Source organism: uncultured Methanospirillum sp., assembly GCF_963668415.2.
GTDB lineage: Archaea > Halobacteriota > Methanomicrobia > Methanomicrobiales > Methanospirillaceae > Methanospirillum.
The window spans coordinates 3,055,058-3,112,728 of sequence record NZ_CAXXDL010000001.1 but is presented as its reverse complement, the minus strand read 5'-3'; the positions used below and the strand labels follow the sequence as shown (position 1 = coordinate 3,112,728).

Sequence of the window (57,671 nt, the reverse complement as noted above, 5' to 3'; positions counted from 1 at the left end):
CTGTGGAAGAAGACTTCAAAATGGAACTACTTTTTTTCAATTGAAAAACGCAAGATTTTTGACCTTCCTCCTCCTTAGGCAATTAAAATTACCGAACATCGATCTCAAACCATGGTTTGTACCCATAGTGGATCAAAAACGTCTGGATCTTTCCCCTCGTATGGTACTCATCCGGTTCAATATGGATCAAGAATCAAGGCCTACCTCAGTTATCTCGTCCATTATCAACTCATTCCGTATGAACGAGCAGTTGAAGCATGTTTTGACCTCTTTGGCGTTTCCCTCAGTCCTGGAACGATTGTAAATATTACCCACAACCTTTCAAATAAACTAACCATGTTTCAAGAGGTTGTGAAAAATGCTCTAAAATTCGAGCCAATAATTCAGAACGATTAAACTGGAGTTTGAGTTGAAGGAAAACTACATTGACTTCACGTAAACAGCACTTCGCATCTGACACATTATACAATCCAGAAAAAGAGAAGGACAGAAGGAATAAACCAAATCGGGATTTTCCCTGATTTCAAGGGAATTAGCGTAATTATTTTTGGAATCCATATCTTTCATATCCTTGCACACACAGTTTCTGATGTGCCCACATTCTTCGAGAACTAATTCGAGTAGAAGAAGAAACGAAGCAAATCGGGTCAGGAAAACTGATTAAATTATTGATATAAGCAAAGGAACTCAAGGAGGAATATCATTCCGATGGGATTCCTGTACCTCCTGTCATAAGGACCAGTCTCAAATGTGATTATGATGAACTGATTCAAATAGGGTTAAACGAGAATCCACCACCAGTAAAAAATTGGTGAAAAAAGGGGAAGAAAGAAGAAAACCTTTGCCCGAAACTTGCTGAAGAGGTTGGAGTTACATAAAGAGGGAGATTTAAGGTTTATTGAGAATCAGATTGTTCCATTTGCCAATAACCTGGCGGAACGCGATATCCGGATGGCTTGCACTGGAGATTACACTGGGAGTTGATGTCAAGATCCAGATTCTTCGGAGTCTTCATGAGACGACGGTTCTCGGTCATAATATATGCCCAGGCTACGGTTGCGTATCCGAACTGAACAATCTGATTACAAAATGCCTTGATATCTGCGTTGATATCTTCAGGAATGGGATCATACTCCTCAGTCAGGGTTTCAATGATTGCGGGAATATCCTTCTTTTACTGTAGGCATTTCCAGATGGTAACGCCGGTCGGAGTGAGACCAACCGCCTTTCCGGTGTCCGGGTTGAAGAGCAGGGATCAGTTGTCGAACTCTTCATGCTGGGAGATCTGGGAGAGAATTTGAGGCAATGCAATATTTTTAGACATTTCTATCAGATGAAACCAAAAAATATGGTATTTGAATTACTCCTTTATTTATAGCAAGAACTTCATGCCAAGGCGAGGTATGGTGCGATCTTCACCATATTACATACATGGAATGTTATGATCCCTGAATAAATACCTGAGCTGATCCAGGGGCACACGCCGTACCCAAAGGTGAATTACCGGTAGAACATCCGATACCAGCACCAGTTCCGGTATTACATGAACTTGCGGACCTTCCTGTTGGAGCACCGTCTTGACAGATTTGTGCAGAGTATGGATAATTGCCCAGAGTGACGCATCCACCAGTTGGAGCAAGACCTCTATTACAACTATCAGTACTCGAAGAATTGGCATAAAGACCGGTTGTAATACAACTTCCGGATCCACCTGGTGAGCTACCCGTACCACTGCATGTTCCAGGATAGGATCCATATTCACACGTTGATACACCAAAACCGATAAGAGATTCAAGACTCATGTCAATGATACATGGTTTTTGATATCTTTTTTTCATGTATAATAGGGTCTATTAATTTTAATTGATTTAAATATTTTGAAATGATTGGTAATGACCTACTGGAAAACTGAAGATAAAAATTCATCCTTTGAGAGGATTTGCATGGATCATTTTGATCAAATTTGTTTGAATGAACAATAATATGATGGATTTTCATCACCAGTCATATCCGAGGTCACTACCCAGGCTTCGGTTGCCCATTCATAAGTGATAAACAGAAAATGAACTAGATTACTCAAATAGACCTTGATTCTTGATCCATATTGAACCGGTTGTGTAACCCATAAGAAAGGTTCCTGATGTTTTTTCCACCGCGGTGGGTACAAAAACCGTAGTGAGGGATTGGTGCTCGGTGATCTCAATTGATGGTGGAGGAAGATGATCGAAACCTTGCCTCACATGAAACCAATCAAGAGAGGTGAGATAAAGAAAGATGGGGAATTCACAAAAAACATCTGAAAAATTACAATATCTCTTTTTGGGTCTTTGTGCTCCCTCAATGTTTTCTTGAAATTATCACTACCGGCTAGAGATAAACGTGATTAAATGAACAAATAGGTAAACATCAATTCTCGCTGACTTAAATTCTCTACTATCCATATCTATCGACACTGATATGGTGATCACTTCATGACCTCCCAAAGCGGCCCGATCGGTAAAGTTCCTTTACGGGGGCGGTTTCGACTTCTCAAAGATTCTCTGACCTATGTACCCCCGGGCAAAGATGGAGAGTTTAGATATCGTGATATACTGTATTTTACCCGGTATCTCATCCCATTAAAATATGCAATCATTTCATCTCTCATCCTCACCTTCATCTCCTCACTCCTCGGGACCGCCCTCCCGCTCTCCGGGAAATGGATCATCGACTATATCTTCATGCATCAGAGTATAGAGCCGGTCCTGGATACACTTTCAACTCATCATCTGGCATTTCTCATCCCGTTTGCCTCACAAATCCTATCATCATTGCCGTTTCTGATAGGAACACTTGCCGTAATCTCAATTGTCAAATACCTCATCGGAAACGAACTTTCACTCATCAACTATCGGATCAATACCGAGTATGGGTACCGGGTGAAGATGGCGGTCTTCACCCATGTAATGAAGTACCCGGTCTCTTACTTCAAATCTACCAGGAGCGGGTACCTTCTCGCCAGAATCAGTTCAGATACCGGGGGTCTTTCGGGAATATCAGGGAATTTTCTCCAGAGCATCATCACTGCAGGTACATCGCTCTGTGTGACTGCCACTGTCCTCTCTGCCTTGTCATTTCCCCTCACACTCTTCGTAATGGTGACCGTACCGGTATCGGTTATCATTAGTTACTGGGTTATCAGGTTCAACCGATCCTATAATATCAGGATGCGGGAATCCGGCCTACAAATGTCTGCTGATGGACAGGATCTCTTCAGTTCAATCGACCTAATCAAAACCCATGCAGCAGAAGACCGGGAACTGAACAGGTACATGAAACGAACCCTCGACAATATCTCCCTAAACATCGCAAGCATGCTCTTTGGTCAGGTAACCGGTGGCGTCCAGATGGCATTCACCAGTATTGTCAGACTTATCGTCATGCTCTATGGGGGGAGCCTCGTCCTCTCAAACCAGATGTCCATCGGATCATATACTGCATTCCTTGCAATGTACCCGCAGCTTACCGGAGCAATCTCGACGTTCCTGCAGATGCCACTAAATCTTCAGGGAACTGCCCTTGCTGCCGGAAGGGTAAAAGAACTCCTTGATATAACCACCGAGTATGAGCATGACGACCCGAAAAAAACCCTCCTCTATCCAGATATCAGGACAAACGGGCACATTCTCGTGGATCAGGTTTCATTTTCCTATGATCCTGATACTCCGGTGTTGAAAGATGTCAGCCTGGAGATACAACCCGGCGACCGTATTGGAATCGTCGGTCAGACCGGGGCAGGAAAGACCACTTTTATCAATCTTCTTCTTAAGTTTTATCGCCCAAATCAGGGGAAGATACTCATCGATGATTATGATTATGCAGATCTGAATCCTGCATGGATCAGAAATCAGATAGCGGTCGTCTCACAGGATCTCATGCTTTTCCATGACACCGTGATGAATAATATCAGGTACAGCAGACCGGAGGCGGATGATGAGGAAGTCATGAGAGCGGCACAATCGGCAGGCATTCATGATGAAATTACCAGGTTCCAAAACGGATATGATACGATTGTCGGAGAACGTGGAAGCAAACTATCAGGAGGACAGAAACAACGGATCGCTATCGCACGTGCCTTTCTGCGTAATGCTCAGATCGTTATTCTGGACGAACCAACCGCTCACCTTGATATCGAAACTGAAGAACTACTGGTCAGAGAGTTTTTAAGTGCCTGTTCAGGTAGAACCATGGTTGTTATCACTCACCGGGAGAGTCTGCTCCGGTTGGTGGATCAGGTGTATCGGGTGGAGAAGGGAACGATGAGCGAAGAAAAGAGGAATTCTTCATTAATCAGTGCATAGATACATTGCCAAAATATCACGTATTAATATTAAGCATGTTATCATGAATTTATGAGTTTATATAAACGGTTCGCTAATGATGCTTGAATATTCCCTCAAATTTAACCGGTGACCTGATATGATCCCATTATCGCATATCTTTGAAGATGGTAATTCATTTTTTGAACTTATTCAGTTGTTAAGCCCTGACCACTTTAGACGGGATTCGATCCCCGATGATCACTGGCCTCAGATCATCTCATGTGCTGACCGGATGCGGGTTATCCCTCTCCTTTGTTATATACTCAAACAGTATGATGGGATTCAACTACCAACTGAAATCTCCCATACCCTCATGGCGAGGTATCTCGCAAATGGGGGACGAAATCTAATGTTATCTTCAGAACTGAAAAGAATCCTGAACGCATTTGACACCAATGCAATGCAGGTTGTACCTCTCAAAGGTGCATATCTTGCATATGCAGTGTATGAACGCTCCTCCATGCGGCAGATGCTTGACCTAGATCTCATGGTAAAATGGGAAGACATGCCAAAGGCAATCACTATCCTTGAAACACTTGGATATATCGCCACCGGTGCGTTCCATTGGGATGAGGAATGTCGAAGGTTTGATCATCATGGTCCGGGTTATCGGCATCCATCCGGTTCAATGGTGGAACTTCACTGGAATATAATTGATGCTCACAGTATTGGTGAAAGAGAAATTGCAATTGGAGAGATTTTCTTACTCAGGGCCCGACCAGGATTCCTTTTAGAGACAAAGACATACCTTTTGACACCAGAGGATCTCATCCTGCATAGTGTTATCCATCAGACTCTTCATCATATCTTTCATTTGGGAATACGGGAATTTTATGATATAAAACAAATATATGAAAAATTCCATGACAATATCAATTGGGGGTTACTCATCTCATCAGCAAAAGAATTAAAAATCGAACGCCCGGTAATACTAATCTTAACTCTTACAGATCTCATTACGGGATCTGATATAACAAAAAAAATGAGTCGAGAAGGATTTACGTGTGAAATCCCGGATCAATATCTGATCGCAGCTTTAAGCGAGATAGAACAGGAAAATTCTGCATGTAGCGTATCTTTCAGATTATCTCACTCGAAAAAAGGGATCCTCGGACTGATATATCCTGCACTGAATCGGGTATTTTTAAGTCGCAAGTCAATGCAGATGAAGTATCAGGTACCTTCTGATTCCCTTCGAATCTATCTTTGTTATCCACACCGGCTTTTTTACCTCATTTGTCACTTTGGTCCGAACCTGATTAATGAATACTTCTCTTCTCATGAGAACGGAAATAAACACTTTTGGAACTGGTTGTATGGAGGATAATATCGATTAAACGGCATGATGCGATGTATCATGCCAATTTATGTGAGATTAAATTTGATGACAATATGGATAAGGTTGTGAACTCATGTTAGATCTCGAATATTAGTTATTTTTACTAAATACCCAGAATATGCCTGGGAATTTGACCTGGATATAAGGGTTTTTAAAATAAATCTAAATTAAGCCTGGTTTACGAAATACTCAAAAAAATGCGTATTCATATTCTAACACTATTGCATTAAATCTGTGTATTCGATTATTAGTATAACTAGCACCGTGATCTAGAAATATAACCCAGATATAAAAACGATATTTGGGCTCTGATTCAATATCTTTGTGATGTATGATTATGATCACCAAACCAAGATTAAATCCGGTTTTCAATTCTTTTTGTGAATCTTTTTGTCAGAAGTTTAATAAATTACAGGAAGATGGTAGCTTTTAGACCTATTATGATGATCCAAACCCAAATACATAAAAATAAAGCAATCAACTATTAACGCTACTGATATTCGTCATAATCGGCCGCTGATTGTTATGATTAAAAATTTATCCCAGATTGACATCTCCCGAAAGAAAATTCTCCTCCGGGTTGACTTCAATTCACCGATTGACCCCCAGGCAGGAGTGATCCTTGATGACAAACGCTTCAGGGAACATCTCAGAACAATCCAGGCGCTCAGAGATGCGATTTGCATCATCGTCACTCATCAGAGCAGACCCGGAAAGAAAGACTTCACCTCTCTTGAGGCTCATGCAGCCCGGCTCCAGCAGCTCCTGGGAAAACCGGTAACATTCATCGATGATATCTTCGGCCATACAGCCCAGGATGCTGTCAGAAATGCACGACCTGGCGATGTTATTATGCTCGAAAATGTCAGGTTCAATGCTGAGGAGAACCTGAAGCTCAACGGTGAGGAATCAGCAAAGACACTCCTTATCAGAAATCTCTCAAAAATGGGAGATATCTTTGTAAATGATGCCTTCGGAACTGCACATCGCTCACAGCCAACCATAGTGGGTCTTCCAGAGGTTATGCCCTCTGTGGCAGGACTTCTTATGGAGAAAGAGATTTCAAACCTTTCTCGCGTCTTTGAAGGAGCTCCAAGGCCGGTCACCTTTGTTCTTGGTGGCACAAAAGTGGATGATTCCATTGATGTGGCTCACCATGTGCTCTCAAATGGTATCGCAGATCGGGTTATCACAATTGGAGTTGTAGCAAATATCTTCCTCGCTGCTATGGGCATCGCAATTGGCAAACCTTCAGCCGACCTTATCACCCATCTCGGGTATGATGACCAGATAGAGATAGCAAAAACAATACATGACGAGTTCGGAGATAAGATCTTTGTTCCCGAGGAGGTTGCGATCCGCAAAGACGGCATACGAGTTGAGGTTCCGGTAAACCAGATCCCTGCCGACTGCCCAATCCTTGATATCGGAGGAAAAGGACTCAAATCATGTCTTGAGATCATCAAAAACTCCAAGACAGTTGTCCTGAACGGACCGGCAGGACTCTTTGAAGAGGCCGATTTCGCACTCGGAACCTACGATATCATAAGAGCAGCAGCAGATGTCCAGTTCTCGGTAGTCGGCGGGGGGCACACAGCGGCGGTCATTGAAAAGATGGGATATGACAACCGGTTCACCCATATCTCCACAGGTGGCGGGGCATGCATCGAATTCCTGACAGGAAAGAAACTCCCTGCAATTGCAGCACTTGAAAAAAGTGCAGCCAAGTTTCTATAACTTTTTTTCCGATACAAATAGTCACGTTCATTCCTCCGTACGCACTATAAGATTTGAGAACTCAGGGAATCCAATGGGAGACGATCACATAGAACTGACTCATATCGCCTTGTACGTGACGAACCTGCAGCGGAGCATGGAGTTTTACAAAAAGATCCTGCGCATGAATGTCTCTGAACCGATCTCGCTCAGAGAACAGTCAACCGGACTTAAATACGGCCACTCGCTGGTAACCCGGGGACCTTCGATGGTCAGAAACCTCATCAGCCGGGCAAACCCTGCAGCATATCAGCAGATGTTTACCGATATCTGCCACTGCAGCACCGATGATGGTTCAGTCAACCTGATCCTCGTGCAGCAGACCCATCCGGAGAAGGGATATGTCAGATCTGTCACCGGAAACACCCTGTACGGATTCTCATGCTACCTCTCACCAGATATTGACACAGATGATCTGGCCTGGGATATGGAGATCGCAGACGTTCCGTTTGAGCATGGAGACCCCGGAACAGATGGGCTTGAGTACTCAGTAAACTCCAGTGATCATTCACTCTACATCAGGGACCCGGACGGGAGGATGATAGAACTGATCTCATCACCTGACACTAATGGAGAGTTTCTGACAGGTCTTGGACATGCTGTGCTCTATGTCAACAATATCCAGGAGAGCAGGAGATTCTATCAGGAGAAATGCGGTCTCACAGACATTACACCCCAGGGTCTTGTCCAGAACGCATGGAAGAAGAAGTATACATGGATGGGAACCCCTGGTGGTTCACCGGTTGTCATCCTGTACCAGGTTGTAAATCCTGATGGGACCCCGATGAAAGCAGGGGGATACGGACTGGATCACCTGTGTCTTTCAGCAGGGTACAAAGGAGACGGGGTAGTCAGCGAGCCGGAATGTGTCACAATTCACCCTCCGGAGAGTGCTGAGCCTTCAGGCTACTACCTGCAGGATCCAGACGGATACCAGGTAGAGGTCAAAAGATGAGGGGGATCAAAGTTTTTCATCGGATTCAAGACGAAGACCGCTCTCTTCGACACTCCTTCTCCGTTTCATCTTCTCCAGTTCGAGGGGCGTCGGAACCTTGGTCATCGGATCCTTACGGGTTAGCGTGATGTACGCGACAAAGAAGATCATGAGGACACAGAGCAGTATCGCTGAGTTAAGAGGGGAGAGCAGACCGATCAGGTACCCAATGAAAATGATCAGCAGAAGAGTGAAGACCAGTGCCACACTCCATACCTTCAGGCCCATAAACCGAATATACAATCTATCTGATAAAAAATAAAATTATCAGTACCTGATCACTGACATCTCATGATATTATGGTTACACAAACAGGAACTACGATAAACGCAGGAACACCATGAGCACAAGAGGGTATCCAATATGGAAGGTTGTAGCAGGCCATGGTTCTCACATAAAGGCTACCAGAGATGCCCTTTCAATACAGTACCATGGATCCACAACCGAGATCCCTCTCACCGATCTCGATCACCTAATGATCATGGGAGGACATCAGATCCAGACATCAGCGATCACAACCCTGTTGAGCAACCAGATCTTTGTCTCGTTTCTGGAGTCAGACGGTGAACCGGCAGGGTACCTGAAGCCCTACGGATACACGATAGATGATACCATCAGGGAAAACCAGAACAGGGTGACACCCTTCAGTTATGCCCTGACCTGCGCAAAAGGAGCGGCACGGGAGAGGATGCTCGCTATCGAGCGGTGGAACGAGGAAAAAGAAGGAGAACTCCTCTTTAGCGGTGAACTGGATATTCTTGATCGGGCAGATGGTGAACTGGACAGCCTGATCAGGCTCGACGAGATCGGCAGGGTAGACCGGCTCATCGGTGATATGTATTACGAGATCATGAGCAGGCTGATCCCATCGGATATGACCTTTAAGCGAAGGACCGGAAGACCATATCTCGATCCGGTGAATGCTATCCTCACATTCGGATATGCCATGCTCACCGCGGACTGCACCAGGGCACTCGTCGGGGTGCATCTCGATCCTGACCAGGGTATGCTCAACAGGGGAAAACGTTCACTAGCAACCGATCTTGTGAACTGCTGGAAGACAAGAATGATAGATCTCGTAACCCTTGAACTCATTCACACCGGTGAGATCACTCCAGACTCGTATGAGTGTGGAGAAAAACGCTGCATCCTTTCAGAATCACTCATCAGAAGGCTGATTGATCGCTATCAGAAGAGCATCAGGGAGGATGTCATTGATACACAGGTCAAAACCCTGGTAGAAGCGATAAACGGAATCTCTCCGTTTGTAATTCACCGTTTTTAAAAACCCCAACGGTGCCCGTTGGGGGCCCCAGGCAGGAGCGATGGTTAGGACTTTTTTAAAAAAATGTTTTAAGGAATTACTGGCGTGGCCGGGCCGGGCTCACACCGATCCGGACACCACGAATCTCTGCTCCGTCAAGCCGGGATATTACCCGGTTTACATAGGAGGAGGGGATCTGGACAAACGAGTATGCCGGGTACATCTGGATATCTCCGACTGCCCGTTCAGGCATGTTACATGCCGAAGAGACTGCATATACGATGTCGCGTGGGCTGAACCCGTCCTTTCTTCCCGCAGAGATGAAGAGCCGGGCTGAGCCGGGCTGCTCTGATAACTGATTCTCGGGAATCTCGTTCCCGCCTGATCCGTTGTAGGCACTCTTCTCTTTCAGGAAAGCAGCAGCAAGCTGAATCGGATCAAACCCTTCATCAACCAGACCCTGTATCACTTCCTGGTATTTTGTAAGATCCTCACTGCCGATTACGGTCTTGATCTTGGATATTGTCTCTTTTGCCCGTGCCTCTGCAATTTCGGCAGCTGTCGGGATCATCATCCGGTGCATGTGGGTGTTGGTCTGACGCTGGATGTCCTTCATCCTCCAGCGATCACGGGGCATGACAAAGCTTACCGATTTTCCACCTTTGCCTGCACGTGCTGTCCGACCGATCCGGTGGACATAATACTCGATGTCCTGGGGGAGATCATAGTTGAAGACCATCTCGACATCCTCAACATCGATTCCACGGGCAGCCACATCACTGGCGACAAGGATACTTATTGAACCGTGACGGAATCCGCCCATTACGCGATCTCTCTCACGCTGCTTCATATCACCATGAAGTGCCTCTGCAAGGTAACCCTGCGCCTTCAGTTTGCTGGCAATCAGGTCAACCATCCGTCGTGTGTTGGCAAAGACCATTGCACGTGAAGGATTATGACGATCAAGCAGCCTGAAGAGGGCATCGTCCTTTGCTGTCTCCACGAGTTCAATATAATATTGATCAATTCCCGGACCGGTCAGTTCTTTGTGTGCGATCTTGACCATTTCAGGGTCACGCTGGTACCGGCGTGAGATCTGAAGGATCGGCTTTGGCAGCGTTGCAGAGAAGATAACGGTCTGTCGTTCACGGGGAACATACGAAAGGATGCTCTCGATGTCAGGCCTGAATCCCATGTCAAGCATCTGGTCTGCTTCATCAAGAACAACCAGGTGAACATTTGAGAGACTGAGGGTCGTGCGCGCAATATGGTCCAGAATGCGTCCAGGAGTTCCGATACAGATGTGAACTCCGCGTTTTAATTCTCGAATCTGACCATCGATTGCCTGACCGCCATATATCGGAAGGACATGTATATCTTTTCTATATTTGAGAAGGCGGGAATATTCTGCAGCAATCTGGACACAGAGTTCTCGGGTTGGACAAAGGACGAGGACCTGAACAGCCCTGACTTCCTCCTTGCATCTTTCAATACCGGGGATTGCATATGCCGCAGTCTTCCCGGTACCGGTCTGAGCCTGGCCGGCTATGTCCTGCCCTGCCATAAGGAGTGGGATCGCCTGCTTCTGAATCGGCGTTGGTTCTTCAAATCCCATGTCAGAAAGTGCACGAAGAATAGGTGGCGAAAGATCTAGGTCCGAAAAAGAGGATATAGTCATCCCACATGATGGGACTTTTCGACATATATATGCACGGATGGCAGGTGACCTGCTTTGATCGTATGAATAATAATGAGTCGATCTCCGGAGGTATAATTTTTTGGAAATTATCCTGAAATCTGGATTTTTGTTTCATTCGTGATATATAGCATAATGAGATTTATTATTTAAAGATGTTTATTGCAAAAAATTTGCACAATTTAAAATATTTTCAAAAAAAAATAAAAAATCAAATGAAATTGATAGGACTATGCAATGATTGGATTGATACAATCCAGAATCTCTTTCTCGAACGCCTTTACAACTGCTTCAGTTTGAGACTCGATATATAAACGGACAAGAGGTTCTGTACCGGACGGACGAATGAGGGCCCAGGCATCAGCACGATCGATCCTGAGTCCGTCAACCGTGTTGATTTTATCACCGGAGAACTTCTTACTGACAGCCTGAATCATAGCCGGAGCCTTATCAGTGTGGAACTTGTGCTTCAGCATTACCGATGGAGGAAGATTGTCTACCAGGCTGCTGAGAGTCTCTTTCTTCAGAGACAGAAGATGCACCATCATTGCGGCTGTCATTCCACCGTCACGACAGAACTGGTGGTTCGGGTAGATAAGTCCCCCATTTCCTTCACCGCCAAAGACCACAGACTTTCCTGCGTCAAGAAGAGCACGCATCCGTCGTGCCACATAAATGCTCCCTACCGCTGTATAATCGACAGTACAGGAGTGACGCTGTCCAATCTGTTCTATCAGGCGTGAAGAGCTGACCGGAGTGACGATAATCCCACTCTTCCCATGACAGACTGCATCAGCAACCAGAGCAAACTCTTTGTTTTCCTCAACAAACCGACCCTTGTCATCGATAAAGACCGCCCGATCTGCATCACCATCATGGGCAACCCCAAATTGAGCGCCAACTGACCGGACCAGATCAGCCATCGGAGCCAGACCTTCTTCTGATGGTTCAGGGTTTCGTGCCGGGAACCGGCCGTCAGGCTGTGCATTCAGGGTAATCACGCGACATCCAAGATCTGAAAGAATGGATGCAGTTGTCCGGTATGCGGCTCCACATCCGGGATCTATGACTACAGTCATTCCCTTACCGATACCTGCAGGAACTTTGGCAACCACTCCATCCACATACTCCTGGAACATGTCAGGAGCGGAGCGGCTGGAGCCTACTGCTTCCCATCCCTTTGTTGCAAAGGTGCCTGAGAAGACCCGCTCTTCAATAGCGATGGAGTTCTCATCATCCATCTCGGTTCCATCAGGCTCGATGACCTTGACGCCGTTGTAATTTCCAGGATTGTGGGAGGCGGTGATGACGATCCCGGCATCAAAGTGGTCTTTGACCAGGTACTGAAGACCAGGTGTCGGCAGAATGCCACAGTCAACGACATCACAGCCGACTGCCATCAGTCCAGCTTTTGCAGCCTCAATAAGCGCCGGGCCCGAGGTTCTGGTGTCCCTTCCGACTGCAACAGTTCCCGGGCGCATGCTGCCGACTGCCATCGCGATCTTCATAACCAGTTCGGGCGTCATCAGTTCACCGACGACACCTCTGACGCCGTTTGTTCCAAATAACTGTTTTTTCTTTGGTTCTGTCATGAACATCACATCATATCAGACTCTGAATCAGGCATTTCCATCCCTTCATCTTCAGAATCGTCCTGACCATCTTCTTCTTTCGTCTGCTTGCGTCGTTTTTCTAACTTTGCCTTCTGCTGCTCTTCACGGAGTCTGAGCAGGCGGGCAGAGGCCTCGGCAACCTGACGCATGATGTTGGTCACCTGATCCTCTATCTCGATCTCTTCATCCACGCCGATAGCTGTACTCTCTATCTCAAGCAGAAACCTGGCAACCTCACTCGCCTCAAAGAGAAGATCATCAAGTTCTTCAGGAGTGTAAAAACCGCACATCGCACCATACAGGAACGTGGCTCCTGCCTTGTTCACCTTTTTTTTGAATGAACTGCGGGCCTGGTTTACTGCCTGTGGAGAATATGTACCGGTCATGAACGGAACCAGTTCTGGCAGGTTGCGCCCGATGAAGGTCATCTCTGCACCTGAAGAGGTCTGAAAATCAGAACAGAGACGCGATATGGCCCATTCCCGCGCGGTAATGAACGTCCGCTTTCGCAGGAACTGATTCACCTGGTTGTATGTAGCCCCATCAACCTTCTTGAACTTATGATACTTGCCTGGATCATGTGAACGATGCGCCAAATCCATTCTATTACCATGGATCGCAGAATGAGATAAGGGCCACTGATACAGTAGTGGCAGAATAGTTGTATGCTGGATTTATAAGCTGAAAGTGATAACATATAGAAGGTTCTAGGACCATTCCCGTGCCCAGATAGTGTAGTGGCCTATCATGTCGGCCTGTCACGCCGACGACTCGGATTCGAATTCCGATCTGGGCGTACTTCTTTTAAAATTTTCACATCAAGGGATTTTTCACCCATTGAATCTGAATTTACAAACCATCCCTGATCCGGAAACAACCATCAGGGACCACGATCTCAAAACAGGCACCGGTCCCGTATGTTCCGGTCTCGGTGATGATAATCCCTGTGATAGAGAGGATCTCCCTGACCAGGAAGAGGCCGAGGCCGGTGTTTTTTCCATACCCGCGTTCAAAGATCCGCTCCTTGAGATCCTCAGGGATCCCGGTTCCATTATCCTCAAACGTAATGACAACCTGCTGCTCGCGTCTTGTATATGAGGCATGAATATGTGTGACATTTCCCCCGTGTCGGGCTGCATTGTCGACAAGGTTGTAAAACACACGCTCAAGGAGTGGATCTGCATAGATGCTCAGGCCGTGCAGATCGTTTCCGATGACCCCGCCAGGAAGAAGACCCTGCTGTGAAATCTGATCGATCAGTTCACCGGCCTCCCGCCACTCAGGTGCATGGACACCCATGTCCTGGTAATCTCCGGTGAACTCGATCTGATCCCGTATGGCATATGCAGCTTTTTCAAGCATATCAACCATCTCTGTCATCTCCGGGTTCGAACTCATCTTCTTCACAATAGGCAGGATGCCAAAAAGCACCGTGATCCTGTTGCGGATATCATGCCTGGTGATACTTGAGAGCAGGTTGAGTTTCTCGTTGGTCCTCATGAGTGCCTCTTCGACAATCTTCCGGGAGCTGACATCGCGGATGCTCTGAATCGCTCCGATGAGTCTTCCATGGGAGTCAAAGAGTGGGTTTGCCACTACCGAGAGGTACATCGGACCGTTCACTGTGTCAGGAAGATACTCTTCCACCGAGAGGGTTCCATCCTGCCTGGTGACTTCAGTATAATACTCTTCAGCAGGAAGGGATGGTTTGAGGATCAGGTCTATGAGCAGGGGCCGCTTGTACCCGTAAAATGGAATCGCATACTCCTGCTGCCCTCTTCCGATGATCTGTTCCTTGTTTATCTTTGTCAGACTCTCCATCGCGGCATTCCAGAGGATAACCCAGCCGTCCTTGTCTACCACAAAGGTAGCATCAGGGAGACGTGAGAGCACATCCTTGAGCTGGCGGTGTGATTCACGGAGAGACTCACTCTCCATGAGGATCTTCCAAGCCAGTCTGTGTTCGGTGATATCCTGCACATTCAGGATCCAGTACGGCGTAACCTCCTGCTCAGAGATTACCGTAAGATCGTTCAGGGTAGGAAAGAGCGTCCCATCCCGGTGCATATGCTCGGCTTCAAACACGAAGTGCCCCCAGTTTTCTGCCTTGCGCAGATATGCAGGAAAATCCTTGCGAAGATCTGGTGAGAAGAGCGATGCCATGGGGACGGAGGCGATCTCTTCCCTGGTGTACCCGTGCATCAGGGCATATGCAGGATTGATAACATCGACCTCATCACCGGATCCGGTGATGATACCAGCCTGGGTGTGTTGGACGATGTCGGCAAGCTTCCGGTTCGATGCCTCCATCTGTTTTCGCTCGGTGATGTCGATCGCAAACCCGCGAAGACCAACTGCGACATCATCCTTGATGACCCTGATAGAGTAGAAGACCATAGGAAAATGGGTTCCATCCCTGCGGGTTGCCAGATACTCCTGGCCTGATACCCGTTCACCATCTGCTATCCGCTTCAGATTCTCAATAAGCCGCTGCTGATCTTCAGGTGCAACCAGGTTCACAGCATACAGTCCTGCCTGCAGGTCTTCAGGCCGATACCCGGAGACCTGGAACCCGAGCCGATTCAGAAATGTCAGACGGCCGGAGAGGTCAACCTCAAAGACGAACTCAGGGAGCGAGTCGGCAAGTTCACGGTACTTCTGCTCACTCTCTTCAGTCTTGCGCAGTGCCTCGAGGAGTTCTGCCTCTGACCTGGTAACCCTGTCAAAGACAGGGGTCAGAGCATGGGCAAGTTCAGAGAGTTCATCCCCACTGGCAAACAGGGAGTCAGTGACCCCGTCTATTGGTGCATTCTTTGTACGGGCCCGGGTGATAAGAAAACCAAGGCGCCTGAGAACAAGGTGATCCATGAAAACCAGGGTGATGAGAATAAATGCAAGACCGATGACCACAAGCAGAGCAATGAAACTCCCAATCGTAGTCAGACCCTGATTATAGATACTCCGGTCTGCAGCAACCTGCAGAAGGAACTGCTTCTGCCCGGTGATATCCCTGACCGGAATGGAACCTGTCACGGTATCAGCATCAGATACAGTGAAGGCGATCAAGGGACTTGTAGCATTCATACTACTGACATACTCCCAGTCAAGGGCCGGTACCGGGCCAGATACTGGAATAACCGAGAGAGGGAGAGAGGTTATGTCAGAGAGTTTGCGTACCTCTTCATGGTCAAGATATGTGCCAAAGAGAAGATACCCGGCCGATGGTCCTTCATACATGCTTGTCAGGATCGGCTGGGAAACAACGAGGAGTGGATCAGAATCAGGGATGAGAAAACCTGATCTGCTGCTGATGAGAGAGTCATGTGAGAAGAGATACGGAGTAGAGAGAATTGATGCAAGTTCAGTATCTGTGATCTTCTCAACCTGCTGGGATGTGGTGTTGTATCCTGTTGCATATATGACACCATGGCTCTGGTTCAGGAAGACGAGCAGATCAACACCGAGATTTTCAAACGAGTCACGATTAAGATTCTGCTCAACATATGCAGGGTTATCCCCTTTTACAAACTGGTAGGTCTCATTCCATCGTGACCATTCACCACATTTCGATTCGATGAGGCTCTGTTCATACTCGATCGCCTTGAGCTCCTGCAACACCGAGTCTCGGACACTCTTCTCTTCAAAACCTACATAACTTCCCATCAGGACCGTGTAAGAAAGGCCGAGGATCAGCGCTATCGCTCCAAGGAGCGTGAGGCCGAGGATCAGCAATGTCTTACTACGCAGGTTCATGGAAATGAGGGCTCGTTGTTGGTTTCAGATACGATTCAACATGTCAGAACTGAAGTTCCTTACTCACCGGCCGGGTTGAGTTCAAGGAAGTACCCGCTGATATCACCAAATGAGTCGTTGATCATAAATATCCGCGGGATCACCTGTTTTGTCTTCTGAAGATCTTTCATGATCAGCGGACGTTCAAACGTGGGATCAAGCGAAAAGATATCAATTGTCTCACCTGAGTCAGGGTCCTCCATCTTGATAGAAGAGGGCGCATCTGAGAGCAGGAGATCAGAACCTGACTTCTCAAGCAGGTATTCGGCTGCATCATTCAGCCATATGATCCGGTTACGGTCATCCAGCAGGATGACCGCTTTCAGCGATCCTACAAGGTCTTCACACTGGGCCTGGGTCAGCCCTCCGGTCTTTCCTTCGGTGGTGCCTGAAAGTTTCTCGTGCAGATTGACACTCACCTGTATTGTTGTATTCAGAATATTCTGGTTGATAGGCTTGACCAGGAATCCGAAGGGATCTGCTTCCTTTGCATGGCTGAGCACCTCCTCCTCGTCATGGCCGGTCACGAAGATCACCGGGACATTGAAGATATGAAACAGAATTCTGGCTGTCTCAATACCCGACAGATGGCCGAGCAGATCGATATCCATGAGTACGATACCGGGTTTTCTGGCTGCTACCCGGGTGATAGCCTTCTCACCCGAGTTCACCGGTTCATCGACGACAAAGCCACTGTCTTTGAGGATCGTCTCAAGTACCCGGGCAATGATCGGATCATCCTCAACGATAAGGACTGGGTAATCCTTTTTAGACTCATTCATCAGTTGTTGCTCCTGCACTCATAGAGATCACGGGGGGGTTTGGGATACTATTGTAATGTGCAATACAGAGATATAGGGGTTATGAATTCCAATTCTTGTTTAAATAATCGCAGAGACAGCGGAGAAAAATCCCACATATACCGGGGGTGTTGCCATATGAATCGGCACTCAGCAATCTGGGAGGGATGGTTCTGAACGTGATTGAGCCGATCCGCTTTGGAGCCGGATGCCTGCTCACCCAGCCTGAAGTTTTTCCTTCAAGGGCAGATTTACTTGACAACGGCTCTATCGGGCATGTACAACTGATGGTAATCCCGCAGCCTGAGTCAGACTTTCAGACAAACATCCAGCCGTTTGAGTCATACAAAGGAAAGATTCGCATTCATGCTCCCCATCACCTCCAGCAGGTGAACCCATGCGAACCTGATCTCTTCTCTTCAGGGATACCTGATATCAGGGGACATATCGAGGCAGCGATGAGTCAGACCCTGGAGGCCGCAGACCGAACCGGTTCAGAGATCATCGTGGTTCATGCCGGAAGATACAGACATGGCCATAAGGAGGAGGCGATCGCCAGCTTTCATGGATTTCTGGACCAGTATCCTGATCCCCGGTACATCCTGGAAAGTCTGCCAGATCTTCAGTTCGGGCCTGCATACCTCGGTGTCACCCCTGAAGAACTGAAGGTCCTCGGAGTAGGTACTATTAGGGGGTACTGTCCTGACTTCCCCCACCTCTGGTGTACCTCAAAAGTCAGGGGCCTGCCATACCAGGACCTGCTTGATGGAATGGCAGACCTGGGAATGAAGTTCAGCCACCTCTCAGGAAGTCCGGGGCCTGAGTCAGAGCGGCAACACCTCCTCTTTGATGATCCTGACAACAGGTTCAGTCTTGGACTGATCAGATCGTTCCTGACTGATCACCGGGACCTTGAACTCATTCTTGAGTTTGCAGTCGACGACCCTGCCGTGATCATGCGGCAGGTAACCATCGGATCAGAATGCTGATCGACCCCTCTTCTGATCTATTTTTGTAATGATATTCTGGTTGTGACCAGGTGATGAGGTATCAAAATCGGATCATGACTTTGCGATCATAGATTGCGTAGAATAGGTATTCTGCGTAAAAGTTATTAAAATAGAAATTAGACATATAATCAAGTGAATTCAGGATATTTTTCAGAATGGATTCCCCGGTTCATCCAGTATCTGAAAATGCGCAATTATTCGGCGAAAACACTGATCAGTTATGACCAGACCCTGACACGGTTTGGTCACTACATCTGGCTGACCAGAAACAGCCGTGCTACCATCACACCTGAATCATTTCAGAAGCACCCGGTACGGCTGGAGACCGAGGTTGAGGTGAGTGCGATCCAGATTACTGATTACCTCTCGTTCCTTACTCAGAGCAGGGAGTACCATGCCACCACTCTCAACAGGATCCTCTCCTCCCTCTCCTCCTTCTACCGGTTCATGATCATGCAGGACGTACTTGTTGCAAACCCGGTACCCCGCATCGACCGGCCACGTGTCAAGGATGTTGAGCTCAGATACCTCAAACACAGTCAGGTGATCAGGCTGCTCAGATCGATCCCTGATTCACGTGACAGGCTGATCGTCAGGATCATCTATGCAACAGGGGTTCGTGTCTCTGAGCTCTGCTCCATCAATGTCGAAGACATCGACATCGATGACCAGATGATCAGGGTGAGGGGAAAAGGAGGGAAGATAAGAATGGTGTTTGTCGACCAGGAGACACTCGATGAGATCGATCTCATGGTTGCAGACCGCCTCACCGGTCCGCTCTTCTTCGGTCAGCAGGGACATCACATCTCACCACGAACTGTGCAGCATATCTTCAGGAAGTATGCCCCGGAAGGGATCACCCCTCACAAGATCAGGCACAGTTACGCAAGTGAACTCTACCGGAGATCAAAAAATCTCAGGGTAGTTCAGGAGAACCTTGGCCATGCATCGATCAAGACAACCGAGGTATACCTGCATACCGACCTTGATGAGCGGCGCAGAGTCTACCATGACTACTTCCCCCTCTCTGCTCCGGAGCGTGAGTAGCAGCAGCATAGTATACCTGGCCGTCTCAATACCGAGAGGATGAAGAAGACCATACGGACCGCTGACGGAAGGTGGCTTGAGATCAACCCGGAGACTGATGTCAACGTCATCCGTCAGCCACGATCAGTTACACGGACCGGGACAGATTTTGCCCATGGAGAGGATCTCTATCTCATGACCGACACTTACGGGGTCAGGCATTACTACGTGATCTCCTGGGTTGTTGAGGGAAGGAGTTCGAAGGAGTCATACAGGACCCTGAATGAAGAGCAGAAGGATCAGTTCATCCGCGAACATGTACACAAAGCAGGAAAGATAGGACTAGATCCAGATGTCGTTGACCATATCGAGGAGTTATTTCCCGGCCTGCTCAAGAAGAGATAGCCTGATACCAGAGTCAGGGGGATCTGCAGGTATCTGACATCAAGAGCAATTACAATCAGCACGGTCTATAACCGATCAGATCCAATAGATACAGGCCTTGTGCTCCGGTACTTATACAGGAGAACAAAAGGCAGCATACCCCCGTAGTGTAGCGGTCAATCATCTCGGATTTTGGTTCCGATGACGACGGTTCGAATCCGTCCGGGGGTACTTCTTTTCAGGTAAAATTCAGGAGATTTCGCATTCCTGATCGCGGCATCACAACAGTTATGTACTCGTTCAAATAATCTCCTAACACCGAGTACCGGAGTAGATATTCATATGATAGGCATTCGATGGATCGATTTTGATCATATTCCTGACCGGTTATCCGGACTGATTGACCTGTCCTATAATCTCTGGTCATCCTGGCATCCGGAAGCCCAGATGCTGTTTAAAAACCTGAACAAGCAGGGCTGGAAGGAGAGTATTCATAACCCGGTACTGATGCTGCAGCAGCTTCCCCCTGAAATTCTTGATGAAGGGAGCGGGAATCCCGAGTACACCAACCAGTACGATGCAGTCATCGCAAAGTTCCAGCGATACATGCTCGCAAAAAACCAGTGGTTTACCGAGTATTACTCTGAGCACCAGCGCCACAAGATCGCATACTTCTCCGCAGAGTACGGACTCCAGCACTCACTCCCGTTCTATGCAGGAGGGCTTGGCTTTCTAGCAGGTGACCACCTGAAAGAATGCAGCGATCTCGGTGTCCCACTCGTTGCTATCGGATTCATGTACGCTGACGGGTATCTTCACCAGCGGGTCAGGAGCGATGGGTGGCAGGAGGATGTTGAAGAGAAAATAGATCGGGACAATGCCCCTATTAAACGTGTCCTCAATAAAGACGGGGAACAACTCGTCCTTCAGGTTCCGTTCATAACGCCGCAGATCCACTTCTCAATCTGGCGTGTAGATATCGGAAGGGTCATCCTCTATCTTATTGACACGGAGATCGAACAGAATCCTCCACACCTGCGCAATATCAGCAGCAGGTTGTACAGTAGTATCAACGAGATGCGACTTCTTCAGGAGATCGTGCTTGGGGTTGGCGGTACTCACCTGCTTCAGGAACTGGGAGTTCAGTACTCGGCCATTCACCTGAACGAAGGGCATGCATCATTCGCCCTTGTTGAGCGGTTCAGGCAGAAGGTCGAAGGAGGGCTTGACCCTGTCGATGCATGGCGGCACGTAAAAGAGACATCCCTCTTTACCACACATACACCGGTCCCAGCCGGACATGACAAGTTTCCCCACTGGATGGTTGACAAGTACTTCAGTCAGTATTACGGCGCCATTACGATGTCACGCGAAGAGTTCCTGAAGGCAGGAACTCACCAGGAAGACCCGCCTGACATGTTCAACATGGCTGCGTTCGCACTCAGATTGTCTGCCTACTCGAACGGAGTGAGTGCAAAGCATGGCGAAGTAGCACGGAAGATGTGGCACTTCCTCTGGCCCGAGGTGAAGCTCGACGACGTTCCGATCGGATCGATCACGAACGGGGTTCATGTTCCGACCTGGATGAATCCACGTCTGATCCAGTTGATCAACAGGTATCTCTCACCGATATGTCCGGACTGGCTCGACCATCATGACAAGGATTACGTCTGGGCACTCATCGACCGGATTCCTGATGCAAAACTCTGGGAACTCCATTATGGCCTGAAGATTAAACTGATAAACCGTATCCTCCAGTTCAAGCGGCGTGACTGGATGAAATACCAGGCAGACTGTGCAAACGTCGTTGCCGGAGGAGCCCTTATAGACCCGAACACACTTACCATCGGGTTTGCACGCCGGTTCTCAACATACAAACGGGCGGACCTCATCTTCAGGGATCTCGACAGGATCAAAAAGATCCTGAACAACCCCTGGAAACCGGTGCAGATCATCTTTGCAGGAAAAGCCCATCCTGCCGATGATGAAGGAAAGCGGATCCTGCAGCGTATCTACCAGTACGCACAGCAGCCTGAGTTTGGCGGAAGAATAGCCTTCATTGAAGATTACGGCGAACAGATCGCCAAGTACCTTGTCCAGGGCGTGGACATCTGGATGAACAACCCGGTGCCACCCCTTGAGGCAAGTGGGACGAGCGGGATGAAGGCAGCAGTAAACGGGGTGCTCAACCTCTCCATCGGAGATGGCTGGTGGCTTGAGGGGTATAACAAGAAGAACGGGTGGATATTTGGTGGTAATCCAAAGAATAACAACGGAGATCGTGACTGGGAGGATGCCATCGAACTCTACGACCTGCTGGAGAACGAGATTGTACCACTCTACTACGACGCAGGCCTTGACGGGGTGCCCCATGCCTGGGTTCAGATGATGAAAGAGTCAATAAAGAGCAACACGCCCCAGTTTTCAGCACGGAGAATGGTCAAGGAGTACGTGCATAAGTATTACATCCCTGCGATCTCCTGCACGGAATGTAATGCCCCGTTCGAACCCTTCGACTAACTTTTTTAACCCGTGAAAGAACGAAGAGAAAAGAGAAGTATCGGTTACGCTTCTTCGTCCTCTTCAGGAGTCTCAACTTCCACATCAGAGATGGCAAGCTGATACATCCAGTCGAGGAGCAGATTACACTCGTTCACCGAGCATTCCAGATCGCAGGCAATACAGGGGATCAACTCTTCACCTGCCAGAAGGCAGCGGGGATCCACCGGACCTTTCTTGGCAATAAGACGGAATGTCTTGATTCCTTCCTGTCTGTACTCGATCCTCTCAACCCGGTTGGTGTCAAGGAGTTTTTTAACGATACGGGAGCATTTCCGGCTGTCTACTCCCAGCATCTTCCAGAGTTCACTCTGCAGAACACCGTCAGGCTGCGTTGCGATCAACCTGAAAGCGTCTTCTTCAGATCCGGTCATAATCAGGTTATGCTACAGGTGCGATTGAGAGAATGTTGTTTCCCCGGATGACGAGCGTGCCAAGGTCCCGCTTATTTGCTGCATCTGTTGTCTCAACACTATCTTCAAGGTGCAGATTCAGATACTCATCAACGGCGACCAGCGTGCCCTGGAAGGTCCGTCCTTCGTCTTTCATCTCCACTGAAATGGTACTGTCAACGAGAGAAAATACCTTTTTTATTGGAAGGACAATGCTGCTAACCATCTGCCTTAGGTGAGGGACGCTGGCATATTAAAGGTTCCTAAACGAAGGAGGTGAGGACATGGGAGTTACTGATTCCTGTAGATCTCTTCGATCTTACTGATGACTCCCGCACTCCCGATATAGATCGGTATCCGCTGATGGACTTTTTCAGGCTGGACATCAAGAGGACACTGATTTCCGTCGGTTATAGCTCCACCTGCCTGTGTGATGATATATCCTAGCGGATTTGCTTCAAAGAGCAGGCGAAGCTTTCCGTTAGGACTCTTTTTCAGGGCAGGATAGGTGTAGATACCCCCGTACACAAGGAGCTGATGACAGTCGGCAACAAATGAGCCTGAGTACCGGATCTTGAACCCTTCGTCATCAAAGTAATCGATGACCTTCTCATGGGCAGGAATATACTCGTTCCTGACTCCTCCCGTCCCGTAGATCTTCCCTTCAGGGATGATAAACGAGTCTTTCAGGAGGTAATAATGTTCAGACTGGGGATCCCAAGCAAAACTCTGTACACCTTTCCCGACAGAGACGACCAGAACAGTCAGCGGACCGAAGAGGGTGTAACATGCAGCCTTGAGATTTCTCCCTTTCTGCATAACACCGCCACTCTCGTAGATGCCTACGATCGTTCCGACGGTGAGGTTCGTGGAGATGAGCGATGAACCGTCGAGTGGGTCCATCACCATCGCATACTCACGCCTGGAGTCCTCAAACCTGATGATATCCTCCTGTTCTTCTGACGCGATCTCCCGGACATATCCGGACTCGCCGATGACCTTGATCAGATGGGCATCAGACCATTTGTCAAGAGCTGCCTGGACTTCGCCAGAAGCGTTCAGAGTATGCTCATAAAACTGGTTATCGAAAAACGCCTTCCTGATAGGTTCCATCTGGCGTGAGATGAGACGGATGAGTTGGACAAGATCGGGATCACAGCCACAATCTTCGAGATATTTTTGAAGATAGACCATTACTATTACTCTGTATATTGGAAGGTGGATCACCATGGTATATACCGGCTTGGATCAGGAGAATGGACGCCTCTGAATCGTGCAATCAAATTCGGAGCAATTTTATATATCTAGTGAGTATCCTCTACCCGGAGGAAATCTTTGGTCTCACTGCTTCTTATTGATACAGATCCATCTTTTTGTTCTGATATCGATAAAGAATTTAAAAAATATCAAGAATATACCCTCCAGATTGTTTCATCTCGCAGTGAGGCACGCCAGATTGCAGATCTTCACCAGAGCGGGATCATCATATCAGGCTGCAGCATGAGTGAGAGCCTTGAGATCCTGAGAGAGATAAGGGATTTTAGAGAAGATGTCCCGTTCATTGTCCTGGCCGCAAGAGGCGAGGAAGAATGTATGGTCGAGGCGATAAGCGCCGGTGTTGATCTTGTCATCCCGAAGGGTGAGCCCGGGAAACTCTGTCAGGCTTTATCAACTGCAATCAGCCGGATGATACAGGAAAAATATACACCGGCAAAGAGAGCGTGCTCTGGATCTGCTGAAGAGAAGATTTCAGTGGGACCGTCTGCGGGATATTGTATTGAGGCCCTGAAGGATGCAATTCCTCTGCCAGTCTTCAGCCGGGACATCAGCGGAGTCTACAATGACTGCAACACGGCATTTGAAGAACTGCTCGGGCTTTCCAGGAGCGATATCGTAGGAAAGACAAACCATGACATCTTTCCATCCGATGTTGCCGAACATTGCGGCCACATGGACGAACTCATCATAAAGCACCCCTATATCCAGCAGTATGAGTACAATTTCTCACTCCCTCAGGGAGGGAGTCTTGATGTACTCATCTCTAAAAATGTTCTTCGTGATGAGACAGGAGCAGTGTACGGGATCATCGGGATCATCTACGATCTCAGTGATCGCAAGATGTTTGAGCAGATCGTCTATGCAAGCGAGGAAAAGTACCGGACACTTGCCGATTATACATATGACTGGGAGGCCTGGATCAGTCCGGAAGGCGTGTACCAGTATGTCTCACCATCCTGTGAGCGGATAACCGGATACCAGCCTGAAGAATTCCTTTCAGATCCTGACCTTGTGATAGACATCACTCACCTGGATGACAAGGAGAAGATCAGGTGCCATTACCAGGGTGAATTCAGCCCGGAAACCGGGGCCTGCCATATGGATTACCGGATCATCACCAGGTCAGGGGAAGAGCGCTGGATAAGCCACATCTGTCAGTCAGTATTCAGGGATGACGGAACCTGGATCGGGCGTCGCGAGAGCAAGCGTGACATCACATTCAGAAAAGAGATCGAGAAGGCCTATCAGCAGGCAAACCTGAAACTGAGCCTCCTCTCAAGTATCACCAGGCACGATGTCTTAAACCAGCTTTCTGTCCTTATCGGGTTCACAGATATGGCACTTGAGATGAATACAGATCCAGAGATCGGCATCATGCTGCGGCGGGTAATGGCAGCAGCAGAGACGATTTCAAACCAGATATCCTTTACCAGGACCTATCAGGATATCGGCTTGCAGGAACTGGCATGGCAGCAGGTGTACGATGTGATCCGTAATGCTTCAGATGGAATATCTATCGCGTCGGTTGAAACAGACAAGACACTTCGCGACCTCGAGGTACTTGCTGATCCGCTTCTTGAGAAGGTCTTCTTCTGTCTGCTTGATAACTCGGAGAGGCATGGAAAAAGCGTCTCCATATGCCAGTTCTCATGCAGAGAGGAGGATGAATCCCTGGTTATTGTGTACGAGGACAACGGGGTAGGAATTGACTCTCATGAGAAGATGCGGATCTTTGAGCGGGGTTATGGGAAGAATACCGGGTACGGGCTCTTCCTTGCCAAAGAGATCCTTGCAATGTCTGGCGTAACAATCACCGAGACAGGTATCAGTGGAGAAGGAGTCAGATTTGAGATCAGGTTTCTACCCGGATTTTTCAGAAGAGACGCAGGCCTGACTCGTTAAATACCGTAAATATCTAAAATCTCCTGACCATCATGCAGCTTTATCGGGAAAGGAGACCGATTGTGAGGTATGAAATCCATGAGATGCACGATATGTGGACATATCTATAATCCAGATACCGGAGACGGAGAGATACAGGCAGGTGTTGACTTTGCAGAACTGCCTGACACCTGGAAGTGCCCGATCTGTATGGCAGAAAAATCCATGTTCATCACGGTCTGATCCAGACCAATCCGACTCACCCGATAACTTTTACGATTTTTCCGTCTTTTATCACTGATACGCGGCCGCCGCTTTCAGATACCACAAATCCCACTGCACGGGTAACCGTGGTTATCGCTGCTGTTGATGAGTGACGAGTCCCCATCCCTTTCGGGAGCGAGGCCTGGCTTGCATCAACCGTGATGTACCGCCCTGCAGCTTCAAGCATACCGTCTCCTGATACGACGAATGCTCCGTCGAGAAGGGCATACTCTTTGAGCATCTCACGTACGTCTTTCTTGATGATCGTCCGCATCTCTTCAGGATGACCGTAAAACGGGTTGAGGATCAGCTGCCGGGAACGTGCCATCACTTCATCACGGTCACCGACCAGGAAGGCCGTACCAACCGGCTTGCCCTCCCGGCCTTCACGTGCAATCTCAATACAAGCCTGAAGAATGGCATCGAACACTTCCGGAATGATATCAGTTCCTTCGATCACCCGATCACGCCAGATTCGTGTGCTGATCCGGCCTTCGCCTTCAGGGGTCTGATCAGTCATGTCAGTGCCGATACAGAGCAGTCCGGTGAGTTCTCCTGATGGTGTGTAGTACGCCTTCGTTGTCCAGGCGATGTAGATCTTACCGCCGTCTCTCCTCTGATGCTCCATGATATGGATGGCAGTCGGTTCAGACTCGTTGGCCACCCCGAGGAAGAGGCTGACCGGTGCAACAGGTTCAGGGCCAAGACCGGGAGGGATCAGAATGCTGATATGATTCCCGTCAAGCCCGGTATCAGTGTACCCGAAACACCTTAGGGTGGCGTTGTTTGCAAAGGTGATGGTGCCATCAGGATCCATTTTGAGCACCAACGTCTCAGACAGCCAGAGTTTCTCCCTGCACTCCCGCTCGGTCTCACGAAGCCGGGCTGCGAGGTCTGCCGGTTCCCTGCGATCCTCAAGAAAGATAAACCCGGATATTCCTGATAACCCAGATACCAGAGCAGGATCAGATCCTGCGGGAAGGTGAATCCGTACCGGGATCCTGCTACCAGGGGTTCGCAGCATTGCCTCATGCAGAGAGCCTGACTCATCTGCTGATATCAGATCTGATACAGGCTGTCCCTTTACCTGCTCGGACGATCTCCCCATGAGAGAAAGACACGCCTGATTGGCATCTGTGACCTTGCCATTCTCAAGACCGAGGTACGCAAGAGGCATCGAGGCGATGATACGGGTCTGGAGATCATATCCGGCCCTGAACGACCGTTCAAGCCGGCCCCGGTTTGATGCCTGCCTGAATGCTGCGATCAAAGAGCGGGGAGCCGCCTGACCGGATGGAACCGTTGAAATTCCAGCGGTGATATCGGTTACAACAAGTGATCTGGCAACCTGTGTATAGAGCAGGAATACCGTTGCCTCTCCGCGGGACCTGATCTCCTGGTTCCAGATTATAAGATCGGAAGAATATTCAGGCTCGTCACAGCCTGAAGATCCCGGTGAGGGTGCAAGGATGATATCACACGATGCCCTGGCAGCCTGCACTTTTCCTGCCTGAAGAGAGGAGGCCTTAACCAGATCAATCTCCATCTGACCGGTGAGATCAGAGACGAGCGTATCGCTGCCGTGGCCTTGAATCAGAAGAACCCGGATCATTCCATCCCCTTAGAGAACCCAGATACCCTGGGTATGGTACTTAATGCTGTTATTTACTCCATGATGCTTTAGTCTGCCGGAGATCACAGGAACGATGATACACATTTATTGATCTGCATCCTACAATCTCGCGGGTTTTCATGACAGTACAGAGGAGGCGGATTGTAGCTGAAGGGCGAGTGCAGGGTGTCGGATACCGGATGTTTGTCAGGGACCTGGCAGCCATGTTTCACCTGAACGGGTGGGTGAAGAACCATGCTGACGGAACGGTTGAAGCGGTGATCGAAGGTGAAGAGGAGGTTGTACGAGAGATGATCGACGCTATGTATGCCAGGGACTCGTATGTTATCAGAGTTGATCGCCTCATCGTAACCAAAGAGGCCCCTGCCGGTGATACAGATTTTGAGATCCGCAGGTAACTGCGTGGTATCACCGATCAGATATAGCATAACAAATCAGGTGACTATGGCAGTACTGCTTCAATATATATAGAGAGTGACTCATCACTGTTTCACTCATGAGAACCCTGATACTACAAGAGAGTGTATTTATTTATACTGTCTGAATGAGATGCTATACTACTGATACTTCGTCAATCAGCGTGTCTCACTTCACCTGGGAGCAACAGAGGAGAATAAATTATGGGCGCAGAAAATCCGGATGTCGTCAATTCTTTTGACAGCCCGCCTGTCCTTGCATTGATCGACAATATTCCCTGTCCGGTTCTTATCATGAAGAATAACCGCTTCTGTGGTTTCAACCAGGCTGCAGGAAAATTATTCAAAACTACAGATAAATCATTCATCATCGGAAAGGACCTGCTTGGCCTCTCTCCCTTAAAACAGCCGGACGGCTCCGACTCATCAAAACATGTCCAGCCCCTGCTCTCCCGTGTTACTGCAGGAAAACCCCTCAATATAGAATGGCGGTTTTACCGGGCAGACAATACTACATTTGAGGGAAGAGGAACTATCAGGCAGACAGATGCAGCCTACGGGGACTTTCTCATATTTTCTATCATTGATAACAGTGCAGAATCGCGTGCCATCAGAGATATCCTGAATATTTCTGAGGAGATGAAGAAGGGAAACCTTCGTGCCCGAATCGCTCCTGAAGGATATCACGGGGATCTTGAGACCCTGATTACCAGAATCAACGAGATGCTTGATGATATCCTCTATCCCTTCAGGGACATGAGCAAGATACTTGTCAAGATCTCAAACGGAGACATTCACTCACGGATAGACCATACGTTCCAGGGAGAACATGAACGGATCAGGATTGCAGTAAACGGGGTCGCAGATGTCATCATCGAGCTGCAGAATGAGATCCTTCGCATCACAAAAGCCGCACAAAACGGATCTATCACGGAACGGGGAGATTCAGCAAAGTTCAAGGGTGCATATGCAGAGGTGATCACCGAGATAAACGAGATGCTTGACACGACCATAAACCCGGTGATACAGGGATACAGGGTCCTGAGAAAGATCAAGGGTGGTGATCTGAGCGATCGTGTGGAGATAGAATGTGTCGGGGATCATGCAAAACTCAAGGACTCCATCAATAACGTACATGACTGGCTGGCTGAACTGATCGTATACGTGACACGAATCTCAGAGGGTGATCTCACCGCCTCAATAAGGAAAGCATCAGAAAAGGATCAGATGTACGAACCCCTTATAAAGATGAGGGATAATATCAGGTCACTGATTGCTGATGTGAATGAACTCGGTAAGGCAGGCACAGAAGGTAACCTATCAGTCAGGGCCGATCCCACACGTCACAAAGGAGAGTTCAGGACCATCATCGAGGGGATGAACAAGACCCTTGACTCGGTCATTATTCCTGTCAACGAGGCGATGGTCGTCTCTGAAAGGTATGCCGGCTATGACTTTTCACGCAGGATAAATCCGGCATTAGCGATGCAGGGGGACTGGACGGAGTTCAAACAGGCACTTGACCAGGTCGGGGCCAACGTCTCAGAAGCGGTCCGGATCATCAACGACCAAGTCAAAAGCCTGAACTCGGTCGTCACCCAGACACACGGCAGTATCAATGATGTCAGTCAGGGTACAAACGCCCTTGCGGATATCGCCCAGGCTGTGAGCCTGAACGCAGAGCGTGGGAAAGACGGCATCTCCCAGATTCTGAAGGCCATGGAGGATCTTGCAGTAAACGTCACTGCTGTCTCTGCCAGGGCCGACGAAGTGAACCATCTGGCAATCGATACGAGCGATCTCTCATCAAAAGGCACCGAACTTGCAAAAGGTGCCGAGACAGGTATGGAAGAGATCACCATCTCCACCGAGCAGGTGGTCAAGATCGTCCATGAGATCATGGAAGAGATGAAGACCATCAGCAAAATAACAAAGGTCATCACTGACATCGCAAGTCAGACAAACCTACTTGCACTCAATGCTGCTATCGAGGCTGCACGGGCAGGAGAAGCAGGGAGAGGATTTGCAGTTGTTGCAAGCGAGGTCAAGTCACTGGCTCTTGAGTCACGCAGATCAGCAGAGAATATCACCGGCATGATCGAGAGCCTGCAGAAGAAGACCGAACTTGCATCTGAGACAATGGACAAGAGTGCGACATCGGTTCAGAACGGAGGAAAGGCACTCTCTGAAATGCTGAAGGTCTTCAACGAGATCATCGGATCAATCTCCACGATCAGTGAGAGGATGGATGAGGTTGCCAGATCTGCAGAGCAGCAGGCTGCAGCAGTTGAAGAGATCACCGCCTCTATCAACGAGGTGGATGAGATGGTCCTGAACACTTCCAAGGAGGCTGTCTCTGCAGCAGCAGCAAGCCAGCAGGCGGCAGCAGCAACAGATCAACTGACAGATCAGTCTGAGCAGGTATTTGCTGTTGCAACCCGGCTCAGCGATGAGATGCAAAAGTTTACAATCGGATAATCCACAGAGAACCTCCTTTTTTCAGCAAGTAGAGGAGAGCATGACTCACGAAGAATCATGCACGGTCACAAGGGTTACTGTGAAGCAGATCGGATCCGGTGGCCACCGGCATAGATGGTCATATTCGGAGGACGCACAAATCCTGCAAGGGTCATATTGGTCTTTTTTGCAAACTCGATACCTCCGGCAAATGCTGCATTATTACTGACCACAACAGGGATACCAGCCCGGTACGCTTTTGCTACCATATCTACCGGAAGACGACCAGAGCAGACAAGATAACAGCGGCTGATATCAACCCCCTTTTGCAGTGCTACACCCACCGCCTTGTCAACGGTGGTGTGGCGGCCCATATCCTCGACCCCGCAGATCACTTCGCCGTCATCCCTGATGATGAGGCTACAGTGCATACCACCGGTACGCTTCCAGATGACAGAGTAGTCATTGACCTTCTCCATCGAACTCAGGATGGTGTCAACATCTAGAGACAATCCATCAGGAAGAGGAGGGAGCGAACCGTCAGGGAGGAGATCACGGCAGGAGCCGCCGGAACTGTTCTTTGAAAACCCCAACGGTGCCCCGTTGGGGGCCCCAGGTAGAACCGGTGAAAAGGCCTTTTTCATGCAATACTGCCCCTGGGGTGTGCATTCAGGACCGGGTGTTGTTATCCTGATCTCAGGCAGCGAGATTGTGATTGAGCTGATCTCCTGCACTCTGCAGATATATCCCTCACAGATCAGGTGACCGACTGCAAAGGCCTCAAGTTCAACAGGAGTGATCGAGAGATCACCGATGATCACATCGTTCAGAAAAAGGATCACCCGCGACTCGGTACATACCTCAACAGAAGTCTGATGCTCTGTACCACCTGAGACTTTCACGACTGGGTACATGACAGTCACACCAGGGATACCCCCATCCTGAGAAGACATACAGATACGTCTGATAAGGAGGGTAGTAAGGATGACGGTACACTGTCAGGCAGGGGGTCAGGGTTTTGTAGTGAATAAAATAGGATACCAAAGAGAGGAGGGGTCAGGGAAGATCCCTGACGATGGAGAAGAAGTATGCAGAAAATTGCTAATTACTTCTTCTCGTGGGCATGGGGATGGATGTGAAGCACTTCTTCCTCAACCTCCTCAACCCGGTGGATGATCTGATCGACCAGTGAGAGCACTGCAGGCATCACTGCAACGGCACCAATCAGTGAGAAGAGCACCGCAATGATGGTGGTAAGCCCAAAGTTGCTGATGATCGGGAAGGTCGAGAGGATCAATGCAGAGAATCCGAAGAACGTTGCAAGTCCTGATACCAGGATTGCTGATCCGATCTTCCTGACACTGTTCTTGATAGCCTCGATAACATCGTCGGTCTCCTCACGCTCTTCCAGGTACCGTTCCATCACCAGGATGGTGTACTCTGCAGCCACACCTATCGTCATCGACCCAAGACATGCAGTCATCGGGTTGTAATCAATGCCAAGAACATACATCGCAACTGCATTCCACCCAACAATAGCAACGATTGGAACAATCGGGGTAAGTGCATTGATGTTACGATATACCAGACCAAGGAACAATGCCACGAGGACAAATCCCAGATATGTCATTGCTTCCTTGCTCTCAACCAGCTGACTGATCAGGGTGGTAAAGAGATCAAAACTACCGGTAATACTGGTCTGGATTCCTGGCGGTGGCGGATACATTACGAGATCGCCTTTTATCTGATCCTTTAGATCACTCTTTGCAGGCGTCTCCATGTTTGAGGTATATAACTGAATGACTGCTTCAGTCTTACCATTCAGATACTGTTTCTGGGTCCCTCCAGGAATCTTTGCCAGGGCCGTATCGAGCTCACTCTGGGTCTGTGGCATCGTCCCATTGTTGTATGAGATAACGTAGTCAGCAATACTTAACGCGTTATTCAGCCGGGTTGGATGCAATTTCAGTTCGAGGTCTGTAAATTCTTTCATCCACTTGACATTGTCAAGTGCCAGAACGTTATCACCACTTAACAGAACCGGAGCTGGATCAGTCGATCCCACAATGCGGGTCACTTTGTCGAGTGTAACTTTGGCAGGCATCCCTGGCGGGACAAAGGAGTTCTGGTTGGTATCAATTGGAATATGTGAATCCATCTGGATGCCAACAAATGCCACGAAAAAGACTACAAGCAGTACTGGCACAGGATTCTTCGCAATTCCCACTGCAATCCTGGACAATCCGGAGTCGATATTGTCAGTGAGTTTAGATTTTCCTGCTCCTTTTGCTTTGTAGTCTATCAAAACCGCAATAAGGGGTATGCCTATGAGAGATGTCATGTAACAGACGACCACACCGATGATGCTCACGAGGCCAAAGCCCTGGATCATTGGAACCGGGGATATGAACATCGCGATGAATCCCATCGTTGTAGCCAGCATCGCGTACATTACCGCAGGACCGGTTCTGGTTATAGTATTACGGATTGCATCAGGAAGAGAGTTTGTCCGGGCCTCTTCCTCCAGTCGTGAGTGGAACTGAATCGCATAATCGATACCCAGCCCAATCATCACCGGGAATGCAGAGATTACTGCCATGCTGACAGTAACCCCGGCCAGCCCGACGACTCCAAAGGTGAAAAGGAGTCCTATAGAGACGATCAACACGGGCAGAAACCGGTGACTGACATAGGAGAAGAGCAGTCCCATGACTATCACCATCAATACAAGTGCAGCCAGAATGAGTGTTGCCATTGAGGCTCCCATCTCATTCTTCATCTCCATACTGAAAGCTGCATCTCCGGTGAGTTTGACGGACAGACCCGGGGGGATATTAGTACTGTCGATGAACGAGAGGATGTTCTTCATCGCAGACTCTTTCTTCTTGTCACTGAGACCCGGCTCAAGAGTCACCATCGCCATGTTCAGGAGGTTTGACGGGACATACCGCTTGAGAACTGCGGGTGAGATCTTCTGTTTTACTTCGGTAACCTCGCCAGAGGAGATTGGAAGGGTCCCGTTGTTTGCCTGTTTGAACACCTCCGTGACACTGGCAGTTCCTGAAACATACTGCAGTTTCGCAATCGGCCCCATGATCGAGTCGATGTAGGCTAGAATCTCAGGACTCGTGGGATCGTTGCACTCAAAGAGCAGGACCAGGGTGTTCTGCTGAAACGTATCAGAATAATGGTTTGAGACGACACCAGATTTGGAATTTTTATCCAGATAGGTGTCATTCCCGGTAGCCATAGAGATCATACTCATCCCGACAAGAGAGATCAGCATAAGCACTACAGCTACCTGAGCAACGAGACGGGGCCGGTGAACCACAAGATCGGCGACACCGGAAAAAAATGATTGCATAAGGTATCACAACCGGGTAACGGTTAGCGGACCTGTTTCTGGCGCCGGGTGTGGAAGGTGTATCCGGCACCGATGATGATTACGAGCAGTAGGGCGATCACAATTGGGTTTCCAAGTAGCGAGGCGATACCACCGGATGGCACAACAGAGACCGGGACCTTGACGGTGTCTGAGATCTGGCTGTTATCGAGGGCGTCACGGTACCTGACCTCTGAATCGAGTCCGTAGGTCTTCTGTGTTGCATCTGATGCAGTGCTGATCTCAAACTTTGCCGTTCCTGACTCGCCTGGTTTGAGGTCACCGAGGTATGCAAGGTCATCGTTGCTGGTGAATGGATCTACAGCACTGATACGGGCTTCTGCACTGTATGCTGTTGCTGCACCATCGTTGCGGTAGGTAACAGACACTGCCTGCTTCTTTCCAGGTGAAGTCTCACCTGCAGGGCTGGTTACTGTGAACGATACTTTCGATCCGACCGGGACACCGAACTCTTCTACCGGGGTCTCAAGTGTTTCTCCGTCAGCGTTCTCATACGAGACAAGGACTGACAGTGGGTAGGTCTGTGGTTCTCCGTCCTTTGAGACAGATACCTTGAATTTGGTGTCAACGGTCTGGCCTGGCTCAAAGGTTCCGATGTAGACGGTGCTGTCAACCGGAACAATCGGGGAGTTGCCGTTACGGCTCAGCTTGGCGATTGCCTTCTTTCCGGTGTCAGCACCGCTGTTCTTGAGCTTGAGTGTCACGTATCCGGATCCACCTGCATTGATGTTTTCAGGAGTTACGGAGAGGACATCAAGATTGATTGCTGATTTGATAACAAACGGCAGTTCGATCTGAAGATCCTTCTTTATGTACCGGTAGGTAAGACTGTCTGTTCCCTGCTGGTCAGCATCTGCAAGGTAGGTATACTCGATGGTGAGTGGGAGGGTGTACGTGCCTGCTTGTGCATCGTCTTTTACCCTGATGTCAAAGGTAACCTGACTGTTATTTGATGCCTTAACATCTCCGATCATCTGCGGGTCTGACTTGATCAGAACCGGAGCGTCGCCTGCACCAAGGGTGACTTTCACCATCTTTGCAGTGCTTGGCACATCGTCACGGTCAACGATTCCTGACTGAACCATCTTGATGGTGTTCAGACCGGTGTTCTGTATAAGAACCTTCATCTGGACCGTGGTTCCGGGGGTGAACTCATTGCTCCCTGCAATACTTGCGGTGATGTTCGGTGAGCCTGACATATACTTGGTTCCTGCAAGTGCAGGTGAGGCGATCAGCGCTGCAACCAGCAGGCCGAATACTACCAGAATGAATGTTTTGCGTATCTGACTTGACATAGTAATTTCCATGAAATTGCTGTTGTGTTACCGTGATGGGTTAGTTCATGAATCGGACTGTTCAGCCTGACAGAAGGTCACAGACCGGGACATCATCTGAGTTTTCCCAGAATTGAGGATACAACCTCTGAAGAGGAACAGAGATTTTTCAGATCCTCTTCATTTAGATCTGCAAGGAGGGTTTTGATCCCATCTTTGTACAGACGGTGTGCCTCAAGCAGATGCTGTTTTCCGGCCTCGGTGATCGAGATGTTGATCACCCTTCTGTCGTTTGCGTCTGATAGTCTCTCGACATATCCTTCCTTGATGAGAGCATCAACCAGACTCGTCATGTACGGTTTGGAGATGTACAGACGGGTCCCGAGAGCTGTCATGGAGAGAGTTCCTTCTTTCTTCAGATGTCCAAGCAGACGGTACTGTGCTGCCTGAACACCGGAGATGCCGTGCTCGGTTTTGAAGAGTTGCTTGTGATAGAAGACCAGGAGAGCCAGAATGTTTCCGGCTGCTCTGTCGAGGGTTGTAACATCCATTTCAACTGTCTGCTATCAGACATTAGTTCTCAAGATTAATAATTCTATCACTGAACTATTATCATGGCAAACTATCTCCAGCGGATTTTACTCCGGAGGCCTTCCGACGAACGGTGAAGTAGTACCCTCCGCCGATGATGATGCCAAGCAACAGCAGCACTGCAAGGGGATCTGCGGTGATGAATCCGGCCGGACCTGCAGAGACAACCTCTACCGGTACCTTAACGATATCAGAGGTCTGGCTGGTGCCAAGAGCGTCACGGAACCTTATTTCAGAGTCCATTGCGTAGGTTCCAGGCTCAGCTTCACCAGATGCTGTGATCCTGAAGACTGCACGGGCTGTCTCCCGGGGCTTGATATCACCGAGGTAGGCAAGATTGTCTGAACCCTTTAAGGAGCCCACAGGCGTTATCCGTGCTTCTGCAAGGTACACAGATGTGTCCGCATCGTTGCGATACGTCACTTCGATCTCTTTTGTCTCGCCCTGGCTAATCTCTACCGGCTTTCCAACCGTTGAGAAGACGATCTTTGGTGCCACTGCGATACCCAGATGCTGAATTGGTGTATCAAGAGTCACACCATCGACATTCTCGTAGGTGGCATAGAGGTCAAGGGGATACTCCTGTCCTTGTGCATCCTTGGAGACCGAGACCTTAAACTTCGTGTTGACCTCGTCTCCGGGAGCAAATGCACCGATGTAGACAGCACTGTCGACAGGAATCACAGGTGATCCTTCGCTACGTGCAATCTTTGCGATGGTCTTTGCACCTGAATCAACACCCGTGTTCTTCAGGGTCGCCAGCAGGTATCCTGAACCTCCTGCATTGATATCCTGTGCAGTCAGTTTTGTCACATCAAGATTGATCGCTGACCTGACCTCAAACGGAAGGTCAATCGTCATATCCCGGTCAGTGTACCGGTATGTGACACTTTCAGTCCCCTGTTGATCTGCTTCAGCCAGATAGGTATAGGTGATGTGAAGCGGGAGGATGTACTTCCCTGCCCGGGCTTCATCCTTTACCCAGACCTGAAACGTGACAGGCTTTGCATTGGATGCAGCGATGTCTCCAAGCATCTGAGTGTCTGACTTGACGACCACCGGTGCATCACCGACATCGAGCGAGACCAGCACCATCTTTGCAGTGCTCGGAGTGGCATCCCCATCCAGAACATCGGAGTGGGTCATCTTTGATGAGATCAGACCGGTATTCTGTATCGAGATCTGAAGTGGATTTGTTGTACCGGGAGTGAACTCGTGACTTCCGGATATGGATGCGGAGATATTAGGAGAGCCGGAGAGGTACTTTGAGTCTCCAGATACAGGCAGACAGACCAGACCTGCAAGAAGAATCAGCAGCATGAACAGGCCTGATACAGGGCCATATCTCACGCCTCCCGGGACATCCGCGACCAGTGGTTGATAACTCATACGTGTACTCTGTTCTTTGTTGTACATACAGATGTAAACATAGATACATAATAAGTTTCGGGTTATTTGTCACAAATAGAAGATACAGACAATTGCTTCATACAAGGGGAACCTATTTGTGATCACATAATCCATGCGTAAGTATGCAACGGATCACAGAGGAGCTCTCACGTATCAAAGAGCTGCTCAGGCAACAGCATCAGGGAATGAGTATCACCGATATTGCAGAAAAACTTGGAAAGAACAAACATTCTGTCGGGAGATACCTGGACATCCTGCATGCGTCCGGCCATGTTGATCTCAGAACCTTCGGGATGGCAAAGGTGTATACCCTCTCATCCCGGGTGCCGCTCTCAGCCCTTCTTAGTTATACCACCGATCTCGTGATGGTCGTTGATCAGTTCCTCCGTGTCCTCCAGATCAATGATCCATTTGTCTCCCTTATCGGTATTGACAGGGATCAGGTACTATTTCAGGAGATCAAGTATATCTCTGCACCAGATCCGGCAATTCATACCCTTCTCGGTGTCATTGCAGAGCAGATCAGAACAGGCAATGATCTCGAAGAGGTCACACTTGAGACTGATCCAAACCAGTACTATCACCTGAAGATCGTGCCAACAGTCTTTGACGACGGGACTGCAGGCATAACCGTCATCCTTGAGAATCATACCAATGAACGCCTTGCACACGATGAGATCAAGAGAAGCAGGGAGTTCTTTGAAGAGATGATCGCCAACATGAGTGACGGGCTGCTCGTGGTTGAGATTAAAAACGGGATAAAAGAGACTCTTTACGCCAACAAACGGTTTACGGATATAACCGGCTACAGCAGGGAAGAACTCGCAACAATAGAACCACCCCAGTTTGCAGGAGAAGGGGAGAAAGAGAAGGTCAGATGCAAATTCAAAGAGATGGGAGATAATCCCGCCTCAATACAGAATTTTAGTTTCTGGTCAGCACGACGGAATGGTGAGTCACGATACCTGAATGCCAGGATCTCTTCAAACAAGTACGACGATGCAGAACGCTACTATGTGCTGATCTCTGACATGACCGAGAGACGCATCCAGGAGGAGCAGCAGCAGCTCCAGTGGAAGATCATGCGAAAAGTCGTTGATCAGTTTCCGCACCCGATCGCCTGCTACCGCCACGACGAGCGGGTATTTCTGGTCAACACGGAGTTTTGCAGGTTATTTGGATGCACACATGAAGAAGAGGCTGCAGGAAAGAGTCTCAGTGAGTTGCTCCCGCCCGATCTGTATCATGCATTTGTAGAAGGCGACACAGAACTCCTTGAGAAAGGAGGGCATGAGAGTGTTTCCGTTCTTATCCCCTCGGCATCCGGTGAAGCCAGAAGAGTTCCGACAGAAAAATCAGTGGTCTCTGTCGGTGAGGGTGGAGACCAGTATATCTTCTCAGTAATTATCGCAGATTTTGATGAGAAAGCGATTAAATGCATGAGAAAACATGAGTAATAAATATTGTAACATAGGTAGTATGTACAGGACCTTTCGTGACACCACTTCTCAACTCCAGTACCGAGTTAACGCCTGTGCATTACCGGGTACTGGGGATGTGCTGGGCAGGGTGGATCTTTGATTTTTATGATCTCCTCCTTCTCACCAATCTTTTTGTCTGGATCGGCAAGGATCTGAACATCTCTTCGGTCCAGTTTTCATATGCCCTGGGGGTTTCCCTTGCAGCTTCTGCAGCAGGCGGGATCATCTTCGGTCTGCTAGCCGATCGATATGGCAGAAAGCCGGTGCTGCAACTGAGTATAATAATCTACAGCCTTGGCGCCCTGCTCTGTGGGTTTGCAACCAGTCTTGAAAGCCTGATCCTCTTCCGGATCATCACCGGCCTCGGTGTCGGGGGCGAGTGGGCTACCGGGCAGACATACATCGCTGAACTCTTCCCAGCCCAGATAAGGGGTAAGTATGCATCATATGTACAGACTGGTGCACCGATTGGAATCCTGCTCGCTTCAGTCATGGGCGGATTTATTGCTCCAATCATAGGGTGGAGAGCATGCTTTATCGTCTCTGTTCTTCCTACATTATTCGTGTTCTTCATCAGACGAAACATTCCAGAGTCTGATCTCTGGGAACGTACGGCAGAACGGAGAAACCTTACAAACCCGGAAATACATCCCGAAAGTCTACCTGGAGTGCCTGACAGAAAGTACTGGAAACTGTTTTTGTTCGCCCTGATAGTGGCAACCCTGGGGATGTCAGCATACTGGTTCACCTACTCGTGGCTGCCCGAATATCTGTACATGGAACGGTCCTTTTCTCTCAGTATGTCAGCCATATGGATCATCGTCTGCCAGATTGGAGGAATTGCAGGGTATCTATCATTTGGTATTGTCGCCGATCGCATCGGACGTCGTGTGTCATTCACCCTCTATACGACAATCATGGCGATCGGCCTTGTTATGATCACGCTCCTCTGGGATCTTATTGCAGGAATCCCGGGAGTAATTCTCGGATGTATGGCACTGGTAGGATTTGGCACCGGCTTTTTTGGAGGATATGGACCGCTGTTTGCAGAAATTTTCCCTACTGCAATTCGGAATACGTTGAGTGGTGCGGCGTTCAATATCGCCAGGGGTGTACAACTGTTAACACCGGTATTAATCGCATATATCGGAGAGATGTACAATCTGGGCGTGGGTATATGCCTGGGTGCGTTGTTTGCAGTTGCAACCGGCCTGTGGATCTGGGTTTTTCCAGAGACAAAAGGCCGTGCCCTGGAGCCATAAGAGTGAGAAGATAAGCAGTATTACTGTTCCAGTTTACTCTGTCCGGCAGGGTCAGGGTTTGGAGTCAGTGGAAGGGTAAGGGTGAATGTTGCTCCCCGGTCACTCCCCTGGCTGGTTGCAACAATATATCCACGATGCATCGTTACGATCCTTTTGACAATCGGAAGACCAAGACCTTTGTGTCTGGGATCATTGCGGGAGGGATCGCCGGTTGTGAACTCATCCCACATCACGTCAATGAGATCTTCAGGGATACCTGAGCCGGTGTCGATGATCTGAAGAGTAACCCAGTCACCATTCATACTGCCGGTGATAATGATCGTCCCACCAATTTTATTGAACTGAATCGCATTGAGAATGAGGTGCCTGAACATGAGAGGAGCCTGACTCTCTGACAGCCTGATCCTGATACCATCAGGCACTGAGTTGGTGAACGCGATCTCTTTTTGTACCGCATACTCTTGATGAAAAGCAAACGATTCGTCTACAAAATCATGGAGATCAAACACGCGGTAGTCGGTGATGTAACTCTGGCTGTTCAGGTGGGCATACCTGATCACCTCTTCAGTCATTTCTCTGAGATGACCGAGCCTGACCTCGAAGAGCCTGATAATCTCAAGAAGGTATGGATCAGAGATCCGCTCGCTCAGCTGCGGAAGCAGGGCTACCACCGGGGTTAAGGGTGTACGGAGATCGTGAGCTAGCTGGTTGATGAACTGATCCTTCTTCTTGAGAAACTGCTCAACCATCCGATTGCGTTCAAGTACCTCAGCAGAGAGAGCCTTTACTTCGGCTGTGCGTTCAACCACCTGCCACTCAAGGGTGGTTGCAAACTTTGCGAGTTCTTCCCGTGCCTCGGTGAGTTCATGGTTCATCGCCTCAAGTTCTTCAGCATATTCTATCATCTTCTGCTGCTGTTTCTTGACATCACTGAGATCATGGGCGATATGGATGCACCCCATCACGTTCCCGTCATCATCTGTGAACGGGGCTGTTGTAACCTGAAAAACTCCATCGAGTTTGGGCTCATACACCTCTTCGGTATGGACTCTGTTATCAACGATAGACTTTGAATGAGGGCAGAAATCAGGAAAGGTATCTGTACCGTGGATACATGCAAAGCATTTCTCTCCTCTGCATTCTTCAGGTGTGCATCCAAGCTTTTCTGCCATGGCATGGTTGATCTCCAGGATTCTATGGCTGGTATCAAGGATGGCGATCAGCTCAGGAACTGCATCAAATGCCCGTACATACAGATCAGCACGGATAGCAGAGGAAAATTCATCAGCCTTCCTCCAAGTAATGTCAGAGAGGATGCCACAGATCTCATCAGATCCATGAGCCGGGTTTCCCTGCTCACAGACCCAGCGTTCAGCCCCGTCAGCAGTGGTGATCCGGTATTCTGCCTGGTACGGAGAGTCTCCCTGAAGAGAGGCTTCTATGGTAACTCTTCTTCCGGTGAGATCAGACGGGACAATAAAAGACTCAAGCGGTCGTTCTTCATCTGTGAAGAATCCAGCCGGGTAGCCGGTGAGCTTCTCAACCTGTCTGCTGACAGTTATCATACGAGTATCCCCACGATACCGGGCATGGAAGACCACAGCAGGGATCGTATTGAGAAGATCATCCGGGTTCATTACATGTTCCTGATTCAATTGGGTCTGTATGGGATTCGTTTTATCTTACGTATATAAGAGTAGTTCTGTGAGGTTGCGGTATAACAGTTATCATACTATACGAACCTCATTCAGGATCCATTCAATCAAACACCTTTCATATGCCTGCCATACCTTAGCAGTACATCCAGATACTGTCAGAACTACTATTCCATAATAATACATATAATGAGCATGGAGATCAGAAAGGATTGAGACCTATTCTTCCCTGATGGTCATTACTTTTCAGAGATAGATCTTTGTTGACTGGGGTATAGAGTTTATCAGTTTATCTATGAATCTGTGTTTCATGTTGAGTCTCATATGATACCACCGGATAATTCATTTCGGGAGAAGAACAAGCAGGAGAGGATCTGGTTTGTCAGAAAATCTGCAGATTGGGTACGATCAGTCCCTAATAAAGTCTGGAGTAAGCAGCAATGCCAGTTTATTAATTCTCAATTCAGGAACCGGGGTTCTTATCCACTGTCCAAAGAGCAGTACCTCAGGATTATTGAAGAGGCCCGAACTCTGTCTCATCGACGAAATGGCTCTCCACCAATGCCGGATTTTATTGTGTTAAAAAGAAGGAAGATCTGACATTCATAAACTGATAATCGATACAACATCTTTCCCCCATAACCCCTCACTTCGAGTAAGACTGCGAAACAATGTATTATACAACCAGGAACATGCAGTCAGTCTGGAGATATATCTAAGGACATTAAAGAGGCATTACCAGACATTTCAGTGAACAACGAACGGATTACATCCCCCAACATCCCGAACCCGATTGAAAGGGGAACTCCATTCCTGGTATGTTCAGGTCCAACAAGTACCCGTTCGGGCATAATCCTCACGGGGATCATTCAGCTTTTAATATCCCGTAATGTGCCCCGTTACCCACAATAAAAATTATACAATGCACAAAGGTATCCCTGGGATCAGGACCTGCCTGTGACAGATGCTATCTTTAAATAAAAATACCTTGTATCCATAGTATCGCAACCGGGAGTCAATGGCACCTATATCCCACACTCTTGCCTACTCAATATCCAGGAGGGAGTTTAATTGAGGCTCCCTGTCTTCTCACCTGGAATCAGACTCACGGATCCGTATCTATGGCTTCTGGTCATTTCAGTTATCATAACCTGCCTGATGAGTTATGTTTCCCTGTGGATGGGATGGACAGAGATCGTCGAGATCTTCTGGTATATACCCATCATCATCGCCTGTGCAGGATATATCAGGAAGGGCTTTGTTGCTTCTCTCATCATCATTGCAGGCTACATGGGATTTATCCTGCACTTTACTCCTGATCCGGTATCAGTATCAGATGCACTCTTCAGGGTTGTATTCTTCCTTTTTATCGCAGCAACCGTGACATACCTCTCAGAACTTCGTGCCCGTTCGTTAACGAAGGTTCGCGAGAGCGAAGACCGGTATTACACCCTCTTCAGTAATGCAGTTCTTGGAATCTTCAGGACAAGTCAGGCTGGAAAATACCTGGAGATGAACCCGGCATTTGCACATATCGCCGGGTATGATACGCCAGAAGAGATGATGGCAGCAATCAATGATATCGGGCACCAGCTCTATGTTCACCCGGAGGACAGAGAGAGAATTGTTGAGTTGCTGAGTTCGCAAGGAGAACTTCGCGGGTATGAGGCAGAATGCTGGCACCGAAGCGGCAGTTCCATCTGGATATCAATGAATGCCAAGGCAGTCAGAAACGATGCCAATGACCTGCTTTTGATAGAGGGGACTATCGAGGATATCACTGCCAGGAAGAAGGCAGAAGCAGAACTGGCAATTAAGAATGAGGATCTCCAGTCAATGCTGGAGGAGTTATCAGGATCAGAAGAAGAACTGAAACAACAACTTGAAGAGATCCTCTCATCACAGATTGAGATAGAAGAGAGAGAGAAGAAATACCAGCAACTATTCGAGTCAAACATCGCAGGGATCGGTCTCCACGAGATCATCTGCGATCCATCAGGCAGACCCTATGACTACCGGTTCCTTGAGGTCAACAGGGCTTTTGAAGATTTCACCGGCCTGCATGCAGAAGATATCATCGGTAAGACTGCCTGTGAAGTTCTGCCAGGTATTGAATCATACTGGATAGACACGTATGGTAAGGTTGCCCTCACAGGGGAGACAATTCATTTTGAGAACTACAGCGGTGACCTCGGGAAATATTTTGATGTGACCGCATACTCCACAGAGCTTGGGAGATTTGCAACACTGGTGCTGGATGTCACTCCGCAGAAACTTAGTGACATTAGGATAAAAGAGAACAACGCGTTTCTTGAGAACTTAATCGACAATGCTTTCGGTCCGATCATAGTCTGGAGCCCTGACTTCAGAATTACCAGGATCAACCGTGCAGGCGAATTCCTTGTCGGAAGACAGGCTGAAGAACTGGTTGGCAGGTCACTCGATACGCTCTTTCCTCCTGACGAGGCAGAACGATCATTGAGACTTATCCGCACAACCCTTGAAGGGGTCAGGTGGGAGACAGTTGAACTCAGCATCCAGCATCAGGACGGGTCTGTGAAGACCGTTCTCTGGAACTCATCGACGATTTACAGCCCGGAAGGGAACAATCCGATAGCAACCATAGCACAGGGACGTGATGTCACCCTCGAACGCAGACTGGAGAGGGAGAAAGAGGAGACCACCGTACAGATCCAGGAGAATATTGCAAAACTCGCCATACTCAACGACGGGATCAGGAATCCACTCTCGATAATAGCATTCATCGCTGATATGACAGGAGATTCCAGACTGAATGAGTCCATACAGGTTGAGATAAACAGGATTGACGAGATGGTCTCAAGTCTTGACAGGGAATGGGCACATTCAGAAAAGATCCTGGAGTACCTGAAGAAGCATACACAGATAGGGCGGAGTAATGCATCAGGTTCGCAGGCATTTTCACATACTCACCAGCCTGATACCGGAACCACCGAAACAGATGGGAAAGAGAAGGAGGGCCTGCTCCCTCAGGAGATACAGGCCCAGCTCTACAGTATCCTTGACAGTATCGATGCCCTGGTTTACGTTGCTGACATGAAGAGATACGAGATCCTGTACATCAACAAAAAGGTCAGATCACTGTACGGGGACTCAAGCGGAAAGAAATGTTACTCATTTTTCCAGACAGATCTTGATCACCCGTGCCCGTTCTGCACAAATGACCGGCTTATTGAAGGCGGGACTCCAACCGGTGTGTACAGGTGGGAATATTACAACCCACACCTGAACCGATGGTATGACTGTCGGGACCGGGCAATAACATGGACTGACGGAAAACTTGTGCGGCTTGAGATAGCCACAGATATCACAGATCGTAAGGCGGCAGAGCAGACGATTCAGGAGAGCGAAGAGAAGTTTCGCAGGATTGTCGACACCGCCCAGGAAGGAATCTGGCAGATGGACAGGCAGATGAACACCGTGTACGTAAACCATCTCCTGACAGAGATACTCGGGTACAGCGCAGAAGAGATGTTCATGAAAAATGTCACCTATTTCATGCTTCCCGAAGATCATGCTGAACACGAAGCCCGGATGGAGAAGAAAATACAGGGTTTCAACGATAAGTATGAGCAGAGGTTTGTACGAAGAGATGGGTCAATCTGCTGGATGCAGGTATCTGTCACTGCCCTTATGGATCCGAATCAGGGATTCATAGGATCATTTGCGATGCTTTCAGACATTACGCAGCGAAAAGAGGTGGAGTCTGCACTCAAAGAAAGCGAAGAGAAGTTCAGAACCATCATTGAAACCTCTCATTATGGTATCGGTATCCACCAGGATGGAATCATTGAGTATGTCAACCCGTTCGGGTCATCGATACTCGGATATGAGAGTCCTGATGATCTCATCGGAAAACCTGCCATAGATGTTGTTGACATAGCATTCAGGGAGATGGCACTTGAACGGATGGTAGAGGTGCACAAAAGCACCGTCTCAACAATTCATGAACAGTTCATCAGGGCAGACGGAAGCCGTATCGAGGTCGAAGTCCGGACTGCCCCGTTTGTTCTTCATAATCGCCCTGCTGTTATGGTTCTCTTCTCAAAAGTGTAGAGGACTACCCTCCCTACGTGACGGGGTATTCTCCAGACGATATCATCATACTTTTCATCAAAACCCCAACGGTGCCCCGTTGGGGGCCCCAGGTAGGACCGGTGAAAAGGACTTTTTCATGCAAAAGATTCAACTCCGTACAAGCCATGATCACTCTTACTGTTATGGATCCAACTGCACCACTATGGTCACCATATCTCGCCGGAGCAGGTATCGGGATACTGCTCTGTTTTGCCATGCTTCTTTCAAACCGTCCGTTCGGATGCGGAGCAGCATTCACCGGGGTTGCCGGGATGATAGAGAGTCTCTTCAGAGGCAGAAAGCAGGTTGAAGGGAAGGAGTACTTCAAAGAGTTCCCGCTCCACATTGACTGGCAGTGGATGTTTGTCTTTGGTATCATAATCGGGGCGTTTATCAGCACCCTTCTGTCAGGAACATTCCAGATCACCTGGATTCCTCATACTTTTGCCATAGCATTCGGTGATAATCCCCTTCTCAGGCTGGTCACAGCTATCATCGGAGGAGTCCTCATCGGAGTTGGCGCACGATGGTGCTGGGGCTGTCCAAGTAGCCATGGAATCAGCGGAATACCCCAGTTGTCACTGGCAAGTTTCGTTGCTGTTGCCTGCATGTTTGCAGTAGGAATTGGGGCAGGGTTCTTTATCTTCAGAGTACTGGTGTGATCATGTTTGAGAACCTGTATAAAAACAAGCAGATGCAGCTCGTGCTCGGCCTTCTGCTCGGCATCGGGTTTGGATTTTTTCTGCAAAAAGGAGGAGTCACATCGTATGACGTGATCGTCGGACAGTTGCTGCTCACCGACTTCACGGTTCTGAAACTGATGCTCTCTGCAGTAATTATCGGCATGATCGGGCTGCATATCATGAAACAACTCGGATGGATAAAGTTTCATGTATTCAGGGGATCAATCGGAGCGACAGTTATAGGTGGATGTATCTTCGGACTTGGATTTGCAATACTCGGGTTCTGCCCCGGCACACTCGCAGGAGCCATCGGCACAGGACAGATGGATGCTCTCTTTGGAGGTGCTGTCGGGATGCTCATCGGTACCGGGTTATTTGCCCATTTCTACCCGGCAATAAACAAAAAGTTCATGGACAGGGGAGTATTTCCTGTTGATACCATTCCAGAACTGCTCGGTATTCCTTCGTGGATCGTGGTAGTGGTTCTGGTTGTCCTGATGAGCGGGTTTCTTTTCGCCCTTGAGATGCTCAAACTCTGAATCAGACTTTTACAAGATACCGATGCAAGATCAGCGATACTGCAATAAGGGCACCAAGAATTCCAAGATACATGAGCGGGTTTCCCTCTAGTGAGAATCCGCCTTCTGTTTCTTCCTCGCCAGCCGGAAGTCCGACCGCCTGGTTATACCTGTCCTCGATACCCATCGTTCCTGTCGCTTCAAGAGCAATAAACGCTGCCAGCACAACTACAATGACGAGGACACCGAAGATGATGAGCCCGCTGTTCTCCCGCAGGTTCATTGTCTCCCCCCTTCGAGGAGATCAGGGCGAATCCTGCTGATGTAGACGATGATAAAGCCGGTGATGAAGGCTTCAATGACTGCAACACCCATGTTCACTGCTGCAAGCAGTGAGAGTCCGGTGAGGAGTTCACCGGGACTCTGGTGAACACCCTGGATTCCGGATACCAGGATGATAACCATCATAACCAGGTTCCCGACCAGTAACGCAGTTATCGAAGCGATCCCTGCCTGTGTGAACCGGCTTGCGACAACCTTCTTCATTGCCCTGAACACGATCCAGGCGACAAAGACTTCAGACAGGTTTACAAGGACGTTTGCACCGACAAGTCCCCATCCTCCGTGACCGATGGCAGCTGACAGAATATTGACGACAAAGATGATCAGGGAGCCGAGGAGCGGGCCGGCAAGAATGCCGATGAGGGGGGTCAGATTCAGGTGAACACCACCAAATATCGGAACCTGGACCTGAAAGATTGCAAATGCTGCGGTTGTCACAAATGCGGCGACGGTGATCTTCTTTGGATCAGGTTTTTTACTGGATCGAAGCAGGTATAATGCCACACCGATGAGAAGAATTGCAATAACCCACCATATCAGAACCCAGAATACTGTGAAGGATCCGTCCTCCAGATGAATATGTGCCACGATGAACCTCAGGTCTCTTTCAGATACAGTATCACAAAAAAACGGTAAATATATTTCCAAAATTTTGGTAAGATACCAAATTATGATGATGAGGTGAGCATGTTCACCAGGTCTTCACGGGTAATCGGCCGACCCGACGGAGAGATTCCTTTCTTTTTGCAGAATTCGAGATAGGTCATGACCACGTCTGGCAGATATAATCCTGCCTCTTCGATAAGGTCAGGATCATAGAAGACATCTTCAGGGCTGCCTTCCGCAAAGATAAGCCCGTCTTTCACAAGGCAGACCCGGTCGGACAGCCGGGCTGCAAGATCGAGATCGTGGGTTGCAATTACTACACTAATCCCAAACCGGCTTTTGAGATTCCGTATCAGCTGCTCAACCATGGCGCCATGCATAGGGTCAAGGTCTGAGGTCGGTTCATCCAATGCAATAATCCGGGGTTTCATTGCGAGAATTCCGGCAATGGCTACAAGCCGTCTCTGTCCACCACTCAGATAATTGGGGAGTTTCTCACAGAGATCTTCAGCCCCGACAGTGTTCAGGGCCGCACGTGCTGCTGCTTGTGCTTCTTCATGATCCATACCGAGGTTGAGCAGGCCGAACATGACATCGTCAAGAACCGTGGGTGCAAAGAGTTGATCCTCTGACCGCTGGAAGACAATGCCCACCTCTTTCCAGAGATCGCTCCGTTCTCCCCGGGTGATCGATCGGCCTTCAACCCAGATATCACCCTGTGACGGCAGGAGAAGGCCGTTGAGGTGCTCGATAAGGGTAGACTTCCCGGCTCCGTTCTGACCGCAGAGCGAGACGATCTCCTGTTTTTTGACCGAGAAGCACATGTTGTGAATGCCCACACTTCCGTCAGGATAGACATGGCTGGCACAATCGATGTGGATGAGTTCCTCTTCAGGATCAACAGGAGTACAATGGATAAATTCTGTTTTTTTTCTGATAATTACCATGTGTACGCTCCGTTCAGAGATGGAATGATCCATATAGCCGTGATGGTAAGGGCGTAGGCTGCAACCAGAAGGACGTATTCAGGAGTGGTCGGGGAAGGGACAACGGTTAGTGTCCGGTAGGTTCCGCTGGCGTATCCTCGTGCAATCATCGCTTTTTCAACGCGTTCAGCCTGTTCAAATGATCGGATGAAGACAAGGCCTGCAACTTCAGCAAATAGTTTTCCCTGTATCCTTACCGAATGGATGAGCCCTCCTCCCCGGGACCTGACCGCCTTTAAAACAGAGCCAGTCATGGCGAGGGTGAGGAACAGGAACCGGTACGCCATCAGAAAGATCTGATCCAGGGGAGTTGGGAATATCTGGTAGATGAGAGCAGAGAAGTGTTCATACCTGGTGGTCATGAGGAAGAAGATCGATGCCGTGAACGAGATGAGGGCCTTTACAAGTAACCTGACAAGGAGAAGGAGGCCATTGTCGGTTAATTGAAGCGAGAACGGACCAAGGGGAAGCATGAAAATGATTGACCCAGGCTCATTCCAGATCAGGATCCCGACAAGGGAGAGGACAAAGAAGGCAGGCAATACCTGCCAGGCCAGTAATTTCTTCACCGGAAGGTCTGCAGCCCTGAACAGGAGCAGGAGAACGGCATATAGGACTAGGAGCACTGCCACATTCTGAATACAGGTGATGACGAGGATGATACATATGAGCATGCCCAGTTTTGTCCAGGGGCTTATTCTTGAAAAGAGCGTTGTCTGTCGCTCGGCAAGGGAAGTAATCAGATTGATGTCAGGGAGATGATCAGATATTGATGCCGTGCTCATACATCACATCCGGATGATTCAGAATGATTTCCGGTGTGGGTCATGCAGGCCCTGAGGCAGCCATCATCATGGGTGATTGTCCCACATACCCCAACCTGGGGATGACCCATGGCACAGCACATCTGATCTATTGCTTCACGCGAGACAAAACTCTCAAACCTGGTAACTTCTGCGCATGCACGGTTTTCAGAGAGTCCGTTTCTGACCAGGATCAGACTGAGTATCCGATGCCGCTTGATCAGAAACTTCGCATACATGGTTCCCGAATCAGTGAGGGAGACCCCCCGATATGGAGCATGGGAAAGGTATCCGCTCTCTGCCAGTTCAAGGATCGACTTCGTGACTGTGGATGGATCGACAGAGAAATGAGAGGCAATCTCGTTGGTCTTAACGGTCCTCCCTTTTTCATAGATATACTTGAGGTACTCCACTTTTTTGGGTGAGAGTTCAAGCCCGGTATGATCCCCCATAGTATAGTGTACGAGAGTCATCTGCAAAAAGTTTGGGGTGAGGTAAAAATTTGAGGACATTTCTGATGCCTTCTGTCACCAGTGGTACCTAGCCTGACTCAATTCATTCACTATATTAGAAGCAACAAAATATACGGTTATACACCTTATCCTTTAGCAAAGGGGATAAATACGAGCGATTTTATGAGAGTCTCTATTTTTTGAGCGTGAGAAAGTGAAGACGAGTATGAGTACTATTTCTGTGAATATGCTCCTGAATCTTCATTATATTTCTATCAACATGTATGGGGGAATTGATGGCATTCTTTATGAAGCCACATTGGATTTCATAGTGGAGAAATGTAATCAAGGGAATGGACCTATCCAAATGTCAGCCATCTTACTTTATGACATTTCAACGATGCATCCCTTTGAAGATGGAAACAAAAGAACTGCAGTATATGCTGCAACTATGGTTCTTGAACTGTATGGGTTCAGCCTTACTGCTGATGAAGACGAAGTTATTCGCATGGGACTTGCCCTTGCACGGTATGAAATGTCTTTAGAAGAGACAATACTCTGGATACAACAGAATAGCAGGTCTACTGACCCAGAACCTCAAGCGCCCGATTATACTTGATCGTTGTTTTTCTAACGATCTCTTTCTGATCCTCAGTAAGCGTCGTTTCCTTAAGAATTGACTCCAATTTACCAAGATCAGGAGGGGTCCCAACACAGATCTGCATAATATAGTAGTTCTTTAGCTGCAAAGCATAATTAGATTATCTATCACTCAACAGATTATCTCCGAGGTTGTCCGGTTACATGATTCAACTGGACAACCTCATCTTTGAAAATTGGATTCAATGCGGCGACCATATATCTATGTGTATTAATATTATCATATTTCTCATCTAATCTTCGAATTGCACTGAAAAACAATAACACCTGTATTCTGCCAATACATCACTTCAATAAATACTTAGATACAAATACAATAACTTATCTGGTAAAGACAGGACATCAGTAAAACGACTTTCATTCCTTGACTCATACCTCACGCTCTGGATTTTTTCTGCCATGATCCTTGGAATCGCTATCGGGTATCTCGCCCCATCAGCCCCTGCATTTATCACCGGTTTTTCGATAGGAACAACCTCCATTCCGATAGCAATCGGTCTGATACTCATGATGTATCCTCCTCTTGCAAAGGTCAGATACGAAGAACTCCATCTGGTATTCAAGGACAGAAAAGTCATTGGACTCTCGCTTGTTCAGAACTGGATCATCGGGCCGATTCTGATGTTTCTTCTGGCAATTCTTTTCCTCCGTGATCAGCCGCTCCTCATGTACGGTCTCATCCTCGTCGGGATAGCCCGGTGCATCGCGATGGTTATTGTATGGAATGACCTTGCCGGAGGAGACTGTGAATATTGTGCCGCCATCGTAGGATTGAACTCAATCTTCCAGGTCCTGTTCTTCTCCCTGTATGCATGGGTATTCATCACAGTGCTTCCCCCGATCTTTGGGATCACAGGCACATCTGTATCGATCACAATGGTTGAGATAGCCATCAGTGTGTTTATCTATCTCGGTATTCCGTTTATCGCCGGACTATTAAGCAGGATTATCCTCATAAAAAAGAAAGGAAAAACCTGGTATGAGACTGTCTTCATCCCAAGAATATCCCCAATCACCCTTATCGCTCTGCTCTTTACGATCATTGTTATGTTCTCCCTGAAAGGAGAATTCATCATAACCGTCCCGTTTGATGTCATCAGGGTGGCTGTCCCTCTGGTCTGCTACTTCCTGATCATGTTCATGGCTACATTCTGGATGAGTTGGAAGATCGGAATAGATTACCAGAAATCCGCAACCCTCTCATTTACGGCAGCATCAAATAACTTCGAACTTGCAATTGCAGTTGCCATCGCTGTGTTCGGGATTGCTTCACCGGTAGCCTTTGCAACAGTCATCGGCCCCCTGGTAGAAGTTCGGGTTTAATCAGCCTTGTAAATGTTGTACTTTGGCTGAAGAAAAAGTGGTATAATGAAAACGAGAAAGGAGTTTTACCTTTCTCCTGAAGACTGAACTTTCCGGATATACTCATCCACAACTTTTTCCGCAACCAGCTTTGCATACTCATCAAATGTTTCAGTAGAGACCTAATCTATTCCGAACGGCAGACATTCATCATAGAGCGTATCGGCAAGGACAACCTCCGGATTCAGATCAGGAAGCACTCCCTGCATTATCCGGGTTGCACATGAGACAAAGCACCCTTCAATCACAATACTCCTTTCTGACCGGCGGACAAGGTTTCTCTGTCCGATATTCTTTGTAAATGCACCACCCAGGCATATCCTGACCTTTTCATCTTTCGCCATTTCGTGAGCGATCAGGTTTGCTGCCCGCTTGGATACTTCTCCCCGGGCACAGGCTCCTTTGCAGGAGAGGATGGCGATCTTCGGGGGAGTGGTACTGTTCTTTTCTGAGTAATCTTCATAAAGTTCGCAGGCACCCTCTATCTTTCTTATCTGAATCGTTTCATACTCCATTGGTTTCACCACTATGATATCAGTGAGAGAGAAGGAAAAGGGAGGATCTGCAATTCAGTTTTTTATGAAATGAAAGAAAATGTTTACATATGCCATCGGGCAGGATCAACCAATTCCAGGCCGGAGATATGAACCATGGGTAGTACCCGATGCTGCCCGGCAGACTGTGCACTCAGAGAGGACTGGGAAGACGAATTAAACCAGGTGAAGTCGGATTTAAATAGCGGATATGTCTCCCACATGGAAGGGATGATAAAAGCAGTCAGTCATCCCCTGCGGCTTAAAATTCTCCTGATGCTGAAAACCCGTGATCAGTGTGTCTGTGAGTTTACCTGGATATTTGATAAGACGCAGACACAGATCTCTAACCACCTGAAGATACTCAGAGACGCAGGGATTATCGAGACATATTACCGGTCAAATCATAAGATCTACCGGTTGAAAGAAGATGCTGACATCTCCCTCATAACCTGGATGCATCAGCAGTGGAAGAAGAACTGCAATACACCTTAAAAAGAGTTCATGACAGGAATCTGACACCATTCAATATCCAGGCCATTATGTATTGACGATTTGATAATCCCATGATAATGACACGACTTTACCAACAATGACCACTACCGGACAACTCATCGTCATCACATCGCGTATTGTATCAGTTACAACCCGATCATCCATATCCCCTCTCAGAGTAAATGAAAGGTGAATACTCTCAAAAACCTGAGGCGGATCTTCTCGTTATGTACCACTGATTTCAACAGAGACAGATTCACACCTCTCCCCTTTCTTTGTAAGACTGAGTTTTGTTTTAATAGATGTACATCCTCCCAGTGCACCGAGGAAATGTGCCAGTGGACTCGGGTTATTCCCACTTCCTCCAAGACCGGGTGATGCTTCCACAAAAAAATCTATTCCTGACACTGTTGTTGCCTTAAAGCAAAGTGTATCAACCTGTGTCATCGTGATCTGAACATTATTTTCACTCATTATATCACCCAAAACCCATATTCAGCGATTTTCGAATACTCGTATTTGCAGATACTTTGGATATGATCAACATTTGCTGCAACACCAGAAAATATTACAGGATCTGATAATTCTGAATTTTCTGAAAACTATAAATATTCCGCACACAAAGTATATCGTACCAGATATGGCAAAAGGGAAAGATGAGAAGACTCAATCTGATGTAATCCAATGCGGATGCAGCCAAAAAGCAACATGCAGCGTTGAATCCATCCTGACAATCGATGAACGAGGACAGATGGTTCTTCCAAAAGATGCTCGTGATCGTGCAGAAATCAAGCCTGGCGATAAACTTGCCCTGATCAGCTGGGAGAAGGAAGGAAGCATCTGCTGTTTTGCACTCATGAAAGTTGAAAATCTAAGCGGTATGGTAAGCGATATCCTCTCACCACTGATGAATAACCAGGGAGTATGAGGGGATATGTCAGAACCATGTAGCTGCTGTTCATGTCAGGGAGCCGTCTCTGACGGTTCCTGTACAGTAAAATCGACAGACAGCATAATAACGCTTACTAACCGGATTGATCATATTCTTGCACGCTGGGGATACAAGCGATCAGACCATCGTGTCCAGCCCGGGCTCTATACACTGGGAACTCCGAATACAGATTCTCCGGTCTTTGCATCTGCAAATTATACATTAAGCTTTGATATTCTCCGGTCATCTCTGAAAGGGCATGATGCATACATCCTTGTCCTCGACACCAAAGGAATCAACGTGTGGTGTGCTGCAGGAAAAGGAACATTCGGCACCGACGAACTGGTTCGCAGGATCGAATCAACCGGACTTTCAGAGATTGTATCACACAGGAAGATCATCGTTCCACAACTTGGAGCTCCGGGTGTCTCGGCTCCCGAGGTGCAACGCCGTTCAGGTTTCAGAGTAGTGTATGGACCGGTCCGAGCTGCAGACCTCCCTGAATTTCTCAAAACCGGAACAGCGACTCAGGACATGAGGAGAGTTCGATTCACTGCATACGACCGGCTGGTTCTGACTCCGGTTGAACTGGTTCAGGTCATACTGCCAGGAATAATTGCAACCGTTGCCCTCTGGTTCCTGGCCGGACCTGTTGCATCGCTGGCAGTTTTCACTGCGGTCATAACCGGTACAATACTCTTTCCGGTCCTTCTTCCCATCATTCCGACAAAGGATTTCTCAACTAAAGGTCTGATCCTCGGGATGCTGGTAGCGATTCCGTTTGTATTGACATATCTGTCAGTGCAAACACTCCCGGGCTGGGCTCAGGTTGCAGGAGCAGTTGTTCCTCTTCTTGTAATTCCGCCTGTGGTTGCTTACCTGGCACTGAACTTCACCGGTTCAACGACATATACATCACGAACCGGGGTAAAAAAAGAGATATTCAGGTACATTCCGGTGATGGTTGGATTAGCTGGGACAGGAGTTGTAATCGGAGTGGCACTGGGAGTGTTTCGTGTAATGGGGATGATTTGATGTTTAACTCGTATACAGAGAACACCCTCGAGTATCACCAGGAGAGATGCATTAACTGTAAACGATGTACTGAAGTCTGTCCACACGGTGTTTTTGAAGAGGGTGAGAAGGCAGCAATTCTGAAAAATCAGACCCGGTGCATGGAATGCGGAGCATGTGCTCTGAACTGTCCGGTGCAGGCCATTGAGGTTCAAAGCGGAGTTGGATGTGCCTGGGCGATGATCAGTGCTGCGATCAGAGGCAAGGACATGGATAATGGGGAGTGTAGTTGTGGCGGGGAATCAGGCTCCTGCTGCGGTGAATAAAAAATTCCCGAACTCACCCGGTTCAGGATTACTGCATCTTCTCCCGGATATCAGTCCTTTTTACTCAAAAAAACAGCCTGACAATAAAATACAGACCGACCAGGATAAAAATTACAGAAACTATCCTTCTGACCCATATCTCTGCTGCCTGCACTTTACCTAGAAATGCACCACACCGGTTTACTTCGGTTGCAAGTAGAATAGAGAAGTGGGTCACGGGAAGACCGGTTGCAAGCCCGAATGAGAGAGGCACTCCAATCGGATCGCGGGTACTGAGCGCAAGCGGTACCAGCATACCAAAGAACAGGACGGCACTAAACGGGCAGAAACTGATGGCAAACAAAATCCCGAGAAAGAAACTGCCGATGAGACCCTGATGTGATAACTTCTCATATATCTCTTCTTTGAGGGTTTGTAGTCCGGCATGCTCAAGGGCAAATGAGAAGGGAATGAGCTCATACATAAGGATACCACAGATCAGAAGGACCGGCCCGAGGAGTAGATCACCATACTCCTGTAGAAACAGGGCTATTGATTGTACATTTAATCCACAGAGTACGATGAGTGCTGCGATTGTAACATATACTGCCATTCTGCCAAAGCTGTACAACAGGCCCACAAGAACGGTGTACCTGCTGTTTCCGATGTTCCGGGAGACATATGCTATCGCTGTGATATTTGTCGCCAGGGGGCAGGGACTTATCGCCATCATCAGACCGATGAAGAACGCAGCAACGAGCGGAATATCACTCGTTCCCATCGTCTCCATGAAACTCATCAGATCAGTCACGAACTCACCGGTTCAAGTTATTCCAGAGACCCGGAAAGCCTTCTGTCAAGGAGATTCTTAAGATAGGTCATGAACTCATCTTTGTTTCCGGTTTTGTACCAGACCTTCACATCTTCTTCTTTGTGAAATCCTGCATCGTTTGTGACTCCGATCATCAGGGATGAACCGGTTACTTCAAACTTTTTTACAAGGTCAGCATTTTTAGGGTCCTGAAAGTTGATGTGATCAAAGATGAGTTTCTTATTTTCAAGTTCAGCAGGGTAATATTTCTTCACCGTCTCTTCTGCATAATCACCGATAGCAGTGCAGGTACGGCATCCGTTTGTCGGGTGAAAATGGTACACCTCAACCTGGGTGACACCGGATGGTGTCGCATTTGTGTCAGCGACAGATGCACTCCAGATGCAGAGACCTGCACATATGAGGATGAACGTGATGACTGCAATTCTGTGGAATAAGTTACGTAATGACGATTACTTCATAATATAACCTTATAGAAGATGAAACCGGACTCAGGAACAGGTTGTGTGAAAAGTACTCCGGACAGGAGTATCATCACAGATCCATTAATTTCAATTTAATTTGAATCGTTAAAAGGGCACCGAAGACTGTAAAAAAATTCGTGATACAGATCCTGTTCCCTTGATGAAACATTTTGTAGATAAGAAATATCGTAACTATTCAGGCATCATATCACCAAACAGGAAAAGAAGGTACATCAAGTCATTAAGACCTTATCGTATGAGTCTCTGGCATCCATGGATTATTGTTAAACGCAGCATTAATCGCCTCAATGACCCTTTCACCATTCTTCCTGATTGTTGAGATGTAACTTCTGATCAAAACTACGGCTTCAGCGGTTGTTCTGTCCCTAAACCCTCCAGAGATTTTCATTTTTACCTTCATCATCCGGATATCCCGCTCCGCGAGATTATTATCAAATGGAACACGAATCTGTTCAATAAATCGCAGGATACTGTCTTTATGGATGTCCAACCTTTCGAGCAGGTTTCTGGCAAAACTCTTTTTCTTCCTTCCTCTCT

At 48.2% G+C, this 57,671-nt stretch carries 52 protein-coding genes, 2 tRNA genes and 1 pseudogene (1 of these 55 cut by a window edge); 28 read left to right on the top strand and 27 right to left on the bottom strand.

The genetic code is table 11. From position 1 onward, the window contains the following. The first annotated feature begins 111 nt into the window (after positions 1-111). On the top strand, positions 112-396 hold the full coding sequence (locus tag ACHZA2_RS14705) for a transposase (protein WP_394698598.1): 285 nt from the start codon (positions 112-114) through the stop codon (positions 394-396). Between the two features lie 411 nt (positions 397-807). Beyond that, the gene (locus ACHZA2_RS14700) at positions 808-984 is read left to right on the top strand and encodes a transposase (protein ID WP_394698643.1); all 177 of its coding nucleotides are present in this window, start codon (positions 808-810) and stop codon (positions 982-984) included. A gap of 439 nt (positions 985-1,423) precedes the next feature. Here the strand turns inward: ACHZA2_RS14700 and ACHZA2_RS14695 are convergent, their stop codons facing one another. Next, positions 1,424-1,756: a hypothetical protein gene (locus ACHZA2_RS14695; protein ID WP_319538095.1), complete on the bottom strand. Its 333-nt coding sequence runs from the start codon at positions 1,754-1,756 to the stop codon at positions 1,424-1,426. 715 nt (positions 1,757-2,471) lie between these two features. Here ACHZA2_RS14695 and ACHZA2_RS14690 point away from each other — a divergent pair. The 4 genes from ACHZA2_RS14690 to ACHZA2_RS14675 all read left to right on the top strand — a co-directional run bounded on the left by ACHZA2_RS14690 (position 2,472) and on the right by ACHZA2_RS14675 (position 8,431). After that, positions 2,472-4,340: an ABC transporter ATP-binding protein gene (locus ACHZA2_RS14690; RefSeq protein ID WP_319538096.1), complete on the top strand. Its 1,869-nt coding sequence runs from the start codon at positions 2,472-2,474 to the stop codon at positions 4,338-4,340. A 118-nt stretch (positions 4,341-4,458) separates the two neighbouring features. Next, positions 4,459-5,688 carry a nucleotidyltransferase family protein gene (locus ACHZA2_RS14685; protein ID WP_319538097.1) on the top strand — a complete coding sequence of 410 codons (1,230 nt, stop codon included), beginning with the start codon at positions 4,459-4,461 and terminating at the stop codon, positions 5,686-5,688. Between the two features lie 537 nt (positions 5,689-6,225). Beyond that, positions 6,226-7,437, top strand: coding sequence for a phosphoglycerate kinase (locus ACHZA2_RS14680; RefSeq protein WP_319538098.1), 1,212 nt, complete (start codon positions 6,226-6,228; stop codon positions 7,435-7,437). 73 nt (positions 7,438-7,510) lie between these two features. Further along, positions 7,511-8,431 carry a VOC family protein gene (locus ACHZA2_RS14675; protein WP_319580333.1) on the top strand — a complete coding sequence of 307 codons (921 nt, stop codon included), beginning with the start codon at positions 7,511-7,513 and terminating at the stop codon, positions 8,429-8,431. 6 nt (positions 8,432-8,437) lie between these two features. Here the strand turns inward: ACHZA2_RS14675 and ACHZA2_RS14670 are convergent, their stop codons facing one another. Further along, entirely contained in the window at positions 8,438-8,698 is a 261-nt protein-coding gene (locus ACHZA2_RS14670; RefSeq protein ID WP_319538100.1) for a hypothetical protein, read from the bottom strand. 112 nt (positions 8,699-8,810) lie between these two features. Between ACHZA2_RS14670 and cas1 the strand changes: the two genes are divergently transcribed. Then, positions 8,811-9,755, top strand: coding sequence for a CRISPR-associated endonuclease Cas1 (gene cas1 / locus ACHZA2_RS14665; protein ID WP_319538101.1), 945 nt, complete (start codon positions 8,811-8,813; stop codon positions 9,753-9,755). A 76-nt stretch (positions 9,756-9,831) separates the two neighbouring features. Here the strand turns inward: cas1 and ACHZA2_RS14660 are convergent, their stop codons facing one another. The 3 genes from ACHZA2_RS14660 to ACHZA2_RS14650 all read right to left on the bottom strand — a co-directional run bounded on the left by ACHZA2_RS14660 (position 9,832) and on the right by ACHZA2_RS14650 (position 13,645). Continuing rightward, positions 9,832-11,412, bottom strand: a complete 1,581-nt coding sequence (locus ACHZA2_RS14660) for a DEAD/DEAH box helicase (protein ID WP_319580332.1) — start codon at positions 11,410-11,412, stop codon at positions 9,832-9,834. A gap of 248 nt (positions 11,413-11,660) precedes the next feature. Beyond that, positions 11,661-13,022, bottom strand: coding sequence for a phosphoglucosamine mutase (gene glmM, locus ACHZA2_RS14655; RefSeq protein WP_319580331.1), 1,362 nt, complete (start codon positions 13,020-13,022; stop codon positions 11,661-11,663). A gap of 5 nt (positions 13,023-13,027) precedes the next feature. Next, positions 13,028-13,645, bottom strand: coding sequence for a DUF5806 family protein (locus tag ACHZA2_RS14650; protein ID WP_319580330.1), 618 nt, complete (start codon positions 13,643-13,645; stop codon positions 13,028-13,030). 121 nt (positions 13,646-13,766) lie between these two features. Here ACHZA2_RS14650 and ACHZA2_RS14645 point away from each other — a divergent pair. Continuing rightward, positions 13,767-13,839, top strand: a tRNA-Asp gene (locus ACHZA2_RS14645). A gap of 53 nt (positions 13,840-13,892) precedes the next feature. On the opposite strand, the gene ACHZA2_RS14640 is transcribed toward ACHZA2_RS14645, so the two are convergent. After that, a complete protein-coding gene (locus ACHZA2_RS14640) occupies positions 13,893-16,796 on the bottom strand; it encodes a PAS domain S-box protein (protein WP_319580329.1) in 2,904 nt (967 codons plus the stop codon). Between the two features lie 59 nt (positions 16,797-16,855). Beyond that, the gene (locus ACHZA2_RS14635; protein WP_319580328.1) at positions 16,856-17,617 is read right to left on the bottom strand and encodes a response regulator; all 762 of its coding nucleotides are present in this window, start codon (positions 17,615-17,617) and stop codon (positions 16,856-16,858) included. Positions 17,618-17,766: 149 nt separating this feature from the next. On the opposite strand from ACHZA2_RS14635, the gene ACHZA2_RS14630 reads away from it, so the two are divergent. The 5 genes from ACHZA2_RS14630 to glgP all read left to right on the top strand — a co-directional run bounded on the left by ACHZA2_RS14630 (position 17,767) and on the right by glgP (position 22,575). Then, entirely contained in the window at positions 17,767-18,624 is an 858-nt protein-coding gene (locus ACHZA2_RS14630; RefSeq protein ID WP_319580327.1) for a xylose isomerase, read from the top strand. 153 nt (positions 18,625-18,777) lie between these two features. Further along, positions 18,778-19,692: a site-specific tyrosine recombinase/integron integrase gene (gene xerA, locus ACHZA2_RS14625; RefSeq protein ID WP_319580326.1), complete on the top strand. Its 915-nt coding sequence runs from the start codon at positions 18,778-18,780 to the stop codon at positions 19,690-19,692. Between the two features lie 39 nt (positions 19,693-19,731). Then, complete coding sequence (locus ACHZA2_RS14620) at positions 19,732-20,076, top strand: hypothetical protein (RefSeq protein WP_319580325.1); 345 nt, start codon at positions 19,732-19,734, stop codon at positions 20,074-20,076. Positions 20,077-20,213: 137 nt separating this feature from the next. After that, positions 20,214-20,286 (top strand) — tRNA-Gln (locus ACHZA2_RS14615). Positions 20,287-20,397: 111 nt separating this feature from the next. Then, on the top strand, positions 20,398-22,575 hold the full coding sequence (gene glgP, locus ACHZA2_RS14610) for an alpha-glucan family phosphorylase (protein ID WP_319538110.1): 2,178 nt from the start codon (positions 20,398-20,400) through the stop codon (positions 22,573-22,575). Between the two features lie 44 nt (positions 22,576-22,619). Here the strand turns inward: glgP and ACHZA2_RS14605 are convergent, their stop codons facing one another. The 3 genes from ACHZA2_RS14605 to ACHZA2_RS14595 all read right to left on the bottom strand — a co-directional run bounded on the left by ACHZA2_RS14605 (position 22,620) and on the right by ACHZA2_RS14595 (position 24,200). Next, positions 22,620-22,988, bottom strand: a complete 369-nt coding sequence (locus ACHZA2_RS14605; protein WP_319538111.1) for an Lrp/AsnC family transcriptional regulator — start codon at positions 22,986-22,988, stop codon at positions 22,620-22,622. A gap of 7 nt (positions 22,989-22,995) precedes the next feature. Further along, positions 22,996-23,232 carry an LSM domain-containing protein gene (locus ACHZA2_RS14600; protein WP_319538112.1) on the bottom strand — a complete coding sequence of 79 codons (237 nt, stop codon included), beginning with the start codon at positions 23,230-23,232 and terminating at the stop codon, positions 22,996-22,998. A gap of 65 nt (positions 23,233-23,297) precedes the next feature. Further along, complete coding sequence (locus tag ACHZA2_RS14595; protein ID WP_319538113.1) at positions 23,298-24,200, bottom strand: class 1 fructose-bisphosphatase; 903 nt, start codon at positions 24,198-24,200, stop codon at positions 23,298-23,300. 141 nt (positions 24,201-24,341) lie between these two features. Between ACHZA2_RS14595 and ACHZA2_RS14590 the strand changes: the two genes are divergently transcribed. Beyond that, positions 24,342-26,186, top strand: a complete 1,845-nt coding sequence (locus tag ACHZA2_RS14590) for a PAS domain S-box protein (RefSeq protein WP_319580324.1) — start codon at positions 24,342-24,344, stop codon at positions 26,184-26,186. A gap of 69 nt (positions 26,187-26,255) precedes the next feature. Further along, on the top strand, positions 26,256-26,408 hold the full coding sequence (locus ACHZA2_RS14585) for a rubredoxin (RefSeq protein WP_319580323.1): 153 nt from the start codon (positions 26,256-26,258) through the stop codon (positions 26,406-26,408). 16 nt (positions 26,409-26,424) lie between these two features. On the opposite strand, the gene ACHZA2_RS14580 is transcribed toward ACHZA2_RS14585, so the two are convergent. Next, positions 26,425-28,041, bottom strand: coding sequence for a diadenylate cyclase (locus tag ACHZA2_RS14580; RefSeq protein ID WP_319580322.1), 1,617 nt, complete (start codon positions 28,039-28,041; stop codon positions 26,425-26,427). Between the two features lie 140 nt (positions 28,042-28,181). Between ACHZA2_RS14580 and ACHZA2_RS14575 the strand changes: the two genes are divergently transcribed. Together ACHZA2_RS14575 and ACHZA2_RS14570 are read left to right on the top strand one after the other, a co-directional pair. After that, positions 28,182-28,460: an acylphosphatase gene (locus tag ACHZA2_RS14575; RefSeq protein ID WP_319580321.1), complete on the top strand. Its 279-nt coding sequence runs from the start codon at positions 28,182-28,184 to the stop codon at positions 28,458-28,460. A gap of 222 nt (positions 28,461-28,682) precedes the next feature. After that, the gene (locus tag ACHZA2_RS14570) at positions 28,683-30,956 is read left to right on the top strand and encodes a methyl-accepting chemotaxis protein (protein ID WP_319580320.1); all 2,274 of its coding nucleotides are present in this window, start codon (positions 28,683-28,685) and stop codon (positions 30,954-30,956) included. 74 nt (positions 30,957-31,030) lie between these two features. On the opposite strand, the gene fdhD is transcribed toward ACHZA2_RS14570, so the two are convergent. From fdhD to ACHZA2_RS14545, 5 genes are all read right to left on the bottom strand, one after another. After that, positions 31,031-31,888, bottom strand: a complete 858-nt coding sequence (gene fdhD, locus ACHZA2_RS14565) for a formate dehydrogenase accessory sulfurtransferase FdhD (protein WP_319580319.1) — start codon at positions 31,886-31,888, stop codon at positions 31,031-31,033. 152 nt (positions 31,889-32,040) lie between these two features. After that, complete coding sequence (locus tag ACHZA2_RS14560; RefSeq protein WP_319580318.1) at positions 32,041-34,299, bottom strand: hydrophobe/amphiphile efflux-3 (HAE3) family transporter; 2,259 nt, start codon at positions 34,297-34,299, stop codon at positions 32,041-32,043. Between the two features lie 23 nt (positions 34,300-34,322). Further along, positions 34,323-35,633, bottom strand: coding sequence for an S-layer protein (locus ACHZA2_RS14555; protein ID WP_319580317.1), 1,311 nt, complete (start codon positions 35,631-35,633; stop codon positions 34,323-34,325). 92 nt (positions 35,634-35,725) lie between these two features. Further along, positions 35,726-36,163, bottom strand: a complete 438-nt coding sequence (locus ACHZA2_RS14550; RefSeq protein WP_319580316.1) for a MarR family transcriptional regulator — start codon at positions 36,161-36,163, stop codon at positions 35,726-35,728. A gap of 61 nt (positions 36,164-36,224) precedes the next feature. Then, positions 36,225-37,592 carry an S-layer protein gene (locus ACHZA2_RS14545; protein ID WP_319580315.1) on the bottom strand — a complete coding sequence of 456 codons (1,368 nt, stop codon included), beginning with the start codon at positions 37,590-37,592 and terminating at the stop codon, positions 36,225-36,227. 143 nt (positions 37,593-37,735) lie between these two features. Here ACHZA2_RS14545 and ACHZA2_RS14540 point away from each other — a divergent pair, with 143 nt between their 5' ends. Continuing rightward, the gene (locus ACHZA2_RS14540) at positions 37,736-39,070 is read left to right on the top strand and encodes a PAS domain S-box protein (protein WP_319580314.1); all 1,335 of its coding nucleotides are present in this window, start codon (positions 37,736-37,738) and stop codon (positions 39,068-39,070) included. A gap of 38 nt (positions 39,071-39,108) precedes the next feature. After that, positions 39,109-40,356, top strand: a complete 1,248-nt coding sequence (locus ACHZA2_RS14535) for an MFS transporter (protein ID WP_319580313.1) — start codon at positions 39,109-39,111, stop codon at positions 40,354-40,356. Positions 40,357-40,376: 20 nt separating this feature from the next. On the opposite strand, the gene ACHZA2_RS14530 is transcribed toward ACHZA2_RS14535, so the two are convergent. After that, positions 40,377-41,993: a PAS domain-containing sensor histidine kinase gene (locus ACHZA2_RS14530; RefSeq protein WP_319580312.1), complete on the bottom strand. Its 1,617-nt coding sequence runs from the start codon at positions 41,991-41,993 to the stop codon at positions 40,377-40,379. A gap of 1,089 nt (positions 41,994-43,082) precedes the next feature. On the opposite strand from ACHZA2_RS14530, the gene ACHZA2_RS14525 reads away from it, so the two are divergent. The 3 genes from ACHZA2_RS14525 (at position 43,083) to ACHZA2_RS14515 (ending at position 47,349) form a co-directional block, all read left to right on the top strand. Further along, positions 43,083-46,106: a PAS domain S-box protein gene (locus ACHZA2_RS14525; RefSeq protein WP_319580311.1), complete on the top strand. Its 3,024-nt coding sequence runs from the start codon at positions 43,083-43,085 to the stop codon at positions 46,104-46,106. Positions 46,107-46,252: 146 nt separating this feature from the next. Further along, positions 46,253-46,789: a YeeE/YedE thiosulfate transporter family protein gene (locus ACHZA2_RS14520; protein WP_319580310.1), complete on the top strand. Its 537-nt coding sequence runs from the start codon at positions 46,253-46,255 to the stop codon at positions 46,787-46,789. Positions 46,790-46,791: 2 nt separating this feature from the next. Continuing rightward, the gene (locus tag ACHZA2_RS14515) at positions 46,792-47,349 is read left to right on the top strand and encodes a YeeE/YedE thiosulfate transporter family protein (RefSeq protein ID WP_319580309.1); all 558 of its coding nucleotides are present in this window, start codon (positions 46,792-46,794) and stop codon (positions 47,347-47,349) included. A gap of 1 nt (position 47,350) precedes the next feature. Here the strand turns inward: ACHZA2_RS14515 and ACHZA2_RS14510 are convergent, their stop codons facing one another. The 5 genes from ACHZA2_RS14510 to ACHZA2_RS14490 form a co-directional block, all read right to left on the bottom strand. Then, positions 47,351-47,611, bottom strand: a complete 261-nt coding sequence (locus ACHZA2_RS14510; RefSeq protein WP_319580308.1) for a hypothetical protein — start codon at positions 47,609-47,611, stop codon at positions 47,351-47,353. After that, positions 47,608-48,258: an energy-coupling factor ABC transporter permease gene (locus ACHZA2_RS14505; protein ID WP_319580307.1), complete on the bottom strand. Its 651-nt coding sequence runs from the start codon at positions 48,256-48,258 to the stop codon at positions 47,608-47,610. The genes ACHZA2_RS14510 and ACHZA2_RS14505 overlap by 4 nt, the downstream gene beginning before the upstream one ends. An 80-nt stretch (positions 48,259-48,338) precedes the next feature. Continuing rightward, positions 48,339-49,223 carry an ATP-binding cassette domain-containing protein gene (locus tag ACHZA2_RS14500; protein ID WP_319580306.1) on the bottom strand — a complete coding sequence of 295 codons (885 nt, stop codon included), beginning with the start codon at positions 49,221-49,223 and terminating at the stop codon, positions 48,339-48,341. Next, complete coding sequence (locus ACHZA2_RS14495) at positions 49,217-50,047, bottom strand: energy-coupling factor transporter transmembrane component T (RefSeq protein ID WP_319580305.1); 831 nt, start codon at positions 50,045-50,047, stop codon at positions 49,217-49,219. The genes ACHZA2_RS14500 and ACHZA2_RS14495 overlap by 7 nt, the downstream gene beginning before the upstream one ends. Further along, a complete protein-coding gene (locus ACHZA2_RS14490; protein WP_319580304.1) occupies positions 50,044-50,538 on the bottom strand; it encodes a metal-dependent transcriptional regulator in 495 nt (164 codons plus the stop codon). The genes ACHZA2_RS14495 and ACHZA2_RS14490 overlap by 4 nt, the downstream gene beginning before the upstream one ends. 205 nt (positions 50,539-50,743) lie before the next feature. Between ACHZA2_RS14490 and ACHZA2_RS14485 the strand changes: the two genes are divergently transcribed. Both ACHZA2_RS14485 and arsB read left to right on the top strand, forming a co-directional pair. Further along, positions 50,744-51,136 carry a type II toxin-antitoxin system death-on-curing family toxin gene (locus ACHZA2_RS14485; RefSeq protein WP_319580303.1) on the top strand — a complete coding sequence of 131 codons (393 nt, stop codon included), beginning with the start codon at positions 50,744-50,746 and terminating at the stop codon, positions 51,134-51,136. 440 nt (positions 51,137-51,576) lie between these two features. Further along, positions 51,577-52,580 (top strand): annotated as a pseudogene (arsB, locus tag ACHZA2_RS14480) (ACR3 family arsenite efflux transporter). Between the two features lie 81 nt (positions 52,581-52,661). Here arsB and ACHZA2_RS14475 read toward each other — a convergent pair. Beyond that, positions 52,662-53,054 (bottom strand): putative zinc-binding protein, encoded by a 393-nt coding sequence (locus ACHZA2_RS14475; RefSeq protein WP_319580301.1) that lies wholly within the window; start codon positions 53,052-53,054, stop codon positions 52,662-52,664. A gap of 135 nt (positions 53,055-53,189) precedes the next feature. On the opposite strand from ACHZA2_RS14475, the gene ACHZA2_RS14470 reads away from it, so the two are divergent. Continuing rightward, a complete protein-coding gene (locus ACHZA2_RS14470; RefSeq protein ID WP_319580300.1) occupies positions 53,190-53,567 on the top strand; it encodes a metalloregulator ArsR/SmtB family transcription factor in 378 nt (125 codons plus the stop codon). Positions 53,568-53,792: 225 nt separating this feature from the next. Here the strand turns inward: ACHZA2_RS14470 and ACHZA2_RS14465 are convergent, their stop codons facing one another. Then, the gene (locus ACHZA2_RS14465) at positions 53,793-54,041 is read right to left on the bottom strand and encodes a hypothetical protein (RefSeq protein ID WP_319580299.1); all 249 of its coding nucleotides are present in this window, start codon (positions 54,039-54,041) and stop codon (positions 53,793-53,795) included. Positions 54,042-54,207: 166 nt separating this feature from the next. Here ACHZA2_RS14465 and hgcC point away from each other — a divergent pair, with 166 nt between their 5' ends. Genes hgcC through hgcB form a run of 3 tightly spaced genes read left to right on the top strand, consistent with a single transcriptional unit; the run spans position 54,208 to position 55,838 of the window. Beyond that, on the top strand, positions 54,208-54,495 hold the full coding sequence (gene hgcC / locus ACHZA2_RS14460) for an HgcAB-associated protein HgcC (RefSeq protein WP_319580298.1): 288 nt from the start codon (positions 54,208-54,210) through the stop codon (positions 54,493-54,495). Positions 54,496-54,501: 6 nt separating this feature from the next. After that, a complete protein-coding gene (hgcA, locus tag ACHZA2_RS14455) occupies positions 54,502-55,533 on the top strand; it encodes a mercury methylation corrinoid protein HgcA (RefSeq protein WP_319580297.1) in 1,032 nt (343 codons plus the stop codon). Beyond that, positions 55,533-55,838 (top strand): mercury methylation ferredoxin HgcB, encoded by a 306-nt coding sequence (hgcB, locus tag ACHZA2_RS14450; RefSeq protein WP_319580296.1) that lies wholly within the window; start codon positions 55,533-55,535, stop codon positions 55,836-55,838. The genes hgcA and hgcB overlap by 1 nt, the downstream gene beginning before the upstream one ends. Positions 55,839-55,902: 64 nt before the next feature. Here hgcB and ACHZA2_RS14445 read toward each other — a convergent pair whose 3' ends face one another. The 3 genes from ACHZA2_RS14445 to tnpC form a co-directional block, all read right to left on the bottom strand. Continuing rightward, complete coding sequence (locus tag ACHZA2_RS14445; protein WP_319580295.1) at positions 55,903-56,628, bottom strand: aromatic aminobenezylarsenical efflux permease ArsG family transporter; 726 nt, start codon at positions 56,626-56,628, stop codon at positions 55,903-55,905. 17 nt (positions 56,629-56,645) lie between these two features. Beyond that, positions 56,646-56,972, bottom strand: a complete 327-nt coding sequence (locus ACHZA2_RS14440) for a nitrophenyl compound nitroreductase subunit ArsF family protein (protein ID WP_319580294.1) — start codon at positions 56,970-56,972, stop codon at positions 56,646-56,648. Positions 56,973-57,354: 382 nt separating this feature from the next. Further along, on the bottom strand, positions 57,355-57,671 hold the final stretch of the coding sequence (gene tnpC, locus ACHZA2_RS14435; protein WP_319580293.1) for an IS66 family transposase. It continues 1,132 nt past the right edge of the window; 317 of the gene's 1,449 nt are visible here — the last part of the coding sequence; its start codon lies beyond the right edge, outside the window; the stop codon is at positions 57,355-57,357.

Coding starts and splice junctions, on each gene's coding strand:
- ACHZA2_RS14495 (WP_319580305.1), bottom strand. CDS start 50,047: ATGAGCACGGCATCAATATCTGATCATCTCCCTGACATCAATCTGATT.
- ACHZA2_RS14530 (WP_319580312.1), bottom strand. CDS start 41,993: ATGAACCCGGATGATCTTCTCAATACGATCCCTGCTGTGGTCTTCCAT.
- glgP (WP_319538110.1), top strand. CDS start 20,398: ATGATAGGCATTCGATGGATCGATTTTGATCATATTCCTGACCGGTTA.
- ACHZA2_RS14595 (WP_319538113.1), bottom strand. CDS start 24,200: ATGGTCTATCTTCAAAAATATCTCGAAGATTGTGGCTGTGATCCCGAT.
- ACHZA2_RS14475 (WP_319580301.1), bottom strand. CDS start 53,054: ATGGAGTATGAAACGATTCAGATAAGAAAGATAGAGGGTGCCTGCGAA.
- ACHZA2_RS14485 (WP_319580303.1), top strand. CDS start 50,744: ATGAGTACTATTTCTGTGAATATGCTCCTGAATCTTCATTATATTTCT.
- ACHZA2_RS14660 (WP_319580332.1), bottom strand. CDS start 11,412: ATGACTATATCCTCTTTTTCGGACCTAGATCTTTCGCCACCTATTCTT.
- ACHZA2_RS14470 (WP_319580300.1), top strand. CDS start 53,190: ATGGGTAGTACCCGATGCTGCCCGGCAGACTGTGCACTCAGAGAGGAC.
- ACHZA2_RS14680 (WP_319538098.1), top strand. CDS start 6,226: ATGATTAAAAATTTATCCCAGATTGACATCTCCCGAAAGAAAATTCTC.
- ACHZA2_RS14650 (WP_319580330.1), bottom strand. CDS start 13,645: ATGGATTTGGCGCATCGTTCACATGATCCAGGCAAGTATCATAAGTTC.
- ACHZA2_RS14685 (WP_319538097.1), top strand. CDS start 4,459: ATGATCCCATTATCGCATATCTTTGAAGATGGTAATTCATTTTTTGAA.
- ACHZA2_RS14550 (WP_319580316.1), bottom strand. CDS start 36,163: ATGGATGTTACAACCCTCGACAGAGCAGCCGGAAACATTCTGGCTCTC.
- ACHZA2_RS14570 (WP_319580320.1), top strand. CDS start 28,683: ATGGGCGCAGAAAATCCGGATGTCGTCAATTCTTTTGACAGCCCGCCT.
- glmM (WP_319580331.1), bottom strand. CDS start 13,022: ATGACAGAACCAAAGAAAAAACAGTTATTTGGAACAAACGGCGTCAGA.
- ACHZA2_RS14560 (WP_319580318.1), bottom strand. CDS start 34,299: ATGCAATCATTTTTTTCCGGTGTCGCCGATCTTGTGGTTCACCGGCCC.
- cas1 (WP_319538101.1), top strand. CDS start 8,811: ATGAGCACAAGAGGGTATCCAATATGGAAGGTTGTAGCAGGCCATGGT.
- ACHZA2_RS14690 (WP_319538096.1), top strand. CDS start 2,472: ATGACCTCCCAAAGCGGCCCGATCGGTAAAGTTCCTTTACGGGGGCGG.
- ACHZA2_RS14620 (WP_319580325.1), top strand. CDS start 19,732: ATGAAGAAGACCATACGGACCGCTGACGGAAGGTGGCTTGAGATCAAC.
- ACHZA2_RS14675 (WP_319580333.1), top strand. CDS start 7,511: ATGGGAGACGATCACATAGAACTGACTCATATCGCCTTGTACGTGACG.
- ACHZA2_RS14545 (WP_319580315.1), bottom strand. CDS start 37,592: ATGAGTTATCAACCACTGGTCGCGGATGTCCCGGGAGGCGTGAGATAT.
- hgcB (WP_319580296.1), top strand. CDS start 55,533: ATGTTTAACTCGTATACAGAGAACACCCTCGAGTATCACCAGGAGAGA.
- ACHZA2_RS14515 (WP_319580309.1), top strand. CDS start 46,792: ATGTTTGAGAACCTGTATAAAAACAAGCAGATGCAGCTCGTGCTCGGC.
- hgcA (WP_319580297.1), top strand. CDS start 54,502: ATGTCAGAACCATGTAGCTGCTGTTCATGTCAGGGAGCCGTCTCTGAC.
- ACHZA2_RS14605 (WP_319538111.1), bottom strand. CDS start 22,988: ATGACCGGATCTGAAGAAGACGCTTTCAGGTTGATCGCAACGCAGCCT.
- ACHZA2_RS14490 (WP_319580304.1), bottom strand. CDS start 50,538: ATGACTCTCGTACACTATACTATGGGGGATCATACCGGGCTTGAACTC.
- ACHZA2_RS14640 (WP_319580329.1), bottom strand. CDS start 16,796: ATGAACCTGCGTAGTAAGACATTGCTGATCCTCGGCCTCACGCTCCTT.
- ACHZA2_RS14635 (WP_319580328.1), bottom strand. CDS start 17,617: ATGAATGAGTCTAAAAAGGATTACCCAGTCCTTATCGTTGAGGATGAT.
- ACHZA2_RS14600 (WP_319538112.1), bottom strand. CDS start 23,232: ATGGTTAGCAGCATTGTCCTTCCAATAAAAAAGGTATTTTCTCTCGTT.
- ACHZA2_RS14540 (WP_319580314.1), top strand. CDS start 37,736: ATGCAACGGATCACAGAGGAGCTCTCACGTATCAAAGAGCTGCTCAGG.
- ACHZA2_RS14500 (WP_319580306.1), bottom strand. CDS start 49,223: ATGGTAATTATCAGAAAAAAAACAGAATTTATCCATTGTACTCCTGTT.
- ACHZA2_RS14585 (WP_319580323.1), top strand. CDS start 26,256: ATGAAATCCATGAGATGCACGATATGTGGACATATCTATAATCCAGAT.
- fdhD (WP_319580319.1), bottom strand. CDS start 31,888: ATGTCTTCTCAGGATGGGGGTATCCCTGGTGTGACTGTCATGTACCCA.
- ACHZA2_RS14575 (WP_319580321.1), top strand. CDS start 28,182: ATGACAGTACAGAGGAGGCGGATTGTAGCTGAAGGGCGAGTGCAGGGT.
- ACHZA2_RS14510 (WP_319580308.1), bottom strand. CDS start 47,611: ATGAACCTGCGGGAGAACAGCGGGCTCATCATCTTCGGTGTCCTCGTC.
- hgcC (WP_319580298.1), top strand. CDS start 54,208: ATGGCAAAAGGGAAAGATGAGAAGACTCAATCTGATGTAATCCAATGC.
- ACHZA2_RS14580 (WP_319580322.1), bottom strand. CDS start 28,041: ATGATCCGGGTTCTTCTGATTCAAGGCCACGGCAGCGATACGCTCGTC.
- ACHZA2_RS14555 (WP_319580317.1), bottom strand. CDS start 35,633: ATGTCAAGTCAGATACGCAAAACATTCATTCTGGTAGTATTCGGCCTG.
- ACHZA2_RS14670 (WP_319538100.1), bottom strand. CDS start 8,698: ATGGGCCTGAAGGTATGGAGTGTGGCACTGGTCTTCACTCTTCTGCTG.
- ACHZA2_RS14695 (WP_319538095.1), bottom strand. CDS start 1,756: ATGGATCCTATCCTGGAACATGCAGTGGTACGGGTAGCTCACCAGGTG.
- ACHZA2_RS14465 (WP_319580299.1), bottom strand. CDS start 54,041: ATGAGTGAAAATAATGTTCAGATCACGATGACACAGGTTGATACACTT.
- ACHZA2_RS14705 (WP_394698598.1), top strand. CDS start 112: ATGGTTTGTACCCATAGTGGATCAAAAACGTCTGGATCTTTCCCCTCG.
- ACHZA2_RS14520 (WP_319580310.1), top strand. CDS start 46,253: ATGATCACTCTTACTGTTATGGATCCAACTGCACCACTATGGTCACCA.